Here is a 43,838-nt window from a genome sequence, read left to right on the forward strand (position 1 = left end):
CCACCTGTTCTTCCCGCGGTTGCGGCAGGTCGATGCGCCATTCGCCGAGGGTCCGCGCCGGGCGGTTACCCAGTAGCAGAATCCGGTCGGACAACAGCAGCGCCTCGTCAATATCGTGGGTGATCAGCACTGCGGCCGAACCTTGCTCGCGATTGACCTTGAGCAGCAGGTGCTGCATGTCGGCACGGGTCACTTCATCCAGGGCACCGAAGGGTTCGTCCAGCAGCAATACCTGCGGCTGGCGGGCCAGGCAGCGGGCCAGCGCCGTACGCTGGGCCATGCCGCCGGACAGCGCCGCCGGGAACTGCTGCCGGGCGTGTTCCAGGCCCACTGCATGGATCGCGTGGTCGACCCGGTTGCGTCGTTCTTCAGGACTGAGGTGCGGTTGGCGGGCAAAGTCCAGGCCGAAGGCGACGTTCTTTTCCAGGCTCAACCACGGCAACAGGCTGGGGTCCTGGAACGCCACCGCCACCCGCGGATGCGGGCCATTCAACGGCTCGCCCAGCAGGTGAATGCTGCCGCCCTGGGGCGCCTGCAAACCGGCAAGCACCCGCAGCAGGCTGGACTTGCCAACGCCGCTGGGGCCGAGGATCGACACCACTTCGCCGGGCTGCAATTGCAGGTCGAACCCTTCCAGCACCGAGTTGCCCCCATAGCCCAGGCAAATTCCCCGGGCATGCAGTACCGCCTGGCTCATAGATTGGCCTGACGGTTCAACTCGGTGCGCAACTGCACCAGGCTCGGGGTCACGATCGGCACAAACGCCGACTCGCGCCAACGCCGGGCGAAACCGCTGCCGTGGGCAGTCAGGTAGGCCTTGCCGCCGCTGGCTTGCAGCTCCAGTTGGACGGCGCTGGCGGCAATTTCCGCGAGAGCAATGCGCAGGCGGAACAACGGTACCGGCTCGGTCCCGAAGCGGCCGCTCAGCAAACCTTTCTTGAGGTCGTTGACCGCCTGTTCCAGCGAGGTGCGCAGCACTTCCAGCTCTTCACGCAATACGGTGCGGCTGGAGCCCAGGTGATTGGCCACCTCCGCCAGCGAGCGTCGCGCCAGGCCGATGGACATGCCGCATTGCAAGCCGAGAAACGCCGGGCGCACGGCCGGCAGGAACTTGCGGGCATCCTCATGCAGCAACCAGTCGCGGCTCAGTTCCACGGCTTCAAAGCCGAGGGCTGCGGTATTGCTCGATTGCAGGCCCAACAGCTCCAGGTCACGGGAACGTTGCAGGCCGGACACTGAGTCAGGGATCGCCAGGATAAACGGCGCGCCGCCCTGGGCATGCTCGATGGCGGCGGCCACCACAAACCCGTTCTTGCGCAGATTGGTCACCCAGTGCAGGCGGCCATTGAGGTTCCAGCCGTCATCCGTCGGCTCGGCGCTGATTTGCAGCGACTCGATGCCGGACAAAAATTTCATCGCGTTGGACAGCCCGGTAGCCCCGGCCAGTTTGCCACTCAGCAGGTCCGGCAGCAGTTGCTCACGCAGGCGCTGATTCGGGCTTTGCAGCAGATACTCGATAAACGAGCGTTGGCCCCAGCACACAAACGCCGACGCCAGGGAATGACTGGCCACATCGGCGATGGCCTCTATCGCGCCCGTGACATCGCCGCCCAGACCGCCAAGGTCCTTGGGCACACCGATACGTAATACATTGGCCTCTGCCAGCCGTGGCAGCACTTCCTGCGGATCGCAACTGCCCACATCCAGGGCCTGCGCTTGAACATCGAGCCAACGGCTCAAGATTGGGTCAAGCATTCATGTTTCTCCTTGTTACAGCATGTTTACATCGCGAACGCTTGCGCGCCTTCAGCTTGCCGGTTTTTCCCAACGGTACTGCGCCAGCTCCGGGTTGAGCGGAGTCCGCGCAAACACGTTGGCGAAATTGCACAGGGTGGCCAGGCTGACGCCCAGAATAACCTCAAGCGCATGACCATCGGTGTAGCCCGCTTCACGGAACGCGGCGTAGCCGGCGTCGCTGACATCACCACGGGTGGCGATCACTTCACGGGTGAACGCGGCCAGTGTCTCATAACGTTCGTTGGGCAGTTCGCCACGCTGGCGCAGGGCGTCGATCACGTCTTCCGGCAGCTTGGCCTTGTTGCGCGCTACGGCAGTGTGCCCGGCGACGCAGAAATCGCAACCATGGTTGGTGGCGGCAATCAGTTGCACCACCTCACGGTCGGCCAGGCTCAGGTCGGACTTGGCGTTCAGGCCGGACACGGTGATGTAGGTTTCCAATGCTGCCGGGGCATTGGCCAGCACCGCCAACAGATTGGGGATGAACCCGGAACCCTTCAGGGCATTTTCCAGAAAGGGCTTGGCCGCTTCAGGGGCGGTTTCCAGGGTTAGCATCGGTACGCGGGACATGGAGTGGTCTCCTCATGGATTCGTGTACCAAGTCTGTTGGTTATAAAAAATCCGCTCAATAGTCTAAAGTAGCGATTACTTGCTCTAGAGTCTTTCCGTTAGATGAATTCGTCCAGTTCGCTCGTCGATTGGTTATTAGATAGCCTCGAACTCAACACCAGTCTGTTTCACGTCGGGCGTTACTGCGGCGACTGGCACGCCAGCACCCATGGCCTGGCGAGCGCGAGTTTTCATCTGGTGGTGCAAGGGCAGTGCTGGATGCACATCGATGGCGACCCGACCCCTTACCCACTGAACAACGGCGATGCGGTGTTCCTGTTGCGGGATCTCGTGTACCGCTTGTCCAGCGATGGCACCGCCGCCGGTGCCCAGGAGTGCCCGCGCAAGCCAATGGTGCCACTGGACAGCCAGGCGAATGACGGCGTGGGTTTGGTGTGCGGGTTCTTTCATTTCCAGTCCGGGCTGTCGGCGATGATTGTCGACACCCTGCCCGCCTGGATCATTTTGCGGGCCGGTGACCCTTCGCTGACCGCCGCGCGCAACCTGTTCGAACTGATCCTGCAGGAATGCGAGCGCACGCCGGCGCCCTCGCCCGCCCTGCTGGAGCGCCTCTGCCACCTGTTGTTCTTGTACGTGCTACGCCAACAGGTGCTGGACAACACCGACCTCGGCGGCCTCGCAGCGCTGGCCCGGCAACCGGCGTTTGCCAACCTGCTGGAACAGTTGATTGCACGCCCCGCCGATCCCTGGACCCTGGAAAGCATGGCAGCCTGCACCGGTTTGTCCCGCTCGGCGTTCTTCAAGCGCTTCAATGAACTGTGCGGGCAGTCGCCGGGGCAAGTGCTGTTGATGATGCGCGTGCGCCACGCCTGCCAGCTGTTCAAGCAAGACCAGACGGTGGCAGACGTGTCCCTCGCCGTGGGTTATCAATCGGTCGCCGCCTTTACCCGCGCCTTCCATAAAGTCACCGGCATCCAGCCCGGCGCCTACCGCAAGGCTCAAGGCTGACGCTGCAACCCGTTGCCCGGCCGGGCGCAAAGCTCCACCAGCCAATCGACAAATACCCGCACCCGTTGCGACAGCTGGCGATGGGGCGGGTACAACGCGGTGAGCGGCAACTTCGGCGGCGGCTGATGCGCCAGCACCTCCACCAGCGTGCCCGCGTCCAACTGGCGAACGGCGTGGTAGTAAGGCGTCTGCACCAGGCCGTAACCCGCTTCACAAGCCGCCAGGTAGCCATCGGCACTGTTGACCGCGACTTGCTTGGGCAGGTCGACCAAACGGATGTCGTTGCCGATCTGAAATTCCAGACCATAACGTTTGCCGCTGGTGCTGGAGAAATACTCCACCACTTGATGGCCGCCCAACTCATCCAGCGTCGATGGCACGCCGAACTGCTGCAAGTACCCGGGACTGGCGCAGGTCACCTGATCCATCATTGCCAGCGGCCGGGCCACCAGTGACTCGTCCAGCGCCAGGCCGCCGCGCAACACGCAGTCCACGCCTTCACGGATCAGGTCCACCGGGCGGTCGTTGAGGCCGATTTCCAGATCAATCTGCGGGTAACGCGTGGTGAACTCGGGCATTGCCGGAATCACCAGGAACCGCCCGATCCCGGAGGGCATATCAATACGCAACGTGCCGCGCGGGTTGCGGCGGCTGGTGGAGAACACCGCCTCGGTTTCCTCAAGGTCCGCCAACAGGCTCACGCAACGTTGGTAGTAGGCGGCACCGTCCAGGGTCGGGCTGACCTGGCGCGTGGTGCGCTGCAACAGTTGCACCCCAAGGTGCGTCTCCAGTTGCTTGATCAGGATGGTCACCGAAGCGCGCGGCAGTTGCAGGCTGTCGGCCGCCCTGGCAAACCCGCCCAGTTCGACAATCCGCACGAACACTCGCATCGCATTAAAACGGTCCACGGGCCGACATCCTTCAGGGATTATTTAGAATTTCATAATAGTGATAGTGGTTTTAGCCGGTTTATCCCGCTTTTGTCGAGGGCAACAATGGAGCCCTTCCCACACAGGAGCTGGACCCATGCACACACGTCAACTCGGTAAAAACGGCCCCCAGGTATCCGCCATCGGCCTCGGCTGCATGGGCATGACCGATTTCTATACCACCGGCACCGACACCGCCGAAGCCATCGCCACTCTGCACCGCGCCCTGGAACTGGGGATCAACCTGCTGGACACCGCCGACATGTACGGCCCTCATACCAACGAAGAACTGATTGGCAAAGCCATCGCCGGCAAGCGCGACCAGGTCTTTCTCGCCAGCAAGTTCGGCATCGTGCGTGACCCGGCGAACCCGGCGTTGCGTGGAGTAAATGGCCGTCCGGAGTACATTCGCAACGCCATCGACGGCACCCTGAAACGCCTCGGCGTGGAAACCCTGGACCTCTACTACCAGCACCGCATCGACCCTGAAGTGGCGATTGAAGAAACCGTCGGCGCCATGGCCGAACTGGTCAAGCAAGGCAAGGTGCGTTACCTGGGCCTGAGTGAAGCGTCGGCGGCCACCCTCGAACGCGCTCACAAAGTACATCCCATCAGCGCCCTGCAAAGCGAATATTCGCTGTGGAGCCGCGACCAGGAAGACAACGGTTGCCTCGCGGCCTGCCAACGCCTGGGGATCGCATTTGTGCCTTACAGCCCACTGGGTCGTGGCTTCCTGACCGGCGCGCTGAAAAGCCCGGATGATTTTGCGGCGGATGATTACCGCCGCTTCAGCCCGCGTTTCCAGGGCGAAAACTTTGCGAAGAACCTGCTGCTGGTGGACCAGGTACAAGCCCTGGCTGCCGACAAGGGCGTGACGGCCGGGCAACTGGCGTTGGCCTGGGTGCTGGCGCAAGGGGATTACCTGATCCCGATCCCGGGGACCAAGCAACGCAAGTACCTGGAAGAGAACGTCTCGGCATTAGAGGTCAAGCTGAGCCCGGCCGAGTTGGCGGCGCTGGAGGCGATCTTCCCGGCCAATGCAACGGCAGGGCTGCGTTACCCGGAAGCGGTTATGCAGATGCTGGATAAATAATCCTGCCACTCTGGACCGGGGCTGGCTCGCCAGCTCCGCGCCTTAAATCCCTGCCCTGGGTTTTCTTGCACGATAGTACCTAAAGCTCGCCCTTCCCAAGCCGATAGCCCTTCGAAGCTCTAACAAAGCCGCGTCGCACAATAAACGCTTCGTAAGGACGACCCCATGCCCTCATTGCGCTCTATCCAAACTCGCTACACCCTGTTTCTGGTGCTGTTCGTCCTGTTGTTATTCGTATTGACGGTCGTGGGCATCGGACAGTTGGTGGCCCCCAAGCTGCGCCACACCGAAGAACAGGTGGCCCTCAATCGCATTGCCGAAGTGGCCGAGCAGATCCAGGGCGAACTGAACAAGGTCCAGGCCCAGCAACGCAGCATCACCCAAACCATCCCGCTGCTGGACAGCGACGCCATCGACAAGGTGCTACCCGGCCTGGTGGACCAGTACGGCGAATTGAAAGTGTTTGGCGGCGGCATCTGGCCCCTGCCCAACCAACGCACCCCGGGACGCAACAAGCACAGCACCTTCTGGCACCGTGATGCCTCGGGCAAGCTGGCGGTCAATACGTTCTGGAACAGCGACGCGGCCCCGAACTACTACGACCAGAGCTGGTACAAAGGCGGCCTCGCGTCGCCGCGCGGCCAATGTGCCTGGGCCGCGGCCTACAAGGATGACGCCAGTCAGGAACCGCGCACCAACTGTGCCATGGCCATCCAGCGCGACGGCGCGGCTTACGGCGTCGCCACCATCGACGTGACCCTGGGCTTCTTCAACGACCTGGTGGCCAGCAAGGAAAAAGACCTTGGCGCGCAAATGCTGATCGTCGAAGGCGACGGCAAGATCATCAGCAACAGCACGCGCATCAGCGGCCCGGTGGTGTTGAAAAATATCAGCGAACTGGCCGGCACCTCGGCGTTTGCCGCCCAGGTCAGCGCCGGCCTGGCCCATCGCGACCAATCCCTGCAGCGCAGTGAGTTCGACAACCAGGGCGTGGCCAGCACCTTCTTCATGCGCCCGATCGAGGGCACCCCGTGGTTCCTCGCGACTGCGCTGCCGACTTCGCTGATCACCGCCCAACGTGATGATGTGCTGGGCACCCTGGCGATGCTGCAAATCCCGATGATTCTGCTGCTGGTGCTGCTGCAGGTGTATGCCATCCGCCAACTGGTACACCGGATGACTGCGCTGAAAACCAATATCGACGCGCTGTCCAACGGCGACGCCGACCTGACCCGGCGCATCACCATCCGCGCCGAGGACGAACTGGGCGCGATTGGCCATTCGGTGAACCGCTTTATCGTCTACCTGCAAAACATGATCGGCGAAGTGACCCTGGCCACCGGCGCCATGTCGTCGAGCCTGGCGCAGTTGCAGCAGACCTCGGCCCAGACCAACCAGATCCTGGTGCGCCATGCCTCGGAAACCGACCAGACCGTCACCGCCATCACCGAAATGAGCTCCACCGCCGATACCGTGGCCGAGAACGCCGCCGAAACTGCGGCGTTCACCCAGCGCGCCAACGAACATGCCGACCGTTCGCGGGTGGTGGTCGGGGAAGCGTCCCGCAGTGTCAGCGCGCTGATCGGCGAAGTTTCCAGCGCCACCCACACCGTCGAAAATATGCGCCAGGATGCCGCGCGCATCACCGAAACCCTCGGCGTGATCGGCGCCATCGCCGGCCAGACCAACCTGCTGGCACTCAATGCGGCCATCGAAGCCGCCCGGGCTGGCGAACAGGGCCGGGGGTTTGCGGTGGTAGCCGACGAAGTCCGCGCCCTCGCCGCCCGTACCCAGGCCAGCACCTCGCAGATCAACGAAATGCTCGCTCGCCTGACTACCGGCGTGAGTTCTTCGGTGACCGCCATGGAAGCCACCCAGGCCAGCTGCCAGTCTGCGGCCGACGCCACGGCCCGGGTGAACACGGGGCTGGACGAGATGGCCGGCTCCGTCAGCCATATCAACAACCTCAGTACCCAGATCGCTACTGCGGCTGAACAGCAAAGCGCGGTGACCGAGGAAATCAACCGCAGCATGGTGCACATCCGCCATATGGTCGAAGAACTGGTGCAAAGCGGCCACGCCACGGAACACAACACCCAGAGCCTGCTGGATGCCAATGGCCGGGTTATTGCATTGATGGGACGCTTCAAGGTGCGTTAAAAAAATAGCCTGAAAGCTCCCGTGCAATGCGCGGGAGCCCGACTATTCTGACAGTTCGCTCCGCCACACAGGAGGTGTGTCATGCACGCAGTTGAGCACCCGATCCGTCTGGAGCGGATCAGTCAGGAACGCTATATCCAGGCCCCTATCGAAACCGTTTACGACTATGTCACCCAACCGGATCGCTGGCATGAATGGCATCCGACATCCCTGGGCGCCGACACCGGCACCACGGGCTCATTGCCCACTGGCCACCGTTTTACCGAGACCATCGACTTGCTGGGTGTGCAGGTACCCATGAGCTATCGCGTGCAGATTGCGCTGCGACCGCGGGAATTCAAGACTGCCTTTACTTCGCTGGCGGTCGACGGATGCATCCATTATTTCTTGCAGGCCCAAGGCAGTGGCACCTTGTTTACCCGGATCCTCACCTATGAAACCGAACTGCAACTGACCACCCTGCATGCGCGCATGATTGCGCTTTCCAACCAGGCCCTTGACCAACTCAAGCAGCGCCTGGAATCCCCGTCTACCTGACAAATCCGTCATCTCCCTCTCAGCTTTCCGACAGCACCAGGCGGTTATTCTGGTGCTGTCGGTGCTTCGTAAAACTTCGTAACACTCCGCAAGAAACCTTTTGTAAAAAGCAGGGAGAATGCCCGGCTGTTGCCCTTTATCTGACGAGATGACGATGAAAACCACCTTGCGACTGGCCGCGCTGTCGGCCCTGCTCATGAGTACCCTGGCCCAGGCCGCCGAGCTGATCCCGATTGATGTGCACCGCGATGCCAATTGCGGTTGCTGCAAGAAGTGGATTGCCCACCTGGAAAGCAACGGGTTCAAGGTCAATGACCATGTGGAAGCTAACATGAGCGAGGTCAAGCAACGCCTTGGCGTGGCACCGCGCCTTGCGTCGTGCCATACCGGCGTGATCGACGGCAAATTCGTCGAAGGCCATGTGCCTGCCGATCAGGTACTGGCCCTGCGCAAGCGCGACGACTTGCTGGGCATTGCTGCACCGGGCATGCCGTTGGGCTCGCCGGGCATGGAAATGGACGGCAGCAGCGATGCCTACCAGGTCATCGGCCTGACTCGCGATGGCAAAGACGTGGTAGTGGCTGACTATCCGGCACGCTGATTGATGCTTGCCGGTTATCTGGGACTGTTTTTCGCCGCCTTCGGCGCCGCCACGCTGTTGCCGATGCAATCAGAGGCGGTGCTGGTGGGGCTGTTGATCAGCGGGCATTACAGCCTGTGGCTGCTGCTCGGAGTTGCAACGGTTGGCAACGTATTGGGCTCAGTGGTGAATTGGCTGCTAGGCCGCTCGGTGGAGCGGTTCAAGGAGCGGCGCTGGTTTCCGGTGAGTCCGAAGCATCTGGAAAAGGCCCGTACCCACTATCAACGCTGGGGCCATTGGTCATTGTTGCTCAGTTGGGTGCCCATCATTGGTGACCCCCTGACCCTGGTGGCCGGGGTCATGCGCGAGCCGTTCTGGCGTTTCCTGCTGCTGGTGACCCTCGCCAAAGGGGCGCGCTACGGGGTATTGGCCATGCTCACCCTGCACTGGATTTAATCTCCCGTTAATCCCCTCGCCACAGCATCCGGGCACTGTTCCCGGAGCCTGTACCCATGTCCAAAATCCGCTCACTCTGCGTCGCCAGCCTGCTGCTCGGCAGCGCACTTCCCGCTTTTGCCGCCACCGAGGGCCCGACCTACGGACCCGAACTGCAAGGTTTCAAATACCCTTACCCGGTGGAACACTTCACCTTCCAGTCCCAGGGTAAATCCCTGCAGATGGGCTACATGGATGTGCCGGCCAAAGGCAAGGCCAACGGGCGCAGCATCGTGCTGATGCACGGCAAGAACTTCTGTGGCGCCACCTGGGAAGAGTCGATCAAGACGCTGAGCGACGCCGGCTACCGGGTGATCGCTCCCGACCAGATCGGTTTCTGCACCTCCAGCAAGCCGGACAATTACCAGTACAGCTTCCAGCAACTGGCGATCAATACCCACCAACTCCTGGAAAAACTCGGCATTCAGAAGGCCACCCTCCTCGGCCATTCCACCGGCGGCATGCTTGCGACGCGCTACGCCCTGCTCTATCCGCAGCAAACCGAACAGCTGGCACTGGTGAACCCTATCGGCCTGGAAGACTGGAAAGCCATTGGCGTGCCCTATCGCAGTGTTGACCAATGGTACGAGCGCGAGTTGAAACTGACCGCCGACGGCATCCGCCAGTACGAACTCGACACCTACTATGTTGGCCGCTGGAAGCCTGAATACGACCGCTGGGTCGATATGCTCGCCGGCATGAATAAAGGGCCCGGCCACACCCAGGTAGCATGGAACTCGGCGCTGATTTACGACATGATCTTCACCCAGCCGGTGTACTACGAGTTCAAGGACCTGCAGATGCCCACCCTGTTGCTGATCGGCACTTCCGACAATACCGCCATTGGCAAAGACCTGGCGCCACCGGCGGTCAAGGCGAAGATCGGCAACTATGCGGTGTTGGGCAAACAAGTGGCCAAGCTGATTCCCCACGCCACCCTGGTGGAATTCCCGGGCCTGGGCCACGCACCGCAAATGGAAGAACCGGCACAGTTTCACAAGGCGCTGTTGCAAGGGCTGAACGCCCTTTAATCCAACCTTTTCGAGGCACGCGTGCATGTCGGTACAGATCGCAGTGATTGATGATTGGCAGAATGTGGCCAGTGGCGTAGTGGACTGGTCAGTCCTGGCGTCGGTCGGCCAGGTGCACTTCCTCCACGACTACCCGGCGGACACTGCCACGCTGATCGAACGCTTGCAGGGCTTCGAGGTGATTTGCGTGATGCGCGAGCGCACCACTTTCGATCAGGCCCTCCTGCAAGGTTTGCCCAAGCTGAAGTTGCTGGTGACCGGCGGCATGCGCAACGCCGCCATCGACATTCCAGCGGCCAAGGCCTTGGGCATTCAAGTCTGCGGCACCGACAGTTACAAGCATGCCGCCCCGGAACTGACCTGGGCGCTGATCATGGCCTCCACCCGCAACCTGCTGGCCGAAGCCAACTCCCTGCGCGCCGGGGGTTGGCAGGTGGGCCTGGGCGGCGACCTGCACGGCAAGACCCTGGGGATTCTCGGACTGGGCAGCATTGGCCAGAAGGTCGCCAAATTTGGCCAGGCCTTCGGCATGCGTGTGATTGCCTGGAGCGAGAACCTGACGCCGGAACGCGCCGCCGAATCCGGCGTGACCTGGGTCAGCAAACGCGAGCTGTTTGAACAGGCGGACGTATTGTCGATTCACCTGGTACTCAGCGATCGCAGCCGCGGGCTGGTAGACGCCGAGGCGTTGGGCTGGATGAAACCTACAGCGCATCTGGTGAACACCGCCCGCGGGCCGATTGTCGATGAAGCGGCTTTGATCGATGCGCTGGCCAGTGGCCGCCTGGCAGGCGCGGCACTGGACGTGTACGCCCAGGAGCCGCTGCCGGCCGAACACCCGTTCCGCCGTCTGCCCAACGTCTTGGCCACGCCTCATGTGGGGTACGTCAGCGAGCAGAACTACCGCCAGTTCTACCAGCAAATGATCGAAGACATCCAAGCGTGGGCCAAAGGAGTGCCCCTTCGCGCACTAAGCTAGTGCACACATTTCACTTCCCACTCCCCCCGTAGCAGCTGTCGAGCCCCAGCGAGGCTGCGTCGGGCGCACTGCCGATCTTGAACCGGAGCGCGCCCGACGCAGCCTCGCTGGGGCTCGACAGCTGCTACGACGTTCATGAAAAAAATTTGTCCTACAAAAATACCCCACAGACCCCACAGGCTCTAGGATCTGTCCTAGACTCATGACCGATGGGTCCGATCCAAAACAAAAACCCCGCAAAAAATCGAAACTTTCCAACTCTGCCACAGGTCAGGTTTAAGGTAAGGCGAGCGCTGACGGTTCACACCGAACGCCCGCCCATCCACTCTATTTAAGACTCCAGCACAACTGGCATAAGCCTTGCCAGTCTGTGTAGCGCTTGTGCGCCTGGCCGCAGGATGCGGTCAACCTTCGCTGATTGCCATATGCCATCAGCCGACCAAAACACGGGAGAGAACCATGATCAGTGCCGCTGTAGATACTCAGGGAGAGCGTTTTAGTCAGCCGGTTGGCGGGCCGACCTCTTTGGTTGACCTTCCCAACGCGGTGCGGCCAGTACCACGTGTCAATCCCAATCGCAAAAAAGTGCTGTTTGTCACGTCCGAAATTGCCGATCTGGTGAAAACCGGTGGCCTGGGCGACGTGTCCGCTGCCTTGCCCCGCGCCATGGCGCACCTGCACGATGTGCGCGTGCTGATCCCCGGCTACCCGCAGGTGCTGGACAGCGACAACCCCATCCATATCATCGGTGAGCTGGGCGGCCACGCTGCATTGCCGCCGTGCAAGATCGGGCGCATGGACCTCAAGGATGGCCTGGTCATCTACGTGCTGATCTGCCCCGAGCTTTACGAGCGCGAAGGCACGCCCTACGGCGCCAACAACGGCCGAGACTGGCCCGACAACCATATCCGCTTCGCCCGCCTGGGCCTGGCCGCCGCCGATATTGCCGCCAACCTGGCGCAAATCCACTGGTGTCCGGACCTGGTGCACGCCCATGACTGGCCCGCCGGCCTGGCCCCGGCCTATATGCACTGGCGCGGGTCACGCACCCCGACGTTGTTCACCATTCATAACCTGGCCTACCAAGGTGTGGTCAGCCTGGCCTCGTGCCCGGAATTGGGGATTCCCGAACATGCCTTGCAACAGGAAGGCATGGAATTCTACGGCAAGTTGTCTTTCCTGAAGGCCGGCATGGCGTATTCCAGCCACATCACCACGGTCAGCGCCACGTACGCCCAGGAAATCACCACCCCCGAATTCGGCTGCGGTCTGGATGGCTTCCTCGCCAGCAAGACCCAGCAAGGCTTGCTCAGCGGTATTCCCAACGGCATTGATGAAAGCTGGGAATCGTCCACCGACCCGCACCTGACTCACCCTTTCAACATCGGTGACTGGGAAGGCAAGGCACAGAACGCCGCCCATGTACGCAACCTGTTCGGCCTCGATGACTCTACCGGCCCGCTGTTCGCCGTGGTGTCGCGCCTGGTCTATCAGAAAGGTCTGGACCTGACCGAAGCAGTCTCCAGTTTTATTGTCGAAAACGGCGGCCAGATCGCGATCATTGGTCGTGGCGAGCCGGAAGAAGAGCAAGCCATGCGTGCCCTGGCCTTGCGCTTTCCCGGCCAGATCGGCGTGCGCATTGGCTTCAACGAAACCGATGCCCGACGCATGTTCGCCGGCAGCGACTTCCTGTTGATGCCGTCCCGCTACGAACCCTGCGGCCTGAGCCAGATGTACGCCCAGCGTTTCGGCTCGTTGCCGGTCGCCCGCAACACCGGCGGCCTGGCCGACACCATCGAGAATGGCGTAACCGGCTTCCTGTTCAACGAATCCACTGTCGAAAGCTACAAAGCGGCCCTGAGCCGCGCGTTCAAGGTTTTCGCCTTCCCAGGCTTGCTCAACGCCATGCGTTGCCGGGCCATGGCCGCACCGTTCAACTGGTGCCAGGCAGTGGAACCCTATGCCGAACTTTATGAGCAACTGGTAGCGAAAGCGCTGGGAAGATCGGGGAAACAGTAAAAAAGAGGTCTTCATAGATGCCGTCAAGGACTCTGGAAACCTGGCCCCACGGCGCGATCATGCTGGATGCGGAACACACCCGTTTCGCCTTGTGGGCGCCAGACGCGTTTTATGTCAGCGTTGAATTTGAAGAAGGTAAATCGGTCGCGATGCTGCCCCAGGCCGATGGCTGGTTTGTGGTGCAGCTGCAATGTCCACCGGGGACACGCTACCGCTACAACATCGACGGCGAACAGGACGTTCCCGACCCGGCTTCCCGGGCACAGGCCACGGACGTTCACGGCTTCAGCGTGGTGGTCGACCCGCTGGCCTATCAGTGGCGCCAAAGCCACTGGCAAGGCCGGCCCTGGCACGAAGCGGTGATCTACGAGTTGCACGTGGGCGTACTGGGGGGCTACGCCGAGGTCGAGAAACAACTGCCGCGCCTCGCGGAACTGGGCTTCACCGCCATCGAGCTGATGCCCATCGCGCAGTTCCCCGGCGAACGTAACTGGGGCTACGACGGTGTCCTGCCCTACGCCCCTCAATCCTCCTACGGTTCGCCCGAGCAACTGAAACAGTTGATCGACAGCGCTCACCACTATGGCCTCGCGGTGATCCTTGATGTGGTCTACAACCACTTCGGCCCCGACGGCAACTACCTCGGCACCTACGCCAAAGGCTTCTTTCGCGAAGACGTGCACACGCCCTGGGGCGCCGGCATCGACTTTGACCGCCGGGAAGTCCGGGATTTCTTCATCGACAACGCCCTGATGTGGCTGCTGGAATACCGCTTCGACGGCCTGCGCCTGGACGCCGTGCACGCCATCAACGATCCCGAATTTCTTGAGGAGCTGGCGCAAAAAGTACGCCAGCAAGTCGACACCGGCCGCCATGTGTGGCTGGTGCTGGAAAACGAATTCAACCAGGCCAGCCTGCTGGAGCGCGGTTTCGATGCGCAGTGGAACGATGACGGCCACAACGCCCTGCACGTGCTGCTCACCGGCGAAACCGACGCCTACTACACCGACTTCGCCGAAGACCCTACCGGCAAACTGGCCCGTTGCCTGAGTGAAGGCTTTATCTACCAGGGCCACACCACGCGCCATGGCCACGCACGCGGCGAGCCCAGCGGCCACCTGCCGCCCAGCGCCTTTGTGCTGTTCCTGCAGAACCACGACCAGATCGGCAACCGCGCCCTGGGCGAACGCCTGCATCAACTCTGTTCGCCCCAGGCCCTGAGTGCCGCGACGACCTTGTTGCTGATGTCGCCGATGATCCCGTTGGTGTTCATGGGCGATGAAGTCAACGCCGAGGAGCCGTTCCTGTTCTTCACCGATCACCACGGCGAACTGGCCGAGGCGGTACGCGAAGGCCGGCGCAATGAGTTTGCCGACTTTGCCTCGTTCAGCGACCCCGAGCGTCGCAAACGAATTCCCGACCCCAACGCCCTGCAAACCTTCCGCCGCTCGGCGCCCACCCTCGCCGATTGCGGCGACTCGCAGCTCTACCGCCAGCTACTGAGCCTGCGCCACCAACATATCCTGCCGCACCTGCCCGGCAGCATCGCCTTGGGTGCGCAAGTGCTGGCGGCGGGCGCAGTCACGGCGCGTTGGCGGCTGGGCAATGGCAGCCTGTTGCAGATCGACCTCAACCTGAGCGCCGATTCTCTGAACTACCCGGCCGCCGAGCACCTCCTATTTGTGACGCAGGCCAGCGGGACCGAACAATTGGCCCCCTTCAGTGCCCGCGTCAGCCTCACCCATTCCCCTGTTGGAGAGCACCCTTGAGCGACGCGCAATTGGAAATACTCGCCAGCCGAGCGGGCCTGGCCGTCGATTGGATCGACGCGAATGGCCGCCCGCAACATGTCAAAGCCGACGCCCTGCGCGCCGTGCTCAAAGGCCTGGGCCACCCGGCCGACACCGATGCCGAGATCGAAGCCAGCCTGCAAGACCTGGAGCGCGTGCAACAAGACAAGCACCTGCCGCCGCTGATGACCGTCGACAGCGGCGCGGGTCTGGACCTGGCGCGCTACTTCGCCCCCGGCACGCCGTGCCAGATTCACCTCGAAGACGACAGCGTGCTGAACCTGAGCCTGGACGATGACGCGGTGTTGCCCGGATCGATCCCCGTGGGCTACCAACAAGTGCACATCGCCGATCAGCATTTCACCCTGGCCGTGGCACCGACCCATTGCTACACCGTCGCTGAAGCGGTCGACACCGAAACCGCCCGCGCCTGGGGCCTGAGCGCCCAACTGTATTCCCTGCGACGCAGCGGCGACGGCGGCTTTGGCGACACTCAGGCGCTGGAGCAACTGGCCCGCTCTGCCGCCGAACGCGGTGCCGATGCCCTGGCCATCAGCCCGATGCACGCCATGTTCAGCGCCGACACCGAGCGCTTCAGCCCGTACTCCCCGTCCAGTCGCCTGTTCCTCAACAGCCTGTACGCCTCCCCGGCTGCATCCTCGGTGAGCGCGCGGTGCAAATCGCCATCGAAGCCAGCGGCCTGGCCGACGAGCTGAATGACCTGGAACAACAAAGCCTGATCGACTGGCCATCTGCCGCCAAAACCAAGCAGCGTTTGTTGCGCACCCTGTATGAGGACTTCCGTCAGGGCGACCACCCGCAACACGCCGACTTCCTGAGCTTCCGCCAGGCCGGCGGTGAAGCCCTGGAAAATCACTGCCGCTTTGAAGCGGTACAAGCCAAACGTGCGGCCGATGGCGAAAGCCTCGACTGGCGTCACTGGCCCGAGGACTGGCAGAGCCCGCAAAGCCCGGCGCTGGTGCAGTTTGCCGAAGCCAATCGGGATGAAATCGGCTTCTACGCTTTCAGCCAATGGTTGATCGCCCGTTGCCTTGAACGCGCGCAACAAGCGGCCCGCGGTAGCGGCATGGGCGTGGGTTTGATCGCCGACCTGGCCGTGGGCGCCGACGGCGGCGGCAGCCAGGCCTGGAGCCGTCAGGATGAACTGCTGGCAGAACTGACCGTAGGTGCCCCACCCGACATTCTCAACCGCGCTGGCCAGGGCTGGGGCATTTCCGCGTTCTCTCCCGAAGGCCTGAAACGCAATGGCTTTCGCGCGTTCATCGAAATGCTGCGGGCCAATTTCGCCCATGCCGGCGGCTTGCGCATCGACCATGTGATGGGCCTGCAACGCTTGTGGGTGATCCCGATGGATGCCTCGCCGCGTGAAGGGGCGTACCTGTATTACCCGGTGGACGACATGCTGCGCTTATTGGCACTGGAGTCGAGCCGCCATCAGGCGATCGTCCTCGGTGAAGACCTCGGCACCGTGCCCGACGGCCTGCGGGAAAAACTCATCGCCCGCTCGATCCTTGGCATGCGCGTGCTGCTGTTCGAGCAAGACCACGACGGCCAGTTCAAGCCGATTCTGGATTGGCTGGACAACGCACTGGCCACCACCAGCACCCACGATCTGCCGACCCTCAACGGCTGGTGGCACAGCCGCGACATCGACTGGAATATCCAGCTGGGCCTGATCGATGCCCCCACCGTCGAACAATGGAGCGAGCACCGCCTGCGGGAACGTCAGGCGTTGCGCCAGGCCTTGAGCCAGGACCCGCAGAACTTCACCGACGAAGTGCGCAACGAAACCGACCACGTCATCGACGCCAGCGTGCGCTACCTGGGCCACACCCGTGCGCCTTTGGTGTTGCTGCCGCTGGAGGACGCGCTGGGGGTTGAAGAGCAATCCAACCTGCCCGGCACCACCGACACCCATCCGAATTGGCGCCGTCGCCTGGCGGGCGATGCAGCCACCCTGCTCGATGATGAAAACGCCGCCCGCCGCCTTGAACTGCTGGCCGTGGCGCGCATCCAGGCCCACGAGCGTGACCGATGAAGCCATTGACGCTACGGGCCACCCAGCGCCTGCAATTTCATAAGGGCTTCACCCTCGACGACGCCGTGCCCCTGGTGCCGTACTTCGCCGAGCTGGGCATCAGCCATCTCTATGCGTCACCGCTGCTGAGCGCCCGTGCCGACTCCATGCACGGCTATGACGTGGTCGATCCCACCACCGTCAATCCCGAACTGGGCGGCGAACCGGCGCTGCGCCGGCTGGTAGCAGCGCTGCGCGAGCATGACATGGGGCTGATCCTCGATATCGTCTCCAACCATATGGCCGTCGGCGGCGCCGATAACCGGTGGTGGCTGGACCTGCTGGAATGGGGCCGCCTGAGTCCCTACAGCGAGTTCTTCGACATTCAATGGCACTCGCCAGACCCGCTGCTCAAGGGCCAATTGCTGATGCCGTTCCTCGGCAGCGACTACGGCGAAGCCCTGCAAACCGGTGCCCTGCCCCTGCGTTTCGACCCGCAACACGGCAGCTTCTATGTCGAGCATTACGAACATCGCTTCCCGATCTGCCCAAGAGATTATGGCGAATTGCTGCCGATCAAGACGTTGGCTGACCGTTTCAGCGGCCTGGCCTACCAGCCAGACGCCTACCTCCAGGCCGTCGCGCTGAAACAGGAGCTGGTCGAGGCTGCCCGCGATCCGAAAACCCTCGAGGCCATCGAAGACAATCTCAACCTCTACGACGCGCGCCAGCCCGAAGGGTTTGCCCGCCTGCACCACCTGCTGGAACAACAAAGCTACCGCCTCGCCAGCTGGCGCACGGCGGCGGACGATATCAATTGGCGGCGGTTCTTCGACGTCAACGAGCTGGGTGGCCTGCGGGTTGAGCGCAGCGCGGTGTTCGAGGCGACCCACGGCAAGATCTTCCAGTTGATCAGCGAAGGCCTGATCGATGGTCTGCGTATCGACCATATCGACGGCCTCGCCGACCCGCGCGGTTACTGCCGCAAACTGCGCCGCCGGGTGGACTCCCTGGCCGGTGGGCGGCACTTGCCGATCTTCGTCGAGAAGATCCTCGGCGAAGGCGAAACCCTGCGCGAAGATTGGCAAGTGGACGGCACCACCGGCTACGAATTCATGAACCAGCTGTCGTTGCTGCAACACGACCCCGATGGCTTCGAGCCCCTGGCCGAGTTGTGGACGCGCCACACCGAACGCCCGTCGTCGTTTATCGAAGAAGCCTGGCTGGCCCGCCAGCAGATCCTCAATGGCTCCCTGGCCGGCGACTTTGAAAGCGTGGCCCGGGCCCTGCTGCAAGTGGCCCGGGACGATGTGATGAGCCGCGACCTGACCCTGGGTGCGATCCGCCGCGCGTTGCAGGAACTGATCGTGCACTTCCCGGTGTACCGCACCTACATCAGCGCCCGGGGCCGCAGCGAACTGGATGACGTGTTTTTCCTGCAAGCCCTGGCCGGTGCCCGCAGTACCTTGAGCGAAGGCGACTGGCCGGTGCTCGACTACCTGGAAAAATGGCTCGGCGGCCAACCCTGGCGCGACCGCCCCTTGGGCCGCGAACGCAAGATGCTCAAGCACGCCTGCGTGCGCTTCCAGCAACTGACCTCGCCGGCAGCGGCCAAGGCCGTGGAAGACACCGCGTTCTATCGCTCGGGCGTCTTGCTGTCGCGCAATGACGTGGGCTTCAGCACCGAACAGTTCAGCGCACCGCTGGAAGACTTCCACGCAGTGAATCAACAACGCCTGCGCACCTTCCCCGACAACCTGCTGGCCACCGCCACCCACGACCACAAGCGCGGCGAAGATACCCGCGCGCGCCTGGCCGTGCTCAGCGAGGCCGCCGACTGGTATGTCGAGCAAGTGGAGCAATGGCGCCCCCTCGCCGCCCGCCTGCGCAGCGATGCCAGCACCCCCTCAGCCGGTGACGAGTTGATCCTCTATCAGGTACTGCTGGGCAGTTGGCCCCTGGACCTGCATCGCGATGATGCCGAAGGCCTGGCGGACTATCACCAGCGCCTCTGGCAGTGGCAACAAAAGGCCCTGCGCGAAGCCAAGCTGCAGAGCAGCTGGAGTGCGCCCAACGAGCTGTATGAACAAGGGGTCGAAGCGTTCCTGTCACGGCTGCTGCTGGAAGATTCCGGCAAGGCCTTGCGCGACGCCATCGGCGAAGCCGCCCAGGCCATCGCCCCCGCAGGCGCCCTCAACGGGCTGGCGCAATCCTTGCTTCGCCTCACCGTGCCGGGAGTGCCGGATCTGTATCAGGGCGATGAGTTCTGGGACTTCACTCTGGTAGACCCTGATAACCGCCGGCCGGTGGACTATCACGCTCGCCAACAGGGGCTGCACACGCCGCCGGACATCGGCGAGCTGATGTTCAACTGGCATGACGGGCGTATAAAACAGGCGTTGATCAGCCAGGTCCTGGGGTTGCGCAAGGTGCATCCGCAACTGTTTCGCCAGGGCACCTACGAGCCTCTGGAAGTGGTGGGCGAACATGCCGAACGGGTGGTCGCTTTCTACCGGGAATACCAGGGCCAACAGCTGCTGGTGGTGGTGCCACGCTGGCCTCACCGGCTGCTTGAAAACGGTGTGTATCCCCTGGTCAACGCGCAGATTTGGGGCGATACCCGGGTCCGATTACCGTTCGCCGCTTCAACCCGAAATTGGAAGGGACTTTTCCGAACAGGCGCAGTCACACCAAACAAGGAGCTCATGATCAGCGCTGCCCTGGGGGACTTCCCGGTCAATGTCTTTATCAATCCTGATGATCAAGAAAGCTGAAATTTTCTGTGAGGAGCATTGCGATGAGTACTGAAGACAAACGCATACGCGAACTGGCGCATCAGATCTGGGAGTCGGAAGGTAAACCCCACGGCGAGGACGCGCGACACTGGGAGATGGCGCGCAAACTGGCGGAAGCCGAAGCGTTGACGCCATCCAAAGCGCCAAAGGCCGCCGCCAAGGCCAAGCCTAAACCCAAGCCGCCAGCGCCAGCGCCCAAGCCGGCCGCCAAGCCAAGCGCTGCGCCAGCAGCGAAGAAACCTGCGGCGAAGAAGCCAAAGGCACCCTGACCCGAAGATCCTCCTGCGCGTGCGACCGCACCGCAGGAGGCCATCCAACCACCGATTTCTCTCCGGCTTCACGCCGGCAAGGCCCCGTTCGGCCCGGAAAAACCCTTTTGCAGGAGCATCTCAATGAGCAAACCCAACAAGCCCAACTCGACGCCGGAAAACGAGCCGTCGCGGATTCGTGAAGGTTTGCCCTTCCCCCTCGGCGCGACCTGGGACGGTCTGGGGGTCAACTTTGCGCTGTTCTCGGCCAACGCCACCAAAGTCGAACTGTGCATCTTCGACGACAGCGGCGAAGTCGAGCTGGAGCGCATCGAACTGCCGGAGTACACCGACGAGACCTTCCACGGCTACCTGCCCGACGCCCACCCGGGGCTGATCTACGGCTACCGCGTGTACGGTCCTTATGACCCGGCCAATGGTCATCGCTTCAACCACAACAAATTGCTGATCGACCCCTACGCTAAACAGCTGGTGGGCGAACTCAAATGGTCCGAAGCCCTGTTTGGCTACACCATCGGACATCCGGACGCCGACCTCAGTTTCGACGAACGCGACAGCGCGCCCTTCGTGCCCAAGTGCAAAGTCATCGACCCGGCCCACACCTGGGGCAACGACCAGCCGGTGCGCACGCCGTGGGACCGCACGATCATTTATGAAACCCACTTGCGCGGCATCACCATGCGCCACCCTTCGGTGCCTGAAGAAGTGCGCGGTACCTGCGCCGGGCTGATGGTTGACGATGTGCTCAAGCACATTCGCCAGTTGGGTGTGTCGTCGGTGGAACTGCTGCCGGTGCACGCCTTCGTCAACGACCAGCACCTGCTGCAAAAAGGCATGACCAACTACTGGGGCTACAACAGCATTGCGTTCTTTGCCCCGGACCCGCGCTACCTGGCCAGCGGCAAGATCGCCGAGTTCAAGGAGATGGTTGCGCACCTACATGAAGCCAAGCTGGAAGTGATTCTGGACGTGGTCTACAACCACACCGCCGAAGGCAACGAGCAAGGCCCGACGCTGTCCATGCGCGGCATCGACAACGCCTCGTACTACCGTCTGATGCCCGATGACAAGCGCTTCTACATCAACGATTCCGGCACCGGCAACACCCTCGACCTGAGCCACCCGTGTGTGCTGCAGATGGTCACCGACTCGTTGCGCTACTGGGCCACCGAGATGCACGTCGATGGTTTCCGCTTCGACCTGGCAACCATCCTTGGCCGCTACCGCGACGGTTTCGACGAGCGCCACAGTTTCCTCGTGGCCTGCCGCCAGGACCCGGTGCTGCGCCAGGTGAAAATGATTGCCGAGCCGTGGGACTGTGGCCCCGGCGGCTATCAGGTCGGCGGCTTCCCGCCGGGCTGGGTGGAATGGAACGACCGTTTCCGCGACACCGTCCGTTCGTTCTGGAAAGGCGACGACGGCCAACTGGCGGACTTCGCCGGGCGCATGACAGCCTCGGGCGAGATGTTCAACCAGCGGGGTCGCCGGCCATACAGCTCGGTGAACTTCATCACCGCCCACGACGGTTTCACCCTGCACGACTTAGTGTCCTACAACGACAAGCACAACGAGGCCAACGACGAGAACAACCAGGACGGCAGCAACAACAACCTGTCGTGGAACCACGGTGTCGAAGGCCCCACCGACGACCCGGAAATCAACGCGCTGCGCCTGCGCCAGATGCGTAACTTCTTCGCCACGTTGCTGTTGGCCCAGGGCACCCCGATGCTGGTGGCCGGTGACGAGTTCGCCCGCACCCAGCACGGCAATAACAACGCCTATTGCCAGGACAGCGAGATCGGCTGGATCAACTGGGAACTGGATGAAGACGGCAAGGCCCTGCTCAAGTTCGTCAAGCGCCTGATCAAGCTGCGCCTGGCGTACCCGATCCTGCGTCGCGGACGCTTCCTGGTGGGCGACTACAACGAAGACATCGGCGTCAAGGACGTCACCTGGCTCGCGCCGAGCGGTGATGAAATGACCATCGAACAATGGCAGGACAGCCACGGCCGCTGCCTCGGCATGTTGATGGATGGCCGCGCCCAAGAAACCGGGATTCGCCGCCCAGGCGCCGATGCCACGTTGTTGCTGGTGGTCAACGCGCACCACGACATGGTTAATTTCCGCCTGCCACCGGTGCCGGATGGCGGCTTCTGGACGTGCATGCTCGACACCAACCAGCCAGCGGTGCGGGGCCAGGAGCGCTTCGATTTCGATCACGAATACGCCGTCACCGGGCGTTCGCTGCTGCTGTTTGAATTGCAGCATGAGGACGAGGTGTGACATGGCCTTGCATGAGTTTCTTCGCGGCTACCGGGATTACCCGGACACCCAGGCCCTTGGCGTTGCGCTGAGGGCTTTGGTGGAGGAAGGCCTGGACCAGTTGCCCTTGCCGGGCAGCGGGCAAACCCTGGAACGTTTCAGCCGACTGGCGCAAGTCGCCGGCCATGACCTGCGCTTGTGCAAGTTGTTTGAAGGCCACACTGACGCCCTGGCGATCATCGCGGAACTCGACAGCCCGTTGCCCCCGGTTGGCAGCACGTGGGGCATGTGGGCGGCCGAGCCGCCCACCGCCAAGGTGCGAATCCGGCGCGATGGCCAGCGCGTGCGGCTGGAGGGCCGCAAGGCCTGGTGCTCGGGCGCAGCGGTGGTCAGCCACGGGTTGCTCACGGCATGGGATGAAGAGAACCGCCAGCAACTGGTTGCAGTGCAAATGCACCAGCCCGGCGTAACCGTCACCGATGAGGGCTGGGCGGCCGTGGGCATGGCCGCTACGGGCAGTGTTGAAGTGCTTTTCCACGACGCCGTTGGCCTGGCTATCGGCGAGCCTGGGGACTACCTGGCGCGCCCGGGTTTCTGGCAAGGCGGCATCGGCATCGCCGCCTGCTGGTACGGCGCGGCACAACGCCTGGCCGAGGCGTTGCGCGAGCAATGCAGCAAGCGCCCGGAGCCCCACGCCCTCGCGCACCTTGGTAGCGTCGACAGCGCCCTGCATAGCGCGGCCTGTGTGCTGCGCGACAGCGCCTCGCATATCGACCGGCAGCCCAAGGCCGATGCCCGGCTATTGGCACAACAGGCACGGGCCTGTATCGAGGAGACGGTCGACCAGGTAATCCATCACGTCGGTCGTGCGCTGGGCGCCGGCCCGTATTGCAAGGACCCGCATTTTGCGCAGTTGATGGCCGACTTGCCGGTGTACCTGCGCCAGAGCCACGCCGAACGCGACCTGGCGGCCCTCGGTGAACAGGTCGCCGGCGAGCCCACAGGGAGGTGGCAACTATGAAAACCAATCCAATCGTTGGCCAGGGCACCCCATTGCACCTGTGGCAAAGCTCGTCGCGGCTGGCCGAACTGCCTTGCGTGACCATTGCCGAACTGGTGCCTGAAGGCCGCCGTGCCGTGATCATCGCGCCGCATCCGGACGATGAAGTCCTCGGTTGCGGCGGCCTGTTGCAAGGCCTCGCCGCGCTGGATCGCCCTATCCTGCTGATCTCCGTCACCGACGGCAGCGCCAGTCATCCCGGCTCACACCGCTGGCCGGTGGAACGCCTGAGCGTGGTGAGGCCGCAAGAGTCGGCGCAGGCCCTGCACCGACTGGGCTTGCCGTTGCACAGCTTGAAATGGCTGCGGGCCGGCTTTCGTGACAGCCAGGTCGCCGAGGGCGAAGAGGATTTGAGTCAATTTATCGAACGCTACCTCAAGCCCGGCGACGTGGTGTTCACCACCTGGCGCGAAGACGGTCACTGCGACCATGAAGCCGTAGGCCGGGCCAGTGCCAAGGCCGCACAGGCCGTGGGCGCGACTCTACTGGAACTGCCTGTGTGGACCTGGCACTGGGCAACTCCCGAAGATGGCCAGGTGCCTTGGCACCGCGCACGCAAGATCCTCCTGACGCCTGAGGAAGTAGCCCGTAAACGGCACGCTATCCACGCGTTCGCCAGCCAGTTGGAAGGCGACCCGCAGATCGGCCTGCCGCCGGTGCTCGCGCCTTATGTACTGGAGCGCCTGCTGCAACCCTTCGAAGTGGTGTTTGTATGAGTGTCGCCACGCCCTACTTCGATGAGCTGTTCGCCGGCAACGACGATCCTTGGGCCTTTCGCCAACGCTGGTATGAACAGCGCAAACGGGCCCTGACCCTGGCGATGCTGACCCGGCCCCGCTACGCCTCGATTTTCGAGCCCGGCTGTGCCAACGGTGAGCTGAGCTTCGAGCTGGCCCTGCGCTGTGACCGCCTGCTGTGCTGCGACACGGCGCAAGCGGCCGTCAGCCTGGCACAGGCGCGGCTGCAGGGTTTCAGCCATGCCACGGTGCAGCAGAGCCGCTTGCCGGAGCAGTGGCCCAGTGAAACCTTCGAGCTGATCGTGCTCAGCGAGCTCTGCTACTACCTGGACCCGAAGGATTTCGATGAGCTGATCGATCGCGCCCTCGCCTCCCTGACGCCCGACGGACAAATCCTCGCCTGCCACTGGCGCCCGGTCATCGAAGGCTGCCCGCAGACCGCCGAACAGGTGCATGCACGCCTCGGCCAGCGATTGGGCATGCCACATCTGGCGCAGCATCACGAAAGCGATTTTCTACTGGATTTGTGGAGCCGCGACGGCACCACGGTTGCGACCTTGGAGGGACTGCGATGATCGGCATCCTGATACCCGTGCATAACGAAGAAAAACTGCTGCCCGAATGCCTGAAAGCCGCGATGGTCGCCGCCAGTCATCCGGGCCTGCTGGGTGAAGAGGTGCAGATTCTGGCAGTGCTCGACAGCTGCAGCGACCGCAGCGCCATGATCGCCCGCGAATATCAGGTGCACAGCCTGGAAGTGCAGGCGCGAAACGTGGGCCATGTGCGTGGCGTGGGTGCGCGGCATCTGCTCAACAACGGCGCGCGCTGGATCTCCTGCACCGACGCTGATAGCCGAGTTGCTCCTGACTGGCTCGTGGCCCAGCTCGCCTTGGGTGTGGATGCCGTGTGCGGCACGGTGACGGTGGATGCCTGGAGCGAAGGCTTCGACCCGGCGGCGCAAATCCGCTATCACCAGGCCTATGAGGCCCGGGACGGGCATCGGCATATCCACGGTGCCAACCTCGGAGTCAGCGCGGGCGCCTACGTGCGGGCCGGCGGTTTTGAGCCCTTGCCCTGCCATGAAGACGTGGAGCTGGTGCGCCAGCTTGAGCGCTGCGGGGCTTCCATTGCCTGGAGCCACTCGCCCCAGGTCATAACCAGCGCCCGCCTGGATTGCCGCGCCCAGGGCGGCTTCGGTGACTACCTGAAGAGTCTGATGCAAGCCTCCTGAAAAAATTGCGACACCCGGCGGTGTGAAAGCGGCGATTCATAACTATCATCAGTATTCCTTGCACGGCAATCCAGGGTTGGAACGCCGTCGCGCCGCGAGTGCGCCTTGCATGCTCTCGCGTACCACAAGAGCCGTCCCGTCAACGGGGTACGGCCTGCATCACCGATGAACAAGGACGTGACACTCATGAAGCCTGCACTGTTAAGTGACAACCGCCGGGGCCCCGCGCAAATCTGGAACAGCGCCCCGCAACTCGCGCAAATCCCTGCCATCAATCCCGCAACCCTGGTGCCAACCGGCGCCCGCGTGGTGGTCATCGCCCCGCATCCCGGTGACGAAGTGATCGCCTGTGGCGGTCTGCTGCAATTGCTCAGTACCCTAGAATACCCTCTGCAACTGATCTCTATCACCGACGGCAGCGCCAGCCATCCCGGTTCCACGGTGTGGCCGGTCAAACGCCTGAGTGTGGTGCGGCCCCAGGAAAGTGTCGAAGCCCTGCGCCGCCTGGGTGTGCCCCTGCACAGCCTGAAATGGATCCGTGGCGGCTTTGCCGACAACGCCCTTGCCGCGCGGGAGCAGCAGATGAGCCAGTTCATCGCGCGCTATCTGCAACCCGGCGACGTGGTGTTCACCACTTGGCGCAACGACGGCAACGACGACCATGACGCTGTAGGCCGCGCCACGGCCAAGGCCTGCGGACTCAAAGGCGTGCGCCTGCACGAACTGCCGATCTGGGCGTGGCATTGGCCCGTTCGCGAGACCGCCGCGATCCCCTGGCAGCGCGCACGCAAAGTACGGCTCGACACTTGGAGCGTCGCCCGCAAGCTGCATGCCGCCCACGCCTATGCCAGCCAATTGGCGGGCGACCCGGAAATCGGCCTGGCGCCGATCCTGGCGCAGGTGCTGCTGGAACGCATGCGCGAGCCCTATGAGATTGTGTTTTTGTAGCGCCCCGCCCACTCGTCTGTACCTGTTATTTCTCACAGTAGCGGCGCTTTCAACGCGGCGCTAACGTGAGAACGTGCGCGTGTCGCACGGGCGTCCAGCGAGGGCGGATCATGTCCCTACGGTTTGCAACCCTGATGCACTTGAGTGTCGTCTCTTCGGCCCTGCTGGCGGGGTGGCCGCTGGTGTCTGTCGCCGATTGCGTCCTGGTCCCCACCGCCGGTGACGACACCTTCACCTGCAGCAGCGGCAGCAGCCCGGGCGTCGTCGACACCGCGGGCAACAACACACTGCTGTTTCCCTCCCCTGGCTCTGGCGTGATCAATGGCGACGTGACGTTCGGGCCAGGTCGTGATCTCGTGACCATGAATTCGGGCACCGTGGAGGGCACGGTGAATATGGGAGACGGCGCCAATATCTTCCAACTGTTTGGTGGCACTGTGACCGGCAGCATCATCCAGGGCACGGGAAACGGCATCATCCAGATCAGCCAAGGCAGTGCCGGGGCGGTGCTCCAGGGATTGGGCAACAATAACTTTTCCATGAGCGGCGGCATCATCGCCTCGGTGACCCAGGGCGATGGTGACAACGAAGCGAACCTGAGCACCGGCCGTATCATCGGCGACATGACCGCCGGGGATGGCAACAACACGGTCACCGTTTCCAATGGCAGCATCGGCGGCAAAATCAGCGTCGGCAACGGCGACAACCAGATGCTCATCAAGGGCGGCGATATCGCCCAGGGCATCTTTGCCGGTAATGGCAATAACGTATTCACCTGGAACACCGCCGGGCTGATCCGCGGCCCCATTGTGACCGGCAGCGGAACCGACCGGGCGTTCCTCGACAACCTGACTGAAACCACCTTGTCGTCCACGCCCCTGCTGGATGGCGGGCTGGGCAACGACGCCCTGACCTTCGACAACACCCGATCCGCCATGCCGCAGCGCTGCGTCAACTGGGAAACCGTCACCTTCAACAATGGCTCGGTATTCACCCTGGGCAGCGGCACGTTCACCCTGGGCGACGCCGGTACCCACACCGGGACAATGAACATCAACGTCGGTACGCTACTGGTCACCCAGGGCAGCATCAGCCCGTCTACCACCGGCCAGCTCGTCACCGTGAACAACGCTGGCCTGATCGACATGATTAACGGCAGCGCCACCGACCACCTCACCATCAACGGCAACTACACCGGCAACAATGGGCGCTTGGCCTTGCAAAGCGTGCTGGCCGGCGATGGATCACCCAGCGACCGGTTGATTGTCAGTCAGGGCACGATCCAGGGCAGCACGGCCATCACCATCACCAACCTCGGCGGCGCCGGCTCCCAGACGGTGCAGAACGGCATCCAGGTGGTACAGGCCATCAATGGCGCTACCGGCAGCGACCTGGCCTTTTCCCTGCCAAGCGGCTCGGTTTCGGCCGGGGCCTTCGAGTACTACCTGTACAAGGGCGGCTTCACGCCGGGCACCGCGCAAAACTGGTACTTGCGCTCGTCCGTTGAAGCACCGCCATTGCCCAACCCCGAAGGCCCACCTTCCGGCATTTTCCCGCCGCCACCCCCTGATCCCGATAACCCGCCCGTGGGAATTCTTCCACCGGTACCCGCCGACGGCACTCCTGAGCTGCCGGGCATCTTTCCGGGCGAAGAACCTATTCCGATCTACCGCCCGGAAGTGGCGGACTACTCGGTCTTGTTCCCCGCCGTGCAGCAAATGGTCCAGGGCATGTTGAGTACCTATCACGAGCGCATGGGTGACCAAGGCGCCCCACAACAGAGCGGCGCGATACCTGCGGGCTGGGCCCGGGTGTTTGGCAGCCGCACGCGCCAGTCTTTTTCCGGCACCGTGAGCCCGTCCCTGGACAGTTCGCTGTCGGGCTTCCAGGTGGGCACTGATCTCTACGCCTGGACCTAGGACAATGGCCTGACGCAACGCGTGGGGTTCTTTGTCGGCCATAGCCGCCTGACCGGGAATGTCGCGGGGTTTTCCGGTGGTTTCCAGCACACCGACACCGGCGACATCACCTTGCGCGCCGACAGCCTGGGCACCTACTGGACCCTGATCGGCGCCAACCGCGCGTACCTTGACCTGGTGTTGATGGGCACCCGGTTCGACGGCCATGATGAATCCAGCCGGGGCGTGAAACTGCAGACCAAGGGGCACAACGTGGCGGGCTCGGCGGAGGTCGGTATGCCTTTGGCGATTTCCGAGCATTGGGAGGTGGAACCCCAGGCCCAGGTGATCATTGATCGCACCTGGCTGGACAGTCAGAACGACGGGATTTCGGATATTGCGTTCAAGGCCGACACCGCCGTGACCACTCGCCTCGGGGTTCGCTTGCGGGGCGACTACAAGGCCAGCGGGATGCCGGTGCAGCCTTATGTGCGGGCCAATGTGTGGCATGCGGGCGCCGGGACCAACACCGTCACCTTCAATGAATCGACGGATATCAATACCGACCAGCAATCCACCACGATGGACCTGAGCGCCGGGGCGACGCTGCAGGTTTCGAACACAGTGAAGGTGTATGGCGAGGTGGGGTACAGCCGGAATCTGGACAGCAACCAGCTTAACGGGCGGGAAGGCACGATTGGCGTGAAGGTTGATTTCTAGGCCACAACACAATCCAAATGTGGGGGCCGGGCTTGCCCGCGATGCAGGCACCTCGGTCTTTCATCTAGACCGAAGTGAGACTATCGCAGGCAAGCCAGCTCCCACATTTGATCTTCATCGTCTGGAAGTCAGGCGTCCGGTCGCAGGATCAGCACACCCAGCGGCGGCAGGTTCAACGAGAGTGACAAAGGCTGCCCATGCTTGGGCTCTTCCTCCGTAAACGCCCCGCCACCGTTGCCAAAGTTGGAACCGGCATAGGTGTCGGCATCGCTGTTGATCACCTCGCTCCAACGCCCGGCAAAGGGTACGCCGACCTTGTAAGACTCCCTCGGCACCGGCGTGAAGTTGGCCACCACCAGCACCGGCCTGCCGTCCTTGCTCCAGCGCAGCCAGGCGTAGACGCTGTTGATCGCGTCGTCGCCGATCAGCCACTGGAAGCCCTGTGGCGCGTCGTCCTGGTCGTGCAGCGCCGGTTCTTCGCGGTACAGGCGGTTGAGGTCGCCCACCAGTTTCTGCACGCCCCGGTGTTCGGGGTATTGCAGCAGGTACCAGTCCAGCTGCTGATCGTGGTTCCACTCGCGCCACTGGCCGAACTCGCAGCCCATGAACAGCAGCTTCTTGCCCGGGTGCATCCACATGAAGCTCAGGTAAGCCCGCAGGTTGGCAAATTTCTGCCAGCGGTCGCCGGGCATCTTGTCGATCAGCGAGTGTTTGCCGTGCACCACTTCATCATGGGAAATCGGCAGGATAAAACGCTCGGACCAGGCATACACCAGGCCGAAACTCAGCTCGTTGTGATGATGGGCGCGGTACACCGGGTCTTGCTGGATGTAGTGCAGCGAATCGTGCATCCAGCCCATGTTCCATTTGTAGTTGAAACCCAGGCCGCCCTGTTGGGTTGGCTGGCTTACGCCCGGCCAGGCGGTGGATTCCTCGGCGATCACCAGTGCGCCGGGGGCTTCCAGGGCCACCACGTCGTTGAGGTGACGCAGGAAGTCGATGGCTTCAAGGTTCTCACGACCGCCGTGGCGGTTCGGCACCCATTCACCGGCCTTGCGCGAATAGTCGCGATACAGCATCGACGCCACGGCATCCACCCGCAGACCGTCGATATGGAAGTGCTTGAGCCAGTGCAACGCCGACGCCAGCATGAAGCCATGGACTTCGGTGCGACCGAGGTTGTAGATCAGGGTGTCCCAATCCTGGTGGAAGCCTTCCAGCGGGTTGGCGTATTCGTACAGCGCGGTGCCGTCGAATTGCGCCAGGCCGTGGGTGTCGGTAGGGAAATGCGCCGGTACCCAGTCGAGGATTACGCCAATGTCTGCCTGATGGCAGGCGTTGACGAAGTACGCGAAATCCTCCGGCGAGCCGAAGCGCGCCGTGGGCGCAAATTGCGACAGCGCCTGGTAGCCCCAGGAACCGCCAAACGGGTGCTCCATGATCGGCATCAGTTCGATATGGGTGAAGCCCAACTGCTGCACATACGGAATCAAGCGCTCGGTCAGCTCGCGCCAGCTGTACTGGCGGGACACCTCGCCGACTTCGTCCAGTTCGCACTGCCAGGAACCGGCATGCAACTCATAGATCGACAACGGCGCGCTGGGCTTTTGCCGCTCGCCGCGCGATTGCATCCAGTCATGGTCCTGCCAGTCGACTTGCAGCGGCGGAGCGACTTTGGAGGCGGTATCCGGCGGCATTTGCGTGGCCAGGGCCATGGGGTCGGCCTTGAGCGGCAGGATCCCGTGGGCGCCGAGGATTTCGTACTTGTAGGCGGCGCCCGGTTGCAGGCGCGGGATAAAGATTTCCCAGACCCCGGACGGATGACGCAGGCGCATCGGATGGCGGCGCCCGTCCCAGATATTGAAGTCGCCCACCACCGAAACCCGACGGGCATTCGGTGCCCATACGGCAAAGCGCACGCCCTGGACGCCGTCGACGCTGGTCACTTGTGCCCCGAGGCAACTGCTCAGGTCGCGGTGATTGCCTTCGGCGAACAGGTACAGGTCCATCTCGCCCAGCAGCAGTTGCTGGAAGCTGTAAGGGTCTTCGGTGACCTGTTCGCCACCGGCCCACTGGATCTTCAGCAGGTACGCCTGGCGGCTGCCGAAGTGCCCGACAAACAAGCCCGGCACCTGGGTCGCATCGAGGCTGCCGATGTGCTCGCCGCTGTCGCGGGCCAGTACCTGAACACTCAGGGCTTCCGGCAGGAAGGCGCGAATGAACTGGCCGCCCTGCTCGTCATCATGGGGGCCCAGGATCGAGAATGGGTCATGGTGTTCGGCCCGTACCAGGGCTTCGATATCAGCAGGCTTGGGCATCACACTCAACTTTTCCTGCAGCGGTTCTTTGCTTGTAAAACTCATGACGACTCCCCACCGCGTGCAGTTTTCGATAATGGTTTCAGCCCGCTGAGCAGCCCGTGCAAACCTTGCAACGGCACCGGCAACCAGCTGGGACGATTCTCTGCTTCGTAGGCCACTTCGTACGCGGCCTTCTCCAGGCTGAACAACGCCAGCGCTGCGTCCTGGCCTTTGGCATCCTGCCAGTCATGGGCCAGTGTAGTCGTGGCGGCGTGATAGGCCTGGATAAATGCCTGTTTGGCCTCATGCAAGTAGCGATCCGCCACCCGCTGCCGGGATGCATTGGCTTCAGGAGACTGGTCGACGCCTTGCACATTCACCGCCATGGCCGCCGCGTAATCAAACGACCGTAGCACCCCGCTCACATCCTTGTACGGGCTATGTTTACCGCGACGTTCAGGCAGCGGCCGCGCCGGTTCGCCCTCGAAGTCGATCAGGTAGGCATCACCCTTCACCACCAGTACCTGGCCCAGGTGCAGATCGCCGTGCACGCGAATGCGCAACCCGCCCACCGTGGCTTTTGCCAGGTCCTGAACGTAACTGGCGATGGCCTTTTTCTGATCCAGTAAAGCACTGACCAGCGCCTGATCGGCAGGGTTCAACTTGGTTTGATGCTGCTTAAGCAACTGCAACGCGCGGTCGATTTGTGCGCCCACATGCTTGGCCCAGCCCTGGGTGTCCTTGAGGGACGTAACCTCAGGTTTGAAGGCCTTGTTGGTGGTAGGCGCCGCCAGCACCTGGTGCATCTCGCCCAGGCGCTGTCCGAGCAAGCCGGCGAAATCCGCCAGTTCGCCGAGGGCGTTGTAGTGCTGTTCCTGCTCGGACATGGCTTCGGCCAGTTCGTCGCGAATCGCTCGCTCCAGGTTGTTCTGGGTCCAGCCCCACGCGTCGCCCTGGTTGCTCAGGTAACCCTGGGCGATCATCAGCAGGTTGTCCTGACCGTCGGCGTCGTGGCGAATCACCGAGCCCAGCAGCGGTGAGATATGTTCGTAGCCGGCTTCGGTCAGGTAGGCGCCCATCTCCAGTTCCGGGTGAACCCCGGCGCTGACTTTACGGATCAGCTTGAGCACCAGGCTGCCGCCCACCACCACGGAACTGTTGGACTGTTCCGCTGCGAGGTAGCGCACTTCCGATTCGTCGTTCAATTCCAGCTTGGCCAACTGCGCCGTGGGCTCGAAGCGAATCTCGCCATCGGTGGAGTCGAGGACGGTTTTGGCCTGGAGACCCTGGATCACGCCGCGGATATAGGTGTCGAGGCTGAAGGCATCGGTCACCAAACCCACCTGACGCACTCGTCGCACACGGGCAAGCGCCAGTTGTTGCGGCAAGGCGCTGGTGAACTGGTCTTCACCAAGGAAGCCGAATGGCAGCTGATAGCGGCTGACCTGCCCGGCGCTGGTGACTTCGATTTCACTGAGCAACACCGGGTGCTGCGGGTCGCCAAAGCGCACGCCGTAGGCGATGTGCACTCCGTCGATCGCCGTGTCCTTGCTGGCAAACCAGCGGCGCTTGGGCAGCCACGCCGGCAACGCATTCTGTTCCAGGGTTGTGCGGCACGGCGCTTCGAGCAGCTCTTCCATGCGTTTCTTCAGCACCAGGGTGGTGAAGTCCGGGATGCTTTGCGCCGGTTCCACGTGCCAGCTTGGCATCTGGTTTTCCGCCGCGAGCACGAACCAGTAGAAGCCATACGGCGCCAGGGTCAGCAGAAAATTCAGCTGGCCAATGGGCGGGAAGGCATTCCCGCCAAGCATCTCCACCGGAACCATGCCGGCAAACGCCGAGAGGTCCAGTTCTGCCGCCTGGGCACTGCGGGACACGTTGGCCACACAGAGGATGATTTCATTCTTGCCATCGGCGCCCACGTATTCGCGGGTATACGCCAGGATGCGGCGGTTGCTGGGCGAGAGCATTTTCAGGCTGCCGCGACCGAAGGCCTTGGACTGTTTACGGACGGCCAGCATGCGTCGGGTCCAATTCAGCAACGAGTGCGGGTCCTGGGTCTGGGTTTCGACGTTGACCGATTGGTAACCGTATTGCGGGTCCATGATCGGCGGCAGTACCAGGCTGGCCGGGTCGGCGCGGGAAAAGCCGCCGTTGCGGTCGATGGACCATTGCATCGGCGTGCGCACGCCGTCGCGGTCACCGAGGTAGATGTTGTCGCCCATGCCGATTTCATCGCCGTAGTACAGCGTGGGCGTGCCGGGCATCGACAGCAGCAGGCTGTTGAGCAGCTCGATGCGCCGGCGGTCACGTTCCATCAGCGGTGCCAGGCGCCGGCGAATCCCCAGATTGATCCGCGCCCGGCGGTCGGCGGCATAGTAGTTCCAGAGGTAGTCGCGCTCTTTATCGGTGACCATTTCCAGGGTCAGTTCATCGTGGTTGCGCAGGAAGATGGCCCATTGGCAATTGGCCGGGATCTCCGGGGTCTGGCGCAGGATGTCGGTGATCGGGAAACGGTCTTCCTGGGCCAGCGCCATGTACATGCGCGGCATCAGCGGGAAGTGGAACGCCATGTGGCATTCGTCACCGTCGTCGCCCTTCTTGTCACCGAAATACAGCTGGGTGTCTTCCGGCCATTGGTTGGCTTCGGCCAGGAGCATGCGGTCGGGGTAGTTGGCGTCGATCTCAGCGCGGATCTGCTTGAGCACGTCGTGGGTTTCGGGGAGGTTTTCGTTGTTGGTGCCATCGCGCTCGATCAGGTACGGAATGGCGTCCAGGCGCAGGCCGTCGATGCCCATGTCGAGCCAGTAGCGCATCACCGACAGGACGGCTTTCATGACCTGCGGGTTGTCGAAGTTGAGGTCCGGCTGGTGGGAGTAAAAGCGGTGCCAGAAGTATTGGCCGGCGACCGGGTCCCAGGTCCAGTTAGACTTTTCGGTGTCGAGGAAAATGATGCGGGTGCCGTCGTATTTCTGGTCGTCATCAGACCACACGTAGAAGTCCCGCGCGGCCGAACCCGGCTTGGCCTTGCGTGCCCGCTGGAACCACGGGTGCTGGTCGGAGGTGTGGTTGATCACCAGTTCGGTGATCACCCGCAGTCCGCGTTTGTGGGCTTCGGCGATAAAGCGCTTGGCGTCGGCCATGGTCCCGTAGTCGCTGTGCACACCACGGTATTCGGCGATGTCGTAGCCATCGTCACGGCGTGGCGAGGGGTAGAACGGCAGCAGCCAGATGGTGTTCACCCCAAGGTCGGCGATGTAGTCGAGCTTGGCGATCAGCCCGGGAAAGTCACCGATGCCGTCGTTGTTGGAGTCGAAATAGGATTTGACGTGAACCTGATAAATCACCGCGTCCTTGTACCAGAGCGGGTCTTTGATAAAGGTGGCAGCCTTGGGTTTCTTCGCCATTGGAAACTCCTGGGAATTCGAAAAATTCTGCCTGAAGGAACTCGGTCAATGTGGGAGCTGGCTTGCCTGCGATAGCGGTGGATCAGCCAGTATCATCTGCACTGACACACCGCTATCGCAGGCAAGCCAGCTCCCACATTAGATCTCCTTTGGATTGGAGATCAGCTTCAGGAAACGGTAATGCGCCAGATACCAAACGGCTGATGCCACGGTTCGATCCGCATCCACTGGGTCTTGCCGTACCAGGTCCAGCGGTGGCCGGTCATCAAGTCCTCGCCCTGGGTCTGGGCGTCGTCCGGCAGGTCCATCTCCCACAGCGGTAACTCGAAATTGGCCTCCTGGGCGTTGAACGGGTCGAGACTCACGGCCACCAGAATGAAGTTGCTGCCGTCCTCGCTGCGTTTGCCGAAGTACAGGATGTTGTCGTTCCACGCGTTGTAGAGTTTCAGCCCGAGGTGCGTCTGCAAAGCCGGGTTTTGTCGGCGGATGCGGTTGAGCTGGGCGATCTCGGCAATGATGTTGCCCGGCGCCGTAAAGTCTCGCGGGCGGATCTCGTACTTCTCCGAGTCCAGGTACTCTTCCTTGCCCGGTACCGGGGCCGCTTCGCACAGTTCAAAGCCGGAATACATGCCCCACAAGCCTGAGCCCATGGTGGCCAGCGCGGCGCGGATCAAGAAGCCCGCGCGGCCGGATTCATGCAGGAAACCCGGGTTGATGTCCGGCGTATTGACGAAAAAGTTCGGCCGAAAGCACTCGCGCCATGGCGACTCGTTCAGCTCGCTCAGATACTCGCTCAACTCGGCCTTGGTGTTGCGCCAGGTGAAGTAGGTGTAGCTCTGGGAGTAACCGACCTTGCCCAGGCGCGCCATCATCGCCGGGGTGGTGAAGGCTTCGGCGAGGAAGATCACTTCCGGGTATTTGCCGCGCACATCGCTGATCAGCCATTGCCAGAACGGCAGCGGCTTGGTGTGGGGGTTGTCCACGCGAAAGGTCTTCACGCCCTCTTCCACCCAACCGACCACGATGTCACGCAACTCGGTCCACAGGCTGGGAATCGCATCCGCCGCGTAGAAGTCGACGTTGACGATGTCCTGGTATTTCTTCGGCGGGTTCTCGGCGTATTTGATCGTGCCGTCGGGCCGCCAGTTGAACCAGCCCGGATGCTGCTTGAGCCACGGATGGTCCTGGGAGCACTGGATCGCGAAATCCAGGGCGATCTCCAGGCCATGATCGGCGGCGGCCTTGACCAGGTTGCGGAAGTCTTCCCGGGTGCCCAGCTGCGAGTGGATCGCCTCGTGGCCGCCCTCTTCGCTGCCGATGGCATACGGGCTGCCCGGGTCATCGGGCCCGGCGGTAAGGGAGTTGTTCTTGCCTTTGCGATGGCTGCGGCCGATGGGATGGATCGGCGGGAAGTACAGCACGTCAAAGCCCATGTCATGAATCATCGACAGGCGCGAGTGCACGTCGTTAAAGGTGCCGTGGCGCGCAGGATCGTCGGTGATCGAGCGGGGAAACAGCTCGTACCAGCTGGCGAACTGCGCAGCCTCACGCTCCACGTCAATCGGGAACACCGGGCTGATGCTCAAATAGGCGCGGTGATCGGCCTGGGTCATCAGGTGTGCACTGTCTTCGTGCAGAAACAGTGCGACTTGCTCGGTTTCCAGCAGGCCGGAAAGATCGTGGTGCAGCAGCATCAGGCGGTCACGCAGCTCGTTGTCGCTGCGCTCGGCGGCTTTCAGGACCTGGCTGCGGCCTTCCTGCAACTCCAGGCTGACCGGTACCCCGGCCTCATGTTTCTTGCTCAATTCGTAGCGGAAGCTGGCGAACGTGTCGATCCAGGCTTCGATGCAATACTCATGCGGCCCCTGGGCGGTCACGGTGAATGCGCCCTCCCAGCCGTTGTTGCCGACATCGGTCATCACCACGCTGTGCCAGCTCTCTTCATTGCGCGGGCGCCAGCGGATCATCACTGCAAGCTTGTCGTGACCATCAGCGAACACTTTGCTGGCAACCTGCACGCGCTGGCCAACCACAGCCTTGACGGCAAACTCGCCGCCATCGATCACCGGAGTGGTGCTTTCAATCGCAATCCTTGGCAGCAACAGTGCCTGGGACAGCGGTAATGTGGAGGTTGAATCGTCTTGGGTCAGTGTTTCAGCAGTCATCGAGCATCTCCCCTTAACGCCCAGTGGACGCTCTTGCGCTTGATCCAAATTCTGAAACGGCAACGCTCTCCCTGAGCAGGGCCGTATAGGTTCCGAGCATGCTGGCGATTGAAAAGTTCAGGTGGATATGACGCCATCGGGCGGGGAATCAAATCCACCGGGCGATTGTCCACCGGTAGAGCAAAGCACAAAGGAGGCCACACCGATGAATATCCCTATTCCAGCTGAAACGCCTGATCCCAATATAGATAAGCCGACATTGCCGCCGACCGAGCCCGACCCGGTTCCCGAGCAGGAGCCACCTGGCACTCAGCCACCACCCGTGGAGGAACCACCGACGACCATGCCGCCGGTCATCGTCTAATCCTTCTCCAGCAGCCGCACTATCCTTGGCATGACGCTGAACACCGCCAATGCCAATAACGTACTGAGCACCGCCGTCGACTCCCGCCCCATCCCCGCCGCCACACCAATGGCGGCGGTCATCCACAAGCCGGCGGCGGTGGTCAGGCCTTTGACGTGCTGGCCCTCTTCATCTTCCTTGCCCTTAAGGATGGTGCCGGCGCCAAGAAAGCCGATGCCAGCGATCACGCCCTGCAGCACACGGCTCATGGCGTCTGCCTGGGAGCCCGACATACTCGGCACCAACACGAACAACGCGGCGCCCATGGCCACGAGCATGTGGGTGCGTACCCCGGCGGCCTTGCCTTTCTGTTCACGCTCATAACCCAGGATCCCGCCCAATATCGCGGCAATCATCAGCCGCACGGTGATTTGCGTGAGTTGCCGGGCATCGCCGATATCGGCAAATTCCGCTTGCAGGGTTTCCCAGACTTCATGCCACCAGGCGTCCATGGACGTGTCCTTGTTAGGGTTCGATAGAACATGGACAGCACCGACCGTCAGTCAGTTGCGCAGAACCATTGCCTTCGCATCCCACCCTAACCAGCAATAGCCCACAAAAAGGAGATCGATATGCCCGTACGTATCGAAGGTCAGCAATGTTTCTTCACCGTCGATGCCGACGGCCAGGAGAAACAACTTGAAGCCACCCATGTCACTGTCGAAACAGACAGCGAGAAATCCATGTCGTTTGTAAAGTTGAACGGTGACTGCACCTACATCACCGAAGCTGAAGCCGACGCATTGACCGTCGCTGGCGCCAAGGATGGCCGTAAGCATTTGAAGGCCACCGACGGTGATTCGGTGATTTGATTGATCTGGATCATCACTGCCTGAAAAGCGCTGCACCCCGCGCACCACCGGGTGCAGCACATTGTCGCAGGCACGCGTTGGCGGCCCATCTGATCCGCTTTTTATCGCCCTACCTGAGTCTGTTATGCAAACAGAGCGCCGGTCATAGTTCATCTGCCTGATGGAGGCTGATGAGCGAAAGACCATGAGCGATAGAATCCCCGTCCGAACCGTAGACGTGTTTGAGCCAGCGCATCCAAAGAAGATGAAGGCCAAATCCAGCGACAACCTGATTCATACCCGCAGTTTTACCGGCCTGTTCCGCACCTTGCGTGTGGTGGGCGCAGGCTTTCTGTTCCTGGCGTTTTTCGGCACCGTGTGGCTGAACTGGGGCGGCCGGCAAGCCGTGCTGTGGGACTTGGCTGAAAGCAAATTCCACATCTTTGGTGCGACCTTCTGGCCCCAGGATTTCATCCTGCTGTCGGCGCTGTTGATCATCTGTGCATTCGGCCTGTTTGCGATCACCGTGTTCGCAGGCCGTGTGTGGTGCGGCTATACCTGCCCGCAAAGCTCGTTTACCTGGCTGTTCATGTGGTGCGAAAAGGTCACTGAGGGCGAGCGAAACCAGCGCATCAAGCTGCAAGCCGCGCCCTGGGGCTTGAACAAGCTGGCACGGCGCTCGGCCAAGCACACCCTGTGGCTGGGTATCAGCGTGCTCACCGGGCTGACGTTTGTCGGCTACTTCACGCCGATCCGGCCGCTGGCCGAGGAACTGTTGACCTGGCAAATGGGCGGCGTCAGCCTGTTCTGGGTGCTGTTTTTCACCGGCGCCACCTACATCAACGCCGGCTGGCTGCGGGAAGCAGTGTGCATGCACATGTGCCCGTATGCGCGGTTCCAGAGTGTGATGTTCGACAAAGACACCCTGACCATTTCCTACGACGTGGCCCGTGGCGAAAACCGTGGCCCGCGCAAACGTGACGTGCAACCGGCGGACGTCGGCCTGGGCGACTGTATCGACTGTCAGCTGTGCGTGCAGGTGTGCCCCACCGGCATCGACATCCGTGACGGTCTGCAAATGGAATGCATCGGCTGCGCCGCGTGTATCGATGCCTGTGATTCGATCATGGATAAGATGGGCTATGCCCGTGGACTGGTCAGCTATACCTCGGAGCGTCAGTTGCAAGGTAGCAAGACCCATCTGCTCAGGCCACGGCTGATCGGCTACAGTGCCGTGCTGCTGGTGATGATCGGCGCACTGGTGGTGGCCCTGGCGGCGCGCCCGATGGTGTCGCTGGACGTGACCAAGGACCGTGGGATGTTTCGCGAGAACAGCGAAGGCTTGATCGAGAACATCTACAGCCTCAAGGTCATCAACAAGACCCAGCAGCGCCAGGATTATCGCCTGGAGCTGGTGGACGGCGATGGCTTCCAGTTGCAGGGCAAGACCGACATCAGCCTGGCGCCGGGAGAGATTACCGATGTGCCGGTGTCGGTGGCGATGACGGCAGACAAGCCGGCCAGCAGTTCCCAGACCATCCGCTTCAAGGTCACGGACGTGGATGAGCCGTGGATCTACAGCGCAGCGGATAGCCGGTTTGTGGCGCCATTGAATCGCTGAACCCGAGCTTTCAGCAACACTGGAGATCAAATGTGGGAGCTGGCTTGCCTGCTCCCACAGTTTGATCTGTGTTCAATCAGCAAAATCCGTTCAAAGCACTGAGACTCAATGAAACGCTACGAAAAATTCGCCGACGACATTGCAGAATTGATTCGCTCCGGCGTCCTCGGCCCCGGCCAACGCGTGCCTTCGGTGCGCTATGCCAGCCAGACCTACGGGGTCAGCCCGTCCACGGTGTTCCAGGCCTACTACCTGCTGGAGCGTCGCGGGCTGATCCGCGCCCGACCGCGCTCCGGGTACTTCGTCAACACCCATGCGCCGAGCCCGTTTTCCGAGCCGGTGGTGAGTGCCCATGTGCACGAATCCACCGAGGTGGACGTCAGCGAATTGGTGTTCTCGGTACTCGACTCCATCAAGGACCCGCAAACCGTGCCCTTCGGCTCGGCCTTCCCCAGCCCGACGCTGTTCCCGCTGCAACGCCTGGCCCGCTCCCTGGCCAGTGCCAGCCGGGAAATGGACCCGCGCATGGTGGTCACCGACATGTCGCCGGGCAACCCGCAACTGCGCCGGCAGATCGCCCTGCGCTACATGGTTGGCGGGCTGATGCTGCCGATGGAAGAACTGTTGATCACCAACGGTGCGCTCGAGGCGCTTAACCTGTGCCTGCAAGCCGTGACCGAACCGGGTGACCTCGTAGCCATCGAAGCCCCGGCGTTTTATGCCAGCCTGCAGATCCTCGAACGCCTGAAGCTCAAGGCGGTGGAAATCCCCGTGCACCCGCGCGATGGCATTGACCTCAAGGTGCTGGCGCAAAGCCTGGAGCGCTATCCGATCAAGGCTTGCTGGTGCATGACCAGTTTCCAGAACCCGATGGGCGCGACCATGCCCGAGGCCAAGAAACAGGAACTGGTGGAATTGTTGCGCAGCCATCAGGTGCCGCTGATTGAAGATGACGTGTACGCCGAGTTGTACTACGGGCAACAGGCGCCGAAACCGGCCAAGGCGTTCGACACCGAAGGCCTGGTGATGCATTGCGGCTCGTTCGCCAAAAGCCTGGCCCCGGGTTACCGCATTGGCTGGGTGGCTGCCGGGCGTTATGCGCAGAAGATCGAGCGGCTGAAGCTGATGACGTCACTGTGTGCATCGATGCCGGCCCAGGCGGCGATTGCCGATTACCTGCAACACGGCGGCTACGATCGGCACCTGCGCAAATTGCGGTATGCGCTGGAGGAGCAGCAAAGCGCCATGCTCGCGGCCATCGCCCGTTACTTCCCGGCGCAGACCCGTGTCAGTCAGCCGGCCGGCGGTTACTTTCTTTGGCTGGAATTGCCGGAGCAGACCGACTCGTTGAAATTGTTCCAGATGGCCCTGGCTCAGGGCATCAGCATCGCGCCGGGGCCGATCTTTTCACCGACACAGCGCTTCAGGAATTGCATTCGCTTGAATTACGGCAGCCCGTGGGATGACTCGTGTGAAAAGGCGATGGAGACGCTGGGGAAAATTGTGCGTTCGTTTTGACAGGCTGTGTGAAGACAACCGACGCCATCGCGGGCAAGCCCGGCTCCCACAGAGATACGCGATCAATTGTGGGAGCCGGGCTTGCCCGCGATGACGCCCGAACAGGCGCTATAACTTTATCGACCGCCCGCCAGGTCAATGAAGGTCCCGGTGGCATAGGACGCCTTGTCCGACAGCAACCAGATAATCCCTTCCGCCACTTCTTCGGCACGCCCGCCACGGGCCATGGGAATCCCCGGTTCCAGCTTGCTGACTCGGTCAGGGTCGCCGCTCAGCGCGTGGAACTCAGTGAAGATGAAACCTGGACGCACGCCATTGACCCGGATACCCTCGCCCGCCACTTCCTTGGAAAGCCCCAGGGTGAACGTGTCCAGCGCGCCCTTGGACGCAGCGTAATCCACGTACTCACCCGGGGCCCCGAGACGCGCGGCGGCCGACGACACGTTGACGATGCTGCCGCCCTGCCCGCCATGTTTGGGCGACATGCGCAGCAGCGCGTGCTTGGCACACAGGATCGGCCCCAACACATTGGTCTTGAGCGTCTTCAGGATGCGGAATTCGGACATCTCATCGACCCGAGACTTGTGCCCGACGGTACCGGCATTGTTGACCAGCGCCGTCACCCGGCCCAATTCGTTATCGACCCGGTGGAACAGGCCGATCACTTCGTCTTCGATACTGACATCGGCCCGCACCGCAATGGCCTGGGCGCCGAGGGCGCGCACTTGCTCAAGCACCCGGTGGGCAGCGTCTTCATCAGCCTGGTAGTTGATGCAGATACGATAGCCCTGGGCAGCGGCCAGCAACGCCGTGGCGGCGCCGATCCCACGGCTGCCACCGGTGATGATGACGACTTTGTCCATGTGTAAGGTCTCCTGATTCAACGTGAGCTGATGGATCCAATACTACCTGCGACCGGCAGGTTTTGCATGGGCTCAGGTCAACCCGAGAAGAGGGTGTTGATCACGCCAGGGTAAAAAGCTCGGCATTGGACAGCGGCGCCGGATGAGGGGTGGCCCTCGAGCCCCCCGCAATCAGCACTTGCCCCGCAGAAAGGCAGCACGCGCTGTGGCCGAAACGCCCGGGGTGGAGGGCCGCGGTCAGCGTCCATTGAGCGGACCTCGGATCATAAAGCTCGCCGGCAAGGTTGCGGTGTGATTCATGGCATCCACGGGGAGCCAGGCTTTACGCTGCCAATGGCCGGTGAGCGGGTCGTAGCATTCAACGCTGTCTTGCACTTGCCCGCCACCGGATTGCAGATTATTGCCGCTGACCACCAAGACGTTTCCTGACGCCAACAGTGTGCTGGTATGGCCGAAGCGCGGCGTGTACAAGGGTCTCGCTGGTGTCCAGCGGTTGGTTGAAACGTTATACAACTGCACGTCACTGATCGACTGGCCGGACTCGCTCCCAGCCGTCAACAGCACAGTGCCCGACTGCAAAACCTCAGCCGCACTGGCACTGCGGGGAAACGGAAGCGGCGCGACCGTCGACCACTGCCCTGACGTTTGGTGGTAGAACTCCACGCTGGCCATGATGCGGGTGGTCGATGCGCAACCGGGTGTGCCAGGCGCCAATTGTCGAAACGCGGGCCTGAAGCTTCGCCGGGGCCTTCCCCGGCGATGACCAGTACGCCCAGGTCGCCGATGCCCACGGCGTTGTGGAAATAACGGGGTTCGAGCATCGAACCTGTGGGCGTGAATACACCGGTCATGAGCGATGCCATGTCAGTCGGCTCCCAAGTCAGCTTCCTGGAATCGACTCTATACGCGCTGTATCACGGTCGCTACTGTCAGAACTAACAGGTATGACCCGCACTCAGCCGCGGGTATCGGCCACTCCGGCGGTGGCCTTTTTAATGTCCGTCATAAATTGGTCCGCCGGCAACGGATGCCCCAGCAGATAACCTTGCAATGAGTCGCAGCCCAGCCGTGTGAGGAAGCTCTGCTGTGAGTCGGTCTCGACCCCTTCGGCCACAATACGCAGTCCCAGGGCTTGGCCGAGGGCCACGATGGCCGAGACGATGGCGGCATCGTCACTGTCGTGCTCCAAGTCGCGGACAAACCCACGGTCGATTTTCAGTTCATTGGCCGGCAGGCGCTTGAGGTACATCAGGCTCGAATAGCCGGTGCCAAAGTCGTCGATGGACAGATCGACGCCCATATCCGAAAGCTTCTGCAACACCGTCATGCTCGCATCGGCATCGCTCATGGCGGTGGTCTCGGTGATTTCCAGGGTCAGGCTGTTGGCCGGCAACCGGTGGCGCTCCAGCGCGTTGGCGACACTCTTGACCAGCCCGGCATGGCAGAACTGCAACGCCGACAGATTCACCGCGATGCGCCAGTCGTGATAGCCCTGGGCGTACCACACCTGCATCTGGCGGCAGGCTTCATTGAGCACCCAGTCGCCGATGGGGATGATCAGCCCGGTCTTTTCCGCCAGCTCGATAAACTTGTCCGGCAATAACAAGCCCTGTTGCGGATGCTCCCAGCGCAGCAGAGCTTCGGCACCGACCGGGCGACCGCTGACGGCGTCGAACTTGGGCTGGTAATACAGCCGGAACTGTTCATGCTCCACGGCGCTGCGCAAGTCCTGCAGCAGTTGCAGTTGTTTGCGCGCATTGGTGTTCATCGACACATCGAAAAAGCTGTAGCCGTTCTTGCCCATGCCCTTGGCGTGATACATCG

34 protein-coding genes and 1 pseudogene (1 of these 35 cut by a window edge) are annotated in these 43,838 nt (G+C 62.3%); 24 read left to right on the forward strand and 11 right to left on the reverse strand.

From position 1 onward, the window contains the following. The 3 genes in view from JFU58_RS29195 to JFU58_RS29205 are tightly spaced (at most 51 nt apart) and all read right to left on the reverse strand, a layout consistent with a single transcriptional unit that may run on beyond the window. A protein-coding gene (locus JFU58_RS29195; RefSeq protein ID WP_201142947.1) for an ABC transporter ATP-binding protein crosses the window boundary here: on the reverse strand, nt 1-697 show its 5' portion. The gene continues 107 nt to the left of window position 1, outside the view; 697 of the gene's 804 nt are visible here — the first part of the coding sequence; its start codon is at nt 695-697; its stop codon lies off the left edge, out of view. Then, complete coding sequence (locus JFU58_RS29200) at nt 694-1,755, reverse strand: acyl-CoA dehydrogenase family protein (RefSeq protein ID WP_017477604.1); 1,062 nt, start codon at nt 1,753-1,755, stop codon at nt 694-696. Before JFU58_RS29200 ends, JFU58_RS29195 begins: the two co-directional genes overlap by 4 nt. 51 nt (nt 1,756-1,806) lie before the next feature. Further along, nucleotides 1,807-2,367: a carboxymuconolactone decarboxylase family protein gene (locus JFU58_RS29205; protein ID WP_017477603.1), complete on the reverse strand. Its 561-nt coding sequence runs from the start codon at nt 2,365-2,367 to the stop codon at nt 1,807-1,809. Nucleotides 2,368-2,469: 102 nt separating this feature from the next. Here JFU58_RS29205 and JFU58_RS29210 point away from each other — a divergent pair, with 102 nt between their 5' ends. Then, entirely contained in the window at nt 2,470-3,375 is a 906-nt protein-coding gene (locus tag JFU58_RS29210) for an AraC family transcriptional regulator (RefSeq protein WP_201142948.1), read from the forward strand. On the opposite strand, the gene JFU58_RS29215 is transcribed toward JFU58_RS29210, so the two are convergent. Further along, entirely contained in the window at nt 3,366-4,283 is a 918-nt protein-coding gene (locus tag JFU58_RS29215) for a LysR substrate-binding domain-containing protein (RefSeq protein WP_201142949.1), read from the reverse strand. The genes JFU58_RS29210 and JFU58_RS29215 overlap by 10 nt on opposite strands. 118 nt (nt 4,284-4,401) lie before the next feature. Here JFU58_RS29215 and JFU58_RS29220 point away from each other — a divergent pair, with 118 nt between their 5' ends. From JFU58_RS29220 to JFU58_RS32715, 20 genes and pseudogenes are all read left to right on the forward strand, one after another. Further along, on the forward strand, nt 4,402-5,397 hold the full coding sequence (locus tag JFU58_RS29220; RefSeq protein ID WP_201142950.1) for an aldo/keto reductase: 996 nt from the start codon (nt 4,402-4,404) through the stop codon (nt 5,395-5,397). Nucleotides 5,398-5,562: 165 nt separating this feature from the next. After that, nucleotides 5,563-7,557, forward strand: a complete 1,995-nt coding sequence (locus JFU58_RS29225; protein WP_063030701.1) for a methyl-accepting chemotaxis protein — start codon at nt 5,563-5,565, stop codon at nt 7,555-7,557. A gap of 81 nt (nt 7,558-7,638) precedes the next feature. Next, nucleotides 7,639-8,094 (forward strand): SRPBCC family protein, encoded by a 456-nt coding sequence (locus tag JFU58_RS29230; protein WP_063030703.1) that lies wholly within the window; start codon nt 7,639-7,641, stop codon nt 8,092-8,094. A gap of 154 nt (nt 8,095-8,248) precedes the next feature. After that, a complete protein-coding gene (locus JFU58_RS29235; protein WP_093210056.1) occupies nt 8,249-8,695 on the forward strand; it encodes a DUF411 domain-containing protein in 447 nt (148 codons plus the stop codon). Between the two features lie 3 nt (nt 8,696-8,698). Next, nucleotides 8,699-9,130, forward strand: a complete 432-nt coding sequence (locus JFU58_RS29240; protein WP_063030705.1) for a YqaA family protein — start codon at nt 8,699-8,701, stop codon at nt 9,128-9,130. A 56-nt stretch (nt 9,131-9,186) separates the two neighbouring features. Then, nucleotides 9,187-10,200: an alpha/beta hydrolase gene (locus JFU58_RS29245; protein ID WP_093197467.1), complete on the forward strand. Its 1,014-nt coding sequence runs from the start codon at nt 9,187-9,189 to the stop codon at nt 10,198-10,200. Nucleotides 10,201-10,225: 25 nt separating this feature from the next. Next, on the forward strand, nt 10,226-11,179 hold the full coding sequence (locus JFU58_RS29250) for a D-2-hydroxyacid dehydrogenase family protein (RefSeq protein ID WP_201142951.1): 954 nt from the start codon (nt 10,226-10,228) through the stop codon (nt 11,177-11,179). 459 nt (nt 11,180-11,638) lie between these two features. Next, entirely contained in the window at nt 11,639-13,198 is a 1,560-nt protein-coding gene (gene glgA, locus JFU58_RS29255; protein ID WP_063030711.1) for a glycogen synthase GlgA, read from the forward strand. Between the two features lie 17 nt (nt 13,199-13,215). Beyond that, nucleotides 13,216-14,967, forward strand: a complete 1,752-nt coding sequence (gene treZ / locus JFU58_RS29260) for a malto-oligosyltrehalose trehalohydrolase (protein WP_201142952.1) — start codon at nt 13,216-13,218, stop codon at nt 14,965-14,967. Then, nucleotides 14,964-17,047 (forward strand): annotated as a pseudogene (malQ, locus tag JFU58_RS29265) (4-alpha-glucanotransferase). Before treZ ends, malQ begins: the two are co-directional and overlap by 4 nt. Then, nucleotides 17,044-19,800, forward strand: coding sequence for a malto-oligosyltrehalose synthase (locus JFU58_RS29270; protein WP_201142953.1), 2,757 nt, complete (start codon nt 17,044-17,046; stop codon nt 19,798-19,800). Before malQ ends, JFU58_RS29270 begins: the two are co-directional and overlap by 4 nt. 23 nt (nt 19,801-19,823) lie before the next feature. After that, a complete protein-coding gene (locus JFU58_RS29275) occupies nt 19,824-20,090 on the forward strand; it encodes a DUF2934 domain-containing protein (RefSeq protein ID WP_063030715.1) in 267 nt (88 codons plus the stop codon). Nucleotides 20,091-20,213: 123 nt separating this feature from the next. Then, complete coding sequence (gene glgX, locus JFU58_RS29280; protein ID WP_003207536.1) at nt 20,214-22,373, forward strand: glycogen debranching protein GlgX; 2,160 nt, start codon at nt 20,214-20,216, stop codon at nt 22,371-22,373. A 1-nt stretch (nt 22,374) separates the two neighbouring features. Next, on the forward strand, nt 22,375-23,373 hold the full coding sequence (locus JFU58_RS29285) for an acyl-CoA dehydrogenase family protein (protein WP_201142954.1): 999 nt from the start codon (nt 22,375-22,377) through the stop codon (nt 23,371-23,373). Beyond that, a complete protein-coding gene (locus JFU58_RS29290) occupies nt 23,370-24,128 on the forward strand; it encodes a PIG-L deacetylase family protein (RefSeq protein WP_063030720.1) in 759 nt (252 codons plus the stop codon). Before JFU58_RS29285 ends, JFU58_RS29290 begins: the two co-directional genes overlap by 4 nt. After that, nucleotides 24,125-24,724 carry an SAM-dependent methyltransferase gene (locus JFU58_RS29295; RefSeq protein ID WP_201142955.1) on the forward strand — a complete coding sequence of 200 codons (600 nt, stop codon included), beginning with the start codon at nt 24,125-24,127 and terminating at the stop codon, nt 24,722-24,724. The genes JFU58_RS29290 and JFU58_RS29295 overlap by 4 nt, the downstream gene beginning before the upstream one ends. Continuing rightward, the gene (locus JFU58_RS29300) at nt 24,721-25,380 is read left to right on the forward strand and encodes a glycosyltransferase (protein WP_063030724.1); all 660 of its coding nucleotides are present in this window, start codon (nt 24,721-24,723) and stop codon (nt 25,378-25,380) included. Before JFU58_RS29295 ends, JFU58_RS29300 begins: the two co-directional genes overlap by 4 nt. A gap of 186 nt (nt 25,381-25,566) precedes the next feature. Continuing rightward, a complete protein-coding gene (locus JFU58_RS29305; protein WP_201142956.1) occupies nt 25,567-26,328 on the forward strand; it encodes a PIG-L deacetylase family protein in 762 nt (253 codons plus the stop codon). A gap of 110 nt (nt 26,329-26,438) precedes the next feature. Beyond that, the gene (locus JFU58_RS29310) at nt 26,439-28,247 is read left to right on the forward strand and encodes an autotransporter outer membrane beta-barrel domain-containing protein (protein ID WP_446739995.1); all 1,809 of its coding nucleotides are present in this window, start codon (nt 26,439-26,441) and stop codon (nt 28,245-28,247) included. Nucleotides 28,248-28,268: 21 nt separating this feature from the next. Further along, nucleotides 28,269-28,946, forward strand: a complete 678-nt coding sequence (locus tag JFU58_RS32715) for an autotransporter domain-containing protein (RefSeq protein ID WP_446739996.1) — start codon at nt 28,269-28,271, stop codon at nt 28,944-28,946. A gap of 128 nt (nt 28,947-29,074) precedes the next feature. Here the strand turns inward: JFU58_RS32715 and glgB are convergent, their stop codons facing one another. The 4 genes from glgB to JFU58_RS29330 all read right to left on the reverse strand — a co-directional run bounded on the left by glgB (nt 29,075) and on the right by JFU58_RS29330 (nt 37,673). Next, the gene (gene glgB / locus JFU58_RS29315; protein WP_093197516.1) at nt 29,075-31,309 is read right to left on the reverse strand and encodes a 1,4-alpha-glucan branching protein GlgB; all 2,235 of its coding nucleotides are present in this window, start codon (nt 31,307-31,309) and stop codon (nt 29,075-29,077) included. Next, nucleotides 31,306-34,653, reverse strand: coding sequence for a maltose alpha-D-glucosyltransferase (gene treS / locus JFU58_RS29320; protein WP_201142957.1), 3,348 nt, complete (start codon nt 34,651-34,653; stop codon nt 31,306-31,308). Before treS ends, glgB begins: the two co-directional genes overlap by 4 nt. A gap of 167 nt (nt 34,654-34,820) precedes the next feature. Further along, nucleotides 34,821-36,818 carry an alpha-1,4-glucan--maltose-1-phosphate maltosyltransferase gene (locus JFU58_RS29325; protein ID WP_201142958.1) on the reverse strand — a complete coding sequence of 666 codons (1,998 nt, stop codon included), beginning with the start codon at nt 36,816-36,818 and terminating at the stop codon, nt 34,821-34,823. Nucleotides 36,819-37,178: 360 nt separating this feature from the next. After that, the gene (locus JFU58_RS29330) at nt 37,179-37,673 is read right to left on the reverse strand and encodes an MgtC/SapB family protein (protein ID WP_063030734.1); all 495 of its coding nucleotides are present in this window, start codon (nt 37,671-37,673) and stop codon (nt 37,179-37,181) included. A 120-nt stretch (nt 37,674-37,793) separates the two neighbouring features. Here JFU58_RS29330 and JFU58_RS29335 point away from each other — a divergent pair, with 120 nt between their 5' ends. The 3 genes from JFU58_RS29335 (at nt 37,794) to mapR (ending at nt 41,151) form a co-directional block, all read left to right on the forward strand. Continuing rightward, complete coding sequence (locus JFU58_RS29335; RefSeq protein ID WP_063030736.1) at nt 37,794-38,033, forward strand: DUF3203 family protein; 240 nt, start codon at nt 37,794-37,796, stop codon at nt 38,031-38,033. A 184-nt stretch (nt 38,034-38,217) separates the two neighbouring features. After that, a complete protein-coding gene (gene ccoG, locus JFU58_RS29340) occupies nt 38,218-39,633 on the forward strand; it encodes a cytochrome c oxidase accessory protein CcoG (RefSeq protein WP_201142959.1) in 1,416 nt (471 codons plus the stop codon). A 108-nt stretch (nt 39,634-39,741) separates the two neighbouring features. Further along, nucleotides 39,742-41,151, forward strand: a complete 1,410-nt coding sequence (gene mapR / locus JFU58_RS29345) for a GntR family transcriptional regulator MpaR (RefSeq protein WP_063030740.1) — start codon at nt 39,742-39,744, stop codon at nt 41,149-41,151. Between the two features lie 116 nt (nt 41,152-41,267). Here mapR and JFU58_RS29350 read toward each other — a convergent pair whose 3' ends face one another. The 3 genes from JFU58_RS29350 to JFU58_RS29360 form a co-directional block, all read right to left on the reverse strand. After that, the gene (locus JFU58_RS29350) at nt 41,268-42,014 is read right to left on the reverse strand and encodes an SDR family oxidoreductase (protein WP_063030742.1); all 747 of its coding nucleotides are present in this window, start codon (nt 42,012-42,014) and stop codon (nt 41,268-41,270) included. A gap of 237 nt (nt 42,015-42,251) precedes the next feature. Then, the gene (locus JFU58_RS29355) at nt 42,252-42,686 is read right to left on the reverse strand and encodes a Kelch repeat-containing protein (RefSeq protein WP_201142960.1); all 435 of its coding nucleotides are present in this window, start codon (nt 42,684-42,686) and stop codon (nt 42,252-42,254) included. A gap of 283 nt (nt 42,687-42,969) precedes the next feature. After that, a partial coding sequence (locus tag JFU58_RS29360) for a putative bifunctional diguanylate cyclase/phosphodiesterase (protein WP_201142961.1) occupies nt 42,970-43,838 on the reverse strand: 869 nt, incomplete at its 5' end.

Origin of the sequence: Pseudomonas sp. TH34 (assembly GCF_016650865.1) — a bacterium.
Classification (GTDB): Bacteria; Pseudomonadota; Gammaproteobacteria; order Pseudomonadales; family Pseudomonadaceae; genus Aquipseudomonas; species Aquipseudomonas yamanorum.

Coding starts and splice junctions, on each gene's coding strand:
- JFU58_RS29200 (WP_017477604.1), bottom strand. CDS start 1,755: ATGCTTGACCCAATCTTGAGCCGTTGGCTCGATGTTCAAGCGCAGGCC.
- JFU58_RS29205 (WP_017477603.1), bottom strand. CDS start 2,367: ATGTCCCGCGTACCGATGCTAACCCTGGAAACCGCCCCTGAAGCGGCC.
- JFU58_RS29210 (WP_201142948.1), top strand. CDS start 2,470: ATGAATTCGTCCAGTTCGCTCGTCGATTGGTTATTAGATAGCCTCGAA.
- JFU58_RS29220 (WP_201142950.1), top strand. CDS start 4,402: ATGCACACACGTCAACTCGGTAAAAACGGCCCCCAGGTATCCGCCATC.
- JFU58_RS29225 (WP_063030701.1), top strand. CDS start 5,563: ATGCCCTCATTGCGCTCTATCCAAACTCGCTACACCCTGTTTCTGGTG.
- JFU58_RS29230 (WP_063030703.1), top strand. CDS start 7,639: ATGCACGCAGTTGAGCACCCGATCCGTCTGGAGCGGATCAGTCAGGAA.
- JFU58_RS29235 (WP_093210056.1), top strand. CDS start 8,249: ATGAAAACCACCTTGCGACTGGCCGCGCTGTCGGCCCTGCTCATGAGT.
- JFU58_RS29240 (WP_063030705.1), top strand. CDS start 8,699: ATGCTTGCCGGTTATCTGGGACTGTTTTTCGCCGCCTTCGGCGCCGCC.
- JFU58_RS29245 (WP_093197467.1), top strand. CDS start 9,187: ATGTCCAAAATCCGCTCACTCTGCGTCGCCAGCCTGCTGCTCGGCAGC.
- JFU58_RS29250 (WP_201142951.1), top strand. CDS start 10,226: ATGTCGGTACAGATCGCAGTGATTGATGATTGGCAGAATGTGGCCAGT.
- glgA (WP_063030711.1), top strand. CDS start 11,639: ATGATCAGTGCCGCTGTAGATACTCAGGGAGAGCGTTTTAGTCAGCCG.
- treZ (WP_201142952.1), top strand. CDS start 13,216: ATGCCGTCAAGGACTCTGGAAACCTGGCCCCACGGCGCGATCATGCTG.
- JFU58_RS29270 (WP_201142953.1), top strand. CDS start 17,044: ATGAAGCCATTGACGCTACGGGCCACCCAGCGCCTGCAATTTCATAAG.
- JFU58_RS29275 (WP_063030715.1), top strand. CDS start 19,824: ATGAGTACTGAAGACAAACGCATACGCGAACTGGCGCATCAGATCTGG.
- glgX (WP_003207536.1), top strand. CDS start 20,214: ATGAGCAAACCCAACAAGCCCAACTCGACGCCGGAAAACGAGCCGTCG.
- JFU58_RS29285 (WP_201142954.1), top strand. CDS start 22,375: ATGGCCTTGCATGAGTTTCTTCGCGGCTACCGGGATTACCCGGACACC.
- JFU58_RS29290 (WP_063030720.1), top strand. CDS start 23,370: ATGAAAACCAATCCAATCGTTGGCCAGGGCACCCCATTGCACCTGTGG.
- JFU58_RS29295 (WP_201142955.1), top strand. CDS start 24,125: ATGAGTGTCGCCACGCCCTACTTCGATGAGCTGTTCGCCGGCAACGAC.
- JFU58_RS29300 (WP_063030724.1), top strand. CDS start 24,721: ATGATCGGCATCCTGATACCCGTGCATAACGAAGAAAAACTGCTGCCC.
- JFU58_RS29305 (WP_201142956.1), top strand. CDS start 25,567: ATGAAGCCTGCACTGTTAAGTGACAACCGCCGGGGCCCCGCGCAAATC.
- JFU58_RS29310 (WP_446739995.1), top strand. CDS start 26,439: ATGTCCCTACGGTTTGCAACCCTGATGCACTTGAGTGTCGTCTCTTCG.
- glgB (WP_093197516.1), bottom strand. CDS start 31,309: ATGAGTTTTACAAGCAAAGAACCGCTGCAGGAAAAGTTGAGTGTGATG.
- treS (WP_201142957.1), bottom strand. CDS start 34,653: ATGGCGAAGAAACCCAAGGCTGCCACCTTTATCAAAGACCCGCTCTGG.
- JFU58_RS29325 (WP_201142958.1), bottom strand. CDS start 36,818: ATGACTGCTGAAACACTGACCCAAGACGATTCAACCTCCACATTACCG.
- JFU58_RS29330 (WP_063030734.1), bottom strand. CDS start 37,673: ATGGACGCCTGGTGGCATGAAGTCTGGGAAACCCTGCAAGCGGAATTT.
- JFU58_RS29335 (WP_063030736.1), top strand. CDS start 37,794: ATGCCCGTACGTATCGAAGGTCAGCAATGTTTCTTCACCGTCGATGCC.
- ccoG (WP_201142959.1), top strand. CDS start 38,218: ATGAGCGATAGAATCCCCGTCCGAACCGTAGACGTGTTTGAGCCAGCG.
- mapR (WP_063030740.1), top strand. CDS start 39,742: ATGAAACGCTACGAAAAATTCGCCGACGACATTGCAGAATTGATTCGC.
- JFU58_RS29350 (WP_063030742.1), bottom strand. CDS start 42,014: ATGGACAAAGTCGTCATCATCACCGGTGGCAGCCGTGGGATCGGCGCC.
- JFU58_RS29355 (WP_201142960.1), bottom strand. CDS start 42,686: ATGGCCAGCGTGGAGTTCTACCACCAAACGTCAGGGCAGTGGTCGACG.